Genomic DNA, 57671 nt, shown 5'->3' with positions numbered 1-57671 from the left:
GCGGCACTGCGTATGCAGTAAGAGAAGAATCAGAACCACATAGTTCACATTTAGATTGGCAGCGTTCTAGCATAGTAGCTTCAGAAGACATAATGGACTCACATTTATTAGGTATTAAATTACGGGGCTATTATCCACTTTATTTACAATAAAGAAAGAGGTCGTACGGTATTCTGTCTTGATTAATTTTAGCTGAGATCAACCATTTGTGTTTTAAAGTTTTATGCAAACGGTTAACTAGGGGACTTGTTCGAACGACAGAGACAAAAATGCCAGCGGTTAGGCTGGCATTTGGTTTAGTGAATAAGCTAAAGTCTTAGTTATTCCAATAAAGCATCCGGTGCTGCTGCATCAAGGCTATCCGATTCTAAGAAATCAGCTACTTGAGCTCTCATTGATAGGGTATGAGTGGCATCAGAAAGGTCTGCTTGCGGTCCGATGATCGTAGAGTGCTTAGTCGTTTCGTTATACTGAACAAACACTCGGTTTCCAGTTGAAGTGCTAGCTTTTGTAGAGTCATCCAACCCTAAAGTTGAATCTAATCCTTCAGAACCAACAAACGAAGCCGTGTAAGACAATGGTTTATCGTTATCATCATTACCATTGTTTGGTACAGTTTCGTCGTTTTGCGACTGGATCAACAACGTTGGATAGCTAGAACTAAATGATGACAGGTCCTCAGTGTTTGCTAGTGAATGTGGATCGACCGTGTCAATAAGGGTTTGAGCGGCGACTTTAAATGCAACTAATTCAGTTTCAATTGCTGCGGCGCTGGTTGGGTTTCCAGTAGCAAAAGCGGTATAGCAATCGCCATCTTCAATGTCGTCCGTAGTACAAGCTGAAGCCACTGAATCCCGATACGTTGCATTCAACTGTTTAGCCAGATTGTGTTTGATTTCAGGACCAAACGTTTCAGAAGCAAACAATAATTCGGCTATGTGACCACCTGAATTAGCATATACCGCCGAGCTAAATTTATGTGTGCCAGCAATTTCTGATGTCGCAACAGAAGTAAATCCGGTAATGCCACCCAATGAGTGGCCCATAAACTTAACGGTTGTGTCTTTTACATCAACTCCGGCTAATGGTGTACCAGTAAAGTCATTACCCACTTTTTCAAGTGCCATACGAAGACCTATTACATCAAGCGCACTTTGACGAATATTGTCACGGGCAACAGGCAAAGCACTTAAATTCAAGTAGTACAGAGCATTATCGTTAGTTGAAATAGCACCTCCGGCAAGTGAACGAGACCCATGAATAGGGTGGTCAATTGCAATGACAGCAAGACCTTCAGCCGTTAAATTAGCCGCAAATGCATACGCGTTTTCTTTTACAGAGGTAATACCGTGCTGATAAATGACTACACCTGAAGGCGTGCCAGTTGTGGGTGTAAACAAAAGCACATCAACAGCTTCGAGTGATTTAATTTGTGGTATTGGTGAATATTGAGTGACAAGACGTTCACTATCTAGAGCTGTTCCACTTGCGTCCTTTGTGAGTGTTTTTCCCATTAAAGTCGTGACATCAGCTGCGCTAAGGTTTGTTGGGTCTAATCCTAATTTAACCAACTCTCCACCAACGAAAGAACTTGTAGAGCTATCCGTTAGTGCGCTTTTGATAACCGCTAAACTGTCCAATGCTGATGCAAATGGCGTTGTAGAGAACTTAGTTGGATCGGTTTCCAAGAAATATGGGAGTTGAACAGTACCTTTAGTCACGTTTACCGACGTAGTGCTGATACCAGCGTTAGAGTAAAGGAGATTTATGCCTCCAATCAAAGTGGCATTTTCTGTTGCATCGTCATCGGCAAGATATTTTTTAAAGTCAGCATCTGCAGCGATTGCTGTGGCAAACGGAACTGTTGATGAAGAATCTAGGCTAAGATTATAAGCGTTTGACAGATCGACACTATTTGGGTTTGCACTACCATTCCAATAAGTCGAAAGTGGGGCTCCAGCATCAATCATTCCACCAATCAACGATGCTGTAGAGGCGAGAACATCACCAACAGAAGTTGTAGTAAACCAAGCTGAATACACAATCTTTTCCGCATCAACACCAACAGCCGCAGCTATAGCTTCTTGACCTTTAATTAAAGTTTGCGCACTAGCTAAGTCACCGGTTGAATAAGTTTTAGTGGCTGTTTTGAGAGCCGCATAGCTTTGCGATGTACCTACTGGGTTACCATTTACATCTGTAACATCATCAGTAACAACAAGCAAATATTCAGACTTCTCATCAAAAGGAGTATTAGGTGTAATTGCTAGGTTTGAGCCTACTTTGTAAACTGTGTATTCAGAGCTAGCAACAGGTGTTGGTACTTGAGCCGCTGTGGACGTGTCTGTTAGCTTTTTAGAAAGCTTCAACAATGTCACTCCGGAAGTAACAACTCCAGGAGTATCACCAAAACCGTCGCCTTCAAACTCGATGTAAATTGGCATGCTGGTCGAAAAACCATCGGCATAATTTAATGCTGCTTTTGGGTTAGAAATGCTATCGTCGCCACCTGTTGGGATCGCTAACGTGCCATCTGTAGAGTCAAATAATAGGTTATTGCTTAAAGGAACTGATGCATTACTACCTTGCAAGAGCATTTTTTGAGTTGTCGCTCTTGCCAAAGACGTTTCTAGATAGGCTTCAAGTTGTTGGTTACTTGTTACCGAACTTTCGGTGTTGTCGCCACAACCTGCTAGCAGGATCGCTGAACATAGTAGAGAGATCTTAAAGTTACGTTTCATGATACGATCCTGATTTAGTTAAAAGTGTAGTTAAGCTGAACTGAAGAAAGGTAAGCGGTACCTTCTGCTTCGAAAGTCCTTTCTTGCTGAGCGCCATTTGTCTCAGTGAACTCACCGTCATCACTTACAACAAGTGCGAATCCTGCATCGACAGTCATATTTTCGCTCCAAACATAAGTGAAGCCAGCGCTATACCACATACGATCACTATCAGGAATGCTTAAAGTTGCTTCACCAGCTTGTTCGTCATAAGCGTAACCAGCTCTTAATGTCCACTTACTGTTTAGTTGGTACGTTGCGCCTAGTGAATATCGATTGTTGTCTTCATATTTTTCAGGTTTGTAGAAGCACTGACCTGCTACACCGTTGTCAGTACAATCTGGACTTGTTGCTTTTAACTCCTTAAAAGTACTCCAATCAGTTTGTTGCCAACCGTAGTGAATTGCCCATTGTTCGTTAAGTTGGTGAAATGCTGAAAGCTCCAGAATAGAAGGAAGCTCGATTTGAAGACGACCATCAACCTTGGGAGATGTTGCTCTACCTGAATCGTAGCTGGTAAATTCACCGTCATCGAAATCAAGATCAACAGAAGAGCGGTAAGCGATACTAAAGCGATTGTTTTCGTTCAGCTCATACATCGCGCCAACATTCCAACCATAGGCAAATGTTTCACCGGTCATGCCTATAAGTTTGTCAGATGGATTTCCACCAACAAAGTTAGCGAGCTCTCCTTTATGGCGAGTAAGTTCAGCTTCCGCATACACAAGGTTTAAACCTGCACCAACGCTAAATGATTCATTCACGCGATACGCAATATTTGGATTTAGATTTACAGATAAGAGCGACGTATCACCAGCCATATCACCTGCCGAGATGTCATCAGGGTAATCCGTAGCAACACCATAATTGGTGAACATACCGATACCCCAAGCCCATTTTTCGTTGATTGGGCTGATGTAATATGCGGCTGGCACGACTTGTAATGGAGCAACATCTTTTGAATGCTCGTTAGCGTCAACGTCGTAAACGTTAACCTCTGGATCAACGATAGAAACCGCGCCTGAAAATTGGGCTGTATCAAATAGGGTCATTGCGGCGGGGTTTCTCGCTAGTACACTCGCGTTATCGGCTACAGCGCCTTCACCTGAGAATGCGCGACCAAGACCTGAGGCAGAATGCTCAGCAACTTGGAAACCAGCCGCAAGTGAGTTACATGCAAATAGTACTGAAAGTGAAACGAGAGAGCGTTGTATTGTTTTCATCCTTGACCCTCCTAGGGCATCGAATTTCGTTATTATGGTTTGAAAACACACTGAGCATTTTTGGTGTTGAAGCTCTAATGTAAATAGCATGTTAAATTCATGTTTTATATAAAGTCAAAGAAAGAGTTGTTATTTTGTGAGGTTATGTTTTAAAGGGGCGGCACTTTAACATCGATAATATAAGTATAATCAATAATTTATTCGTGGTTGGAGGTGTGACCAGAGTGTTTATGCATCGTTGCGGTATAAATAGTGTTCAATAGCTCAATATGTAACAACTTTGTTTCTGTTTACCACCATTCGCTAAATCGGCATAATATCGACACTCGTTAGAAGTCATTAAATTGGAATTTTAAGTTTGGAATTACTCGCGATAGAGTTTCTTGGAAAACCGCTTCGTTTAGAAGGATCAATGGCAGGGTGGCAACAGTTGTATTGGGATAACACTTTGGTATCTCAATTAGATGCGACCACAGACCAAGAAGACGCCCGAAAACACGAATTTACACTACGCGCTGGCGAAGAAACGTTGCAGTGTCACGTTGAATCGACCGTTCAGTGGCAACCGTTTGAGATGACGTATAAAGCGTCGGTGAATGGGCAAACCATTACCGAAGGCAATCGAAACACCAAAGATATTGAACAACAAACTCCTGTTGTCGCTCCTAAACCAGAGAAGCGTTTTAGCTTAATTGGGTTGGTGTCGCTTGGTATGAAAGCGCTTAAAAGCGCCAAGCTAATCAAGGTCGTACTTGCTTCTGCGAGTTTAGCGGCCTATTCATGGTTGTTTTCAATTCAGTTCGCTTTGGCCTTAATCGCCTGTTTAATGTTCCATGAGTACGGTCATATTAGAGCGATGAAATACTTCGGCATGAAAACCAAAGGGATCTATTTGATACCATTTCTTGGTGGCTTGGCGTTATCCGATGAAAAGATTAATACGCGTTGGCAAGATGTGGTTATCTCAATCATGGGGCCATTGTTCGGCCTGATATTGTCGTTAGTATTTATGGTGCTGTATTGGGCGACTGGCGAAATGTTCTTTGCCGGCCTTGCAGTATTTAATGCTCTATTAAACCTGTTCAATCTATTGCCGATTTTGCCTCTCGATGGCGGACATGTTCTTAAAAGTATCAGTTTCTCGATGAACAGTGTGCTTGGCATTGTACTTTGTGTCGCGGCTGCCGTTGCTGGTGTGGTATTGAGTTATCAGTTGAATTTAACCCTGTTTGGTTTCTTATTGATCATGGGCAGTGTTGAAATACTGTTTGAATGGAAAGGACGTCATCACAGTCACTTGTTACCGTTAGACAAATACGGGCAAGTCGTGTCGTTCGTTTGGTATGTAGGTTTAGTGAGCAGTTTGATTGGTGTTATCTGGTATTTTGCATCTACTGGTGATCAGCTATTAAGCCTACCATTACAAATTCTTGGTACTTAACGAGTGAGTTTCTGTTGTTGGAATTATCCAGCTGCTTAGTGCACTTGAACTGTTAGCTAGCAAGAAACTGAAAATGCCCTAACCAATATGGATAGGGCATTTTGTATTTACACCAGCTAGGCGATTCTTACTTAGATTACGCTTTGCAATTTGGTCTTGGTGAACCTGATTGAGGAAGCGTTTTTATCGTTGCTTGTAGATCTTTAATACGCGTACTGTGGGAAGGGTGCGTAGAAAGCAACTCTGGCGGTTGATTACCCCCTGATGCTTTCGCCATGTTTTGCCACAAGTTGACACTTTGGTTTGGATCGAAACCTGCTTGAGCCATATACTCTAAACCAACAACATCGGCTTCAGACTCTTGAGTTCGCCCATACGGTAGAATAACGCCATATTGAACGCCTAATCCTAACGCGGCCATCGTCATACCTTGATATTGTTTGTACTCTGATGCACCTAACGCGACATTAGTAATAGACAAGCCAGTATTAGCGATTTGAGACTGAGAAAGGCGCTCATTACTGTGGTCCGCTAAAACGTGTGCCACTTCGTGACCGATAACCGTCGCGAGTTGGTCTTGATTGACTGCAACCTTGAGTAACCCTGTGTATACACCGATTTTTCCGCCAGGTAGGGCGAATGCGTTCACTTGATCACTATCAAACACAACAACTTCCCATTCACTAAAACCTTGTTTAGGAATATATTGAGTGATGCTGTTCGCTACGCACTGTACATAAGCGTTAGTTTTGGCATCTTTGCTGATGGGTTGTTCTTTTTTCATTTGTTCAAAAGATTGTGCTCCAAGCTGAGACATGTCTTTATCTGAAAAAAGCAGCAATTGGTTTCTGCCTGTCGGAGAAGCGCTACACGCGGTTAGGCCTGCAAGTGTGAGAAGCGAGGCAAACTTCATCCATGACGTCATACAATATCCTCTGTGTATTCGGTTTTTATGCATGTTAACATCAACTTGCGTAATAGCTAAGGGCTGTAAGATAACTAACAGCGGTAATATAGAAAAAAGCTATGCACGCGATAACAAGATCAATAATTAAGGAACCTATATGAGTATTTGGAAAAAGCCCGTTGACCTAGATACCTTCAACGCGACCTCAAAAAATACCTTAATTGAACACCTCAACATTGTTTACACCGAAGTAAATGACAATTCTTTGGTAGCAACCATGCCGGTTTGTCACTTTACGCACCAACCACTGGGTATGCTTCATGGCGGCGCATCGGTTGTGCTAGCAGAAACGCTTGGCTCATTGGCTGCAAACTTCTGCGTACCAGAAGGCTATTATTGCGTTGGGCTCGATATCAATGCGAACCACGTAAGGTCAATGCGTGAAGGGCATGTCATTGGTACTGCTGAGCCTATTCACTTGGGCGTCTCTACTCAAGTATGGCAGATCAATATCACTGATGAGCGTCAACGCTTAGTTTGTACCAGCCGTTTAACCATTGCCGTTAAGAAACATAAGCGATAACAGACTAGGCAGTCGTACGCTGGTTTTGTCTTTAGAAGAAGTAATCAGTACTTAGAACAAGCAATCAGTATTTAAAGAAGTAACCCGAGAAGCCCATGGTCATAACGTTTAAAAGTGGAAAAGTCATCGCAACCGCACATGAGCTGGTTGTTCGTTTAGATGGTGAGCATAGAGTCACGCTGCAAGCCCAAGTTGATGCAATTCAACTCATCGGAAAAGGGGCAAATGTCATTTCAGCTAACGGTTCTGAGTGTAAATGGTCGATAAAACTAGACGATGAACAGCAGCTCCGTGAAATCGCCAATGAAATTGGCTGCGATGTGATGTAATCCTATACTGTAAAAGCACTTACCCCTTCAGATTGAATAACATCTTAGGATGTCGTACTCAATAATTCACAATAAAATCGTGTCAGTAATATTGATTTTACGCCATAAAATAGGGAAACTGAATTCAATGTCCTTTGAATAAGTTTTCCTCTTTATGAGCAGTCCAAGACTTCGCGTTCAATTTGAAACCCTGTTTGAATACTTCGATGGTAAAGATTCTGATGTTCAGCTCGACGACATCACGGATGTGCTCTGTTGTACCCGTCGTAATGCTCGAATGGTTCTCAACAAGCTTGAAGAAGAAGGGTGGGTAGAATGGTTACCTGCAGCAGGTCGAGGAAAGTTATCTCAACTTATCTTTAAACAGAATCGTTGTGATGTCAGCGAGAACTTAGCAAGACGCTACTTGCAGGAAGGAAAAATTGGACAGGCGCTGTCAGTGCTTGATCACAATGCTGCCAAACTCACGCAAGTTATTCAAAACTACTTGGGCGTACAGTATCAAGAAGGCGAACAAGTTATTCGTTTGCCTTATTACCGGCCGCTTTCAATGCTTAACCCAACCAAATCGATGCGTCGTTCAGAGCAACATATCGCTTGTCAGGTATTCAGTGGGTTGACTCGTCTAGATGAGAATGACCAACTTCAACCCGATCTTGCTCATTCATGGCAAAAAATCAGCGATTACCAATGGCGATTCTTCTTGAGACCCGGTGTTCGTTTCCATAACGGGGAACCTCTGTTAACCAATCATGTTGTGGATACACTGCTTGCACTCGAACCTCTCAACATGTTTTCGCATATCAAAGATGTCTCTTCACCTGCAAATTGTGTAGTAGATGTTTTTCTCACACGTCCAGACAAGTATTTTCCCCTCGCACTAACGGAATCGGTCGCTAAAGTCACATTACCGATCACTTTACGTGGTGAAGACTACGATATTCGACCGATTGGAACGGGACCTTATCGCATTGAAAAGAACGACGAGAAACAACTCGTGTTAACCGCTTTCAATGGGTACTTTGGTTTCAGACCGTTAATTGATCGCGTTGAAGTTTGGGTGGTGGATGAGGCTTATTCTTCAATGGTTTACCCAAGCCTATCTAAGCCTGTTATGGCCGACCGTGGCGATAGCGATGAAGTAGAACTCGATCCTGGTTGCACGTATTTACTGCTCAATAGAAAGAAGGGTATTGCACAAGATCCCGCATGGGCACAGTTTTTATCTAACGCGTTGAATGCGGCGGATCTGTTTGTTCATATTCCAAAAGAGACTGTTATCGATTTGGGCGTGTTACACGCTTATGGCATAAAACCTGGTTGGTATGACATCAAATTGAAGGTGCCAGTTTGTCCACCAGCAATTTCCAAACCAACGATAAGATTGGCGTATCAATGCCAACACCCAATGTTTCCAACGCTTGCCAAGGCGATTGTCACGGTTCTGAAGCAATACAACGTCGATGTTGATCTTTACGGTTACGAAACCGATCCTCCACACGCTGATGATGTCGATATTTGGATTAACCCTATGGGTATCGCTAATAACAGAGACGACGCTTTAGCCGGTTGGCTAATGGACTACAGTTTTCTTGATGAATCTAGCCCGGCAGAAGACTTCGACCAATGGTGTCACATGATTGACCGTTGGCGTTCGGGGGAATTCGAGCAATTCCCAGCAAGACAACTCGGTAAACAACTTGTCCAAAGCAATCAATTGATTCCAATGTTCCATTGCTGGTTAGGCGTTAATAAAGATCAATGTGGTACGTTGCAAAACGCGAAATGTAATGCATTAGGTTGGTTCGACTTTAGCCAAGTTTGGGTGAAGCCTGACGTTGATTGAAATCCAAGAAAACTCAATTAGGACCAAACAACTCATTTAGGAAAAACGATGCAAACTCTGATGGTTACATTTATTACGCTGGTGGCATTTGCTGCTAATTCAGTTCTGTGTCGCTGGGCCTTAATGGATCAAACGATTGATCCTTTGAGCTTTTCGATCGTTCGCATCTTATCTGGTGCGCTTACGCTTTTGATTTTATTAGCTTTATCTTCCCAATCTAAAGCTAAAAGTGAGTTAGCAAGTAACACATCGCTATACACAAAGCTCAAATCACAGTTTCAACTCACATCAATATTGTCACTGCTCGTGTATATGTTTGGTTTTTCGTTTGCTTACTTAGAGCTTGGCGCAGGTCTTGGTGCTCTGGTGTTGTTTGTCGCGGTGCAATTTACGATGATTGCCGCGCACTTGTTTTCTGGCAACAGAATGTCATTGATTGAATGGGGCGGATGTTTGTTATCGGTAGCAGGGCTTGTTTATTTATTAATGCCAACGGAATCGACACAGGCACCTGATTTAGTTTCTATTATCTTGATGTCTCTGGCCGGAGTTGGGTGGGGCATTTACACATTGGCAGGAAAGACATCGTCAAACGCACTGCAATCGACCACCGCTAACTTTGGATTCAGTTCGCTAGTTATCCTTTTGGCATTAAGCTTGTTAGTTTTGATTCCTAATGCGTTAACGCAAGTGTCTATCACTGAACAAGGTTTGATTTACGCGGTTATATCGGGCTCTGTGGCTTCTGGTGTGGGTTATAGTTTGTGGTATTACGTGGTGAAAAAGCTGAATACGGTGGTGGCGTCTATTGCACAGCTTTCTGTTCCAGTTATCGCAACACTTGGTGGTGTATTACTGTTATCTGAACCTGTCACTATGCAATTTATAGTCTCATCAACCGTTATACTTCTAGGGATAAGCTTGGTTCTTGTCGCCCCTAAACTTAAGAAATAAAGAGTTCAATCATTAACTTCTATGGCTAAACCAAACAAGAAACAACCGACCAAGACGGTTCAGATTTTCTGTGCCAAATGTAAAACGCAGCTTTTTAAGTATCGGAAAGGTGGCAAAGGTGCACTCGTGAAATGTTTTAAGGAGCGTATCGTTGAAGATTTCACGACAAAACCATGTGTGTGCCCTGAATGCGGGATTGAATTTGCGCGAGACACTTTGGTTCGAGGTACGCCAGCCTACAAGTTTGTTGGTGGCAAGGTAACGATGAAATAACCTGTCACGATGAAACGACCAGTCATATTAAAACGAGCAAACAATGCTGAAACTAAAAATGCCACAGCACGGTTTGTGTGTGGCATTTCAACGTTGCTTTTGATACTCAGTGTAAATAATTGAGCTTAGTAAGCATTGACACGCCCTTGAAGCTTAAGAAGTAATAGCGAGACAATTGCGCCCGTGGTGTCACACAGCATATCTTTCTGTGCATCCCAAATATCGCCTTGTGAACCAAGGAATGCGATACCTTCATCACCACCTGCGATCTCCGCGTACCACCACTCGATAATTTCATAACCTGCAGCAACACTCATAATCGCAAATAGCGCAAAGAAACATGCCAGCACCGGTTGAGCCAGTTTTTTACGAATCAAGTACTCAGCGAGTGGGTAAGCATAAAGGCCAATTGAGAAATGCGCGACACGGTCAAAGTTATTCCGTTCTGAACCTATCATGTTATTGAACCAATCAAATGGCACTTCCGCGAAGGTATATTTTGCGCCTATCGTATGCAAAATCAGCCAGATAAACATCAAAACGTAAGCTGTCTTAGTGAAGGTGAGCTTTGTTGATAACCACCAAATACCCACCAATATCGCGAGCGCTGGGACAATTTCGGCAATCCACACCGCTCTTGAAGAGGGAGCGAACGCTGAAAATAGAAACACAGTCAGATACAGCGTCGTCAATGACAGCAATGGTCGATTTTGAGCAAGTGGCGTGATTGTCATATCAAGATCTCTCGTCGAAGTTTTTAATAGTGTTACACAATAATGAACAGTGTTCAATTGGGTCTTAATCACCAGATTTGTTGAAAAGTGGTGTTATCGCCCAGTATCTAGACAAACGGTTGCTAGAGTTTCACAAAAGTTTGATTTACAACAAAGCGATCCTTAAAATCGCTCTATTACTACATAACAAGAAAGAAAGTCATGAAACTGGAAACTGTCGATTACCTTGCTGACGACGCAGCAGAACAATTTGTTCGCTCTCTACGTGAAACTGGTTTTGGTGTTCTTAAGAACCACCCAATCCCGAAAGAGCTTGTTGAGTCAATTTACGAAAACTGGTACCAATTCTTCATCTCTGAAGAGAAAGAGAACTTCCACTTTAATGTTGAAACACAAGATGGATATTTTCCACCTTCAGTGTCTGAAGTTGCTAAAGGCCACACTGTAAAAGACATCAAAGAGTACTTTCACGTATACCCTTGGGGCCAAATCCCTGAACAGCTGAAAGAACAGATTCTAGATTACTACCAACGTGCGAATGCTTTTGCTCAAGAGCTGCTAGGTTGGGTTGAAGCTCATGCTCCTAAAGAAGTACAAGAGAAATTCTCTATTGCGTTATCAGAAATGATCAACGGCAGTGAACAGACTCTGCTTCGTGTTCTTCACTACCCACCAATGCAAGGTGATGAAGAGCCAGGTGCAATCCGCGCTGCGGCACACGAAGACATCAACTTACTGACGGTTCTTCCTGCTGCAAGCGAGCCGGGCCTTCAAGTTAAAGCTCAAAATGACGAGTGGCTAGATGTTCCATGTGACTTCGGTAACATGATCATCAACATCGGTGACATGCTTCAAGAAGCATCTGGTGGTTACTTCCCATCGACAACTCACCGTGTAATCAACCCATCAGGTGAACGCCAAGAGAAGTCTCGTATCTCTTTGCCTCTATTCCTTCACCCGAAACCAGAAGTAGTGCTATCTGAAAAGTACACAGCAAACGAATACCTAATGGAACGTCTAAGAGAGCTTGGCGTTATCTAGTCAGTTCAATGCTTCGTCCCTAAAATTGGGATAGATGTGAAAGGTCAGCTAAGTCGCTGACCTTTTTTGTATCCGTACCAAAGAATTGCGGCTTTATTACTAACGGTTGTATTCAACGAAATGGTACTCAGTTTTGACGATAAAAGGTGCCTTTAAGCCAAACGTTAGAAAGTTGTTTGTCCTTAAGCTCGACAAATCTTAGAAAATCGCTTTCAATTAAAGAAGATACGCAACGGATGCGAAACAGGTTACTTATAGTATCCACAGTTCTAGAAATCCATTAATTCAGAGAAGCTAACTGAGTCAACTATGTCGAATTATCAAGATGTGAGAGCAAACTTTCATTGCCATATGGAAAACCCATTGCTTTGGCCGATAATGGAAGTGCTTAAGCAAAAGCCAAGCGGATGGAAAGTACACACATTGGCAGCTCATCTGAACGATCTTGGGTTTGTGCCAGTGTTGGATGCTGTGCCTGAGAAAGAGTTGTTTAAAAAGAACTTCCTTATCATGAATGCGCTTTATCAGCTTCAAGAAACCTTACACCCAGATGGTTGGCTCCAAGTCCAAGCGATGGACATCGAATTGATGAATGGTCGTTATCACGGAAGCAGTCACAGCATCGATCATCAAGACCCACTTCGAGAATACTACATTAATTGGGTTAACTATGAAGCGGATGAAGGTGAAGTCAAAAGGCTGTTGAACGAATTTTGGACTCGGTATAGAAAGTATGTGGGTGGTGATGAACTCGATATGGATCGAAGTCGAGCATTGAACCTGTTTGAGTTACCTTTAGGCGCGACACACCATGAAATTAGAAAACGTTGGCGACAACTGGCATTGAGATGGCATCCGGACAGAGACGAAGGCAACACCGCAAAATTTCAGACGCTCTGTGAAGCATGGCATGTATTAAGAAGCTCATAATCGAGAGGCATTTCTAGCTGTCTAATTGCTCAGAACCCTAAAACGGAAAGCCCCACATTGTGAGTGATACAAGTGGGGCTTTGTCGTCATTACGTTATGTTTTGGGTAACTACGTTATGTGCTGTAGCGACTTAAGTTATTGGTGTTAGGAGTGATCTTTGCTCTCGCCACTTTTATGTTCAAAGGCATAGTCGAGTACTTTACGGATATAAGGCGCACCGACTTTTGAACCACCGTTACCGTGTTCAATGACCACAGTTGCGACATATTCAGGGTGTTCATACGGTGCGAAAGCCGTGTAAAGCGCGTGGTCAAGTAAATGCCTAGCGAGTTTCTTCGAGTTGTAGACCTGATCTTTCGCAAGATCAAAGACTTGTGCAGTTCCTGATTTTCCGCCGCTCGTATAGTCAGTTCCCTTAAATGCACGTCTGCCGCTGCCTCTACTTCCGTGGTTCACGAGTCGCATCGCGTTGATTGGTACATCCCAAATTCTATCCGGCACTTCGGTGATTGAGGGCATTGGCTCCGGTTCGACAAGTTGTTGTGTACTGAAATCTTCACCATGATCTAAGGTGGCTCTTAAGATATGAGGTGGCATCACCTTACCATGATTAACCAATACTGACGTTGCTTTAGCAAGTTGCATAGGTGTCGATGTCCAATAACCTTGGCCAATACCAATCGGAACTGTGTCACCCTGATACCAAGGGGTGCGATAACGCATCATCTTCCATTCTCGAGTCGGCATGTTGGCGGTACTTTCTTCATAGATATCAATGCCTGTCGGTTCACCAAATCCAAATCGGTTCATCCAACTTGAAATTCGGTCAATACCCAAATCGAAAGCGGTTTGATAGAAGAATGAATCTACCGACTCTTCAATGGCTTGAGTGACATCGACAGGTCCGTGACCCCAACGTTTCCAGTCACGCCACGATTTAGAGTTTCGTTTAGAGCCAGGAATTCTCCAAACGCCATGGTCGTTACGGATGGTATCTTCAGAGATGACATGTTCTTGCAGTCCTGCCACAGCCATAAATGGTTTAACGGTTGAGGCAGGAGGATAAACGCCTAGAGTGGTGCGGTTAACCAACGGGTGAGCCGGATCATTCAATAAACGTTGGTAGTTCTTACTCGAAATGCCGTCGACAAATAGGTTAGGGTCGTAACTCGGGCTTGATGCCATCGCCAACACGCTGTTGTCTTTCGGATCGAGAATAACCGCGCTTCCAGTTCGGTGATCAAGTTGCTCAAAGACGTATTTTTGCAGCTCAAGGTCAATATTTAACACGATATCTTTACCAGCTACTGGCGGCACGTACTCAATGGTTCGGACTATTCGCCCACGGCTGTTTACTTCGACTTCTTGATAACCTTTGGTGCCGTGCAGAATATCTTCGTAATAACGTTCAACACCCAGTTTTCCTATGATTGTTGTAGCTTGATAATTCGCTTCTATGCCTTGTTCTTCAAGCTTTCTGAGATCGCTATCATTGATGTGCGCCACGTAACCAAGAACATGGGTAAGCACCTCACCATTCGGGTAAAAACGCTTTAAGCTGGTATCGATAGATAAGCCGGGGAACTGGTACTGGTGCACGGAGAACTTGGCGATCTCTTCCTCCGTTAAGTTCTCTAGAATAGTCACAGATTTAAAACGGCGGGTGTTGTGATAACGTTTTTTGAAACGAGCAATCTGCTCAGCATCACGCGGGACATATTTGTCTAGCTTGGCGAGCATTGCATCGACATCATCGGTTTGCTCTGGAATCATCGTCAGATCAAAGACAAGCTTGTTCTCTGCAAGCAACACGCCGTTACGGTCGTAAATAAGTCCACGAGTAGGGGCGATAGGTAATACTTTGATTCTGTTGCCATCGGCACGAGTTTGATAGCTTTTAAAATTTTCAACTTGAAGTCGGTATAGATTGCCGACTAAGACAAGAGTGAACATCAAGATCCCACAAAACGCGACGATTACGCGGTTTTTGAATAGGTTCACTTCGATTTTATGGTCACGCATCTTAACGCGTTTATGATTCATTGAAGCCTCAAGGGTCTGTTACATTTGGTTACACTTGTCGAATCGGGACTTTATCTGAATATCACTAGGGTTTTGTAAAAGCTGTGTCATGTTTTGAGGGATCGACAGCATTAGATGGCGGTAAACAGTGCATTTAATTTTCTCATTACAAAAGATGATAAGTAATTGATGTAAAGATTGGTTTTATGAATTTATAAAGTTCAAGAGTTTTGACGACACTAGAGGTTAGGTCAAAAGAGGTTAGATAAATTTACGGCCCTCAGAATGAGAGCCGTAGAAGGTTAATTTGCTTATTTAGTGGCTTAGAAGCTTTAGTAAATTAGAAGATTAAAACTTCAAAAACCTAGAAGCACAATAAATCCGATATTTAACGAAATCAGTTCGAAGGCTTGAACTGAGATTTACGCATACGGTTCAGAGCAGCCATCACATCTAACGTTCTTGGTTTCGCTAGGTCACCGTAGTTAGGCATGTTAGCGTGCCATTCGTTTTCTAAAATAGCGTTAAACTCTTTAGCAGGGTTGTTTGACCAACCTGGAGTTTGTGCGAATTGGAACCAAGCCCAACCGATCGCATTCACTTCAGACGGTGATTCTAATTGCTCAAGCGCAGAAAGGTCTGCAAACTCTTTACCAAAACGCAGTGACTCTTTGCCTTTAGCATTAACACGGAATTTACCGTCAGTCAGAATGTTCATCAGTGAAGCACGGTTCAATGAACGCGGTACAAACGTTTCTAAAGCAGTTTCACATTCGTTAGTACGCTGAGTAGGGTGCTGAGCAATCACGTCTTTTGCTTTTTCAGTCACATCTACCGCTTGGTAGTCGTGCATTTGAATCACAGTGTTCGCGACATCTAGGTAATCACCAGAGCCACCCATTACAACAATGGTAGAGATATCCATCTCTTCACGAAGCTGACCAATGCGGTCGACAAGTGGTGTGATTGGCTCATCGCCTTTTGACACTAGCGCTTGCATACGCTCGTCACGAATCATGAAGTTAGTCGCTGACGTATCTTCATCGATAAGTAGAGTTTGAACGCCGGCTTCAATCGATTCTTGTAACCAAGCCGCTTGAGACGTAGAACCTGACGCATCTTGTGTGCTGAAGTCAGATGTGTCTTTCTGCATTGGTAAATGGTTGATGTAGTTTGACAGGTTCAAGCTGTGCACACATCGACCATCTTCAGCGCGGATCTTCATCGTATCAATCGCAGTTACAATGCCTTCGCGACCGTCACCAGGAATATGGTTGTAGATAGAACGTTCAACGGCGTTCAACAGTGTCGATTTACCATGGAAACCACCACCAACGATCAGCGTAATGCCTTTTGGAATGCCTAGGCCGGTCACGTCACCTTGGTTTGGAGTATTTAACGTAACACTCAATGATTCTGGAGCCGCGAAAGGTACCGCGTCTTTCATTGGAAGGTCGCAGTTACCCGCGATACGAGGTAACACACTGCCGTTTGCAACGAAAGCGGCTAGGTTGTTTTCATCCAATTGAGCACGCAGCGCTTCTTGGTCTTCAATCGTTTCACAATGTTTGATCATTGCATCGATGTTTAACTCACGCTCAAGCGTCGCGCGACGAATAAACTTCGGTAAGTAGAAAGTGATGATGTTGTTCGCTTTCTTAGCAAGAATGCTACGACCATCAGCTGGTAAATTAATACGGAAACGAATTTCGATGCCGTGGTCTGTGAATACAACAGCTGTGTTGTCTAATACGGTTTGACCCGTCAGCGCGATAGAAACGGTCGACTCTTGTTTCGCGAACTCAGAGAAGCTACGTGCGATAAAGTCACGAGCGGCTACTTGGTATTCGTAAGATTTTTCTTTCAGCCAATCTAACCCGGTCAAAGACCACGCGCGCGTTGCACGAAAACGAGAAGCTGACGCGTATGGGTCACCTTGGATGTGGTCGATGTGTAATTCAAAATCAGCAAAGTCGTATTGACCTTTAATTTGTTGATATGCACGGTAGTTTTGTTTTTCGAGCTTTTTAAGCTTTGCAGTCAACTGATCCATAACGAGGAATGCCTATATAAGGGGAAAGATAAAAACAGAAAGGCGGCGATTATAAAAATCACCACCTTTAGAGTAAAGAGAAAGTAGGCCTAAATCCAAAACTAACTGCTCTTTTTCGCTTTAAGCGTAACGAGTTGTCCCCAAATAGTTTTGATTGATTAAGCTGTGTTCGAATTCTTGGCTCGGCATTGGTCTTCCGTAAAGGTAACCTTGGCCCACATCGCAGCCTTCGTTAATAATAAATTGATCCTGAACCTCCGTTTCTATGCCTTCAATCGTCACTTTTAAGTCGAGCTTTTTGGCAATTTGGACAATAGAACGAACAATTTCCGAGTCTTCGTGTGAGTTGAGCATTTGGTCGATAAAGCTCTTATCAATCTTAATGGTGTCGAATGGGAACTTCTTCAGATAACTGAAGGAGGCGTAGCCCGTACCGAAGTCATCTAGTGACAATGTAACGCCAATATCGTGCAAAGATCCCAAGGTATTCTTGGCAACCACTTCATCTGCTATCAGTCCACTCTCCGTAACTTCAAGTTCTAAGAAACGAGGCTCTAAATGATAGGTTTCGAGTAGGTGAACCACTTGTTCCGCAAAGTGTACGTTCTTGAGTTGAATTGCAGACACATTCACAGCCATCTTGAAATCTTCAACGTATTCGGACCACTCTTTGGCTTTTTCAATCGCATTGCGTAAAACAAAGCTGCCCACTTCGAAAATCAAACCGTTTTGTTCAGCCATGTGGATCAGGGTTTCGTTAGAGATATCACCCAAAACAGGATGTCGCCAACGAAGCAAAGCTTCAGCACCGACCCAGCGATGCGTCAACGGGCTAACTTTGGGTTGAAAGTAGAGCATAAGGTCATCATTACGAACGGCTTGAAGCAAATAGCCTTCGATCTTATTAATGTGAGTTTGTTCTTCGGTATGGGATTGAGAGTAGTAAGCGAACTTTTGTCCTGAATCTTTGCAGGCTAACATCGCTTCAGAAGATTTCTGCAGAATGCTTTCCGCGTCATCTTCGTCGTTCGTAATTGCAATCCCAATAAACGCGTGCAAATGCACTTTGTCACTTTCGATGTCGAATTCTGAATGACCAACTTTAACGAGCGTCTGGCAAAGTTCTTCAAGGCGATGGTGTAAATCTTTAACGCTAAACGCCAATACGAGGTCAACCGAAGTAGGGCGTGCAGTTAATACATCGATATCAGAAATACAGTCGATGCGTTTTCGGTATTCAACAAGCACTTGGTCTAACGCGTTATAGCCGTAGCGTGCTTGTATGCGTCTACCGTTGGTAAAACCAATATGAACGACTGCAAATGAGCTGTCTGTCAGCCTTCTCTGTGACAGTAGCTTGTGGTTTAAGCGAGATTCAAATGCGTTTCGGTTTAAAAAGCCGGTGCCGAGGTCGTGATTCTTTTGGAAGTTAATCTTCTGTTCAGCCGCTTTTCGTTTATCAATTTCTTGATTCAACGAGTAATTAAGGCTCGCGAGATCTTTAGTGCGATTGTAAACGCGGTTTTTTAGGTCGCGATTCATTTGGGTAAGCTTGGCGTGTTGGAATAGGGTTTTAAGCTGAGATTCAATCGAAGTCCGAAAGCTCTCTAACAGTTTGATATAAGTAGGGGTGTAGTGATTCTCTTTCGAGTCCAAGATACAAATGGTGCCAAACAGTTCACCGTTAGGCCAAAGTAATGGAATACCACAATAGGAGACTAAGCCGAGTTTGATGTCTGGGTTGTTGTCCCACTTAGGATCGGCAAGCGCGTTAGGCACAAGAAGCTGTCGTTGAGTTTCCATCACTGTTTCGCAGTACAGCCCATTCCCCAGCGTTTCAGAATCACCTTTGTTGTATGGGTTGTTCTCGCTACGACTGGTTGAAAAAACTTCAATGTAATTGGCGTGAACACGCATGATTAGTGCTGCGGGCACTTGAGTAATTTGAGCTAAGAGGTCGACAATATTCTGCCAACCGTGCTCCATATCGTCTGGGATATCTAAATCGAGAGTTTTTATTTTCTTCATATGACTCCGAGTCAATTATGCTAAATGCATCAACACATCCTGTGTTAATTATGATGAACCAAAGAAAACTGTGAATCTTACGTCAACTAAGTATAAGAAATGTTGCACAAAAAAACCTCGGCAATTTTGCAGAGGTTTTCAAATGTGAATACGGGTCTCAGTAATGAGATAAATTTCGATTAGGGCTTTAATTTTATAAAGTCTTCGCTATTCAGTTTCTTACTGTAATCTACTGATGGCTGCGCGAACCCGTTGAGCTGCAAGAACTCGTCTTTGAACCCTTGGTAATCACCTAAAGTTTGGAAGTTGTTTTCATCCATCTTTTCTAGTAGTTCAGTTACGTGCGCTTGGGTTTCTGGATCTAATTCCCAATCATCCATACGGATCAATCGCTCACCATCAAGTGGTACTTTTGATTGACCATAGAGTTTACTGCTAAATAGACGCTGCATTTGTTGGATACAACCTTCGTGGGTCTCTTTCTCTTTCATCACCTTATACAAAGCAAGTAAGTAAGGGCTTAATCCAGGGATGAAAACGCTCGCTTTAGTGACTAGGGCTTTACATACCGCCGCGTAAGCGTTGCCGTCGAAGTTAGCTAGTTCGAGGTTTAATGCATGACTGGTTTGATGAAGGTCGATCTTAGCGCGACCTAAAGTACCGTCTAAGTAGATAGGGTGCGTCACTTCAGGACCAACATAGGAGAAGGCGATCGTCTTACAACCCGGAGCAATAGACTCAGCGTTGATCAGTTCGTCTATCCAGTTTTCCCAATCTTCACCACCCATCACTTTGAGTGTACTTTCAGCTTCTTCTTCTGTTGCAGCGTCGAGCGTGTTGGTCACCCAGTCGTCGTGCTCAAGGGAAATCGTCGCGCCAGTAACGCTTTCGCCAATCGGTTTAATAGCTGAGCGCCAAAACTCATCGGAATCTGGTTTAGGACGAACGCCTGCAGCTAAGCTATAGATAATCAGATCCACTTCACCTTCGAAGTAGGTTTCGATGGCTTCGACAACTTGGGAGCGTGTTTCTTTAGAAAAGGCGTCGCCAACGATGTTGATAGCAGTGCGCTGCTCTCGTTCGGCTTCTTTCTTGAAGTAGATGTTGTTGTACCAACCGGCACTACCGAGGGATTTTTCGTTGGGACCGCGTTCGAATGAGACGCCGATGGTGTCAGCTTTTGCACCGCCAAAGGTAAGGGCGATACGAGCGGCAAGGCCGAATCCAGAGGAAGCGCCGATGATCAGTACTCGTTTAGGGCCATCTTTGATTTGCGGCGCACTCTTAACAAATTTGATTTGTTGCTTTACGGCTTCTTGACAGCCAATAGGGTGAGCGCTTTTAGCTACCACACCCTTGATAACAGGTTCGATCAGCATAAATAACCTTACAGTTAACGGTGATATGCACTCAGGCTAACGTAAAGCTGTGTAAAATTTATTGAGCTAGACCATTAAAACTTAAAGATACTGATATAATTCTTCGGCGACGAATTCAGCAATCCAAGGTTGAGCTTCTGGTTTTGGATGCAGTCCATCGTTCATCATCCACTCAGGTTTGAGGATGATATGCTCTAGGAAAAACGGCAAAAGTGGCACGTTTTGTTGATCAGCAAGCGCTGCAAAAACGTATTCAAACTGCTGGTTGTAACGCTTTCCGTAATTTGGTGGGATTTTAATCTGCATCATTATAGGTTTGGCGCCCGCAGCTTTTATCTGCTCAATGATCTGCTCAAGATTTGCAGACATCAGCTTAGGTGGGAAACCACGAAGTCCATCATTCGCACCAAGTTCGATAAGAACGGTGTCTGGAGCATGTTCTTCAAGCAATTGTGGTAGGCGGGCTAAACCATTGCCCGTTGTATCACCAGAAATACTCCCGTTAACCACGGTTACCGTTTTGTCATGCTTTGCTAACGCGTCTGGTAACAGGCTTGGCCAACTCTGTTTGATGTCCATGTTGTAACCAGCACTCAGGCTATCACCAAGGACCAGTAACTTAGAATCTAAGCGGGTATCTTGAGCCAAAGAAGCGGTTGAAAATAAAATAAAGAATAAAAAGGAAATTAGTCGAGTCATGCATACATCCATCATTAAAGCAGAAGCTGTTTCGAAGACAGTGTCTACTAATCAAGAACATTTAACAATCCTAGAGCACGTCGATATCGATATTCGTGAAGGCGAAACTGTCGCGATTGTCGGCACGTCTGGCGCGGGTAAATCGACCTTAATGACGCTGCTTGCTGGTCTTGATGTACCAACGAAAGGCGAAATCAGTTTATTAGGACAGCCACTTTCACAGCTTGATGACGAGGCAAGAGCGAAGATCCGCAGTGAATCGGTAGGGTTTGTATTTCAAAGCTTCTTGTTAATTCCAAGTCTTTCAGCGCTACAAAATGTCACGTTACCTTGTTTGTTAAAGGGAGAAGACGAAGACATCGAACGCGCGACTGCTCTGCTTGAATCAGTAGGCTTGAAAGACAGGCTTGATCACTTACCGTCGCAGCTATCTGGTGGTGAACAACAAAGGGTCGCGTTGGCGCGCGCATTTATGATTAAGCCAAAAATTCTTTTTGCCGATGAACCCACAGGCAACCTAGACCAACAAACGGCAGCCAAAATTGTTGAGTTGTTGTTTGAATTGAACTCATCCCACGGCACAACTTTAGTTTTGGTGACACACGATCCTAAGCTTGCACAACGTTGCCAAAGAACACTCAAGATGCATGTCGGTCAGATAGAGGAAGTCTAAATTGAATTCATCAAACGGACTGAATAAACGCCTGTTTTCATGGAGTATCGAAGAGATTCGACACGGTCAGCTTTGGCCAGTTTCAATCGCTTTAACGCTTATTATTGCTTGTGTATTTGCATTGTCGGCGTTGGCCGAACGTATGGAGCAGGTAATTGTTAAGCAGGGCAAAGATGCGCTTACTGCCGATATCGTGTTTATCTCAGCAAACCCAGTTCCACAATCCTTATTAGACCTCACTCAAGTTGAACAGTTAGAAAGCTCTCAGTTGACTCGTTTTTCAACCATGGCATTCAGTGACAACTCGATGCAGTTAGTGACGGTGAAAGCGGTTGAAAGTAATTATCCATTACGCGGTGAAATGATCTTAGTGGGTGCTGATAAAGCATCAAGTAACCATGTTGAGCCAGGGGAACTTTGGTTAGACGAGCGTATATTTGCACAGTTAGAGGTTGAGATTGGTGACGTTGTCACTATTGGCGATGCCGATTTAGCGATAACTGGACGAATCACTCAAGAACCAGGCTTAAGCTTTAACCCATTCCAACAGATGCCAGCCGTTCTGATTCATACAAGCGATATTGATGCCACGGGAGCGATTCAACCGGGCAGTCGTGTTAGTTTTAGGCTGTTTCTCAACGGTGATGATACAAAACTGCAAGCCGCGCAAGACAGCGTAGAATTAACACCAAGCGATCGCTGGCGTACTCAAGATTCTGCGAGCCGTACTAACGACATGTTCGAAAGCACGACTCAATATCTTTCGTTAACCGTTGCTATTGTTGTGATCATGGCTGCGACCACTTTGGTACTCACTTGCCAACATTATGTTGCGAGTCGCCGTAAAACCATCGCGATGCTTAAGAGTTTGGGTGCAAGCAAGCAGTGGATCGTTAAATGGTTGTCTGTACAGGTATCTTTATTAGTGGTTATCGGTGCAGTACTGGGAATAACTATCGGTATCGGCTTAGAGTTTTTGCTTCGTATACCTCTGGGTGACTTATTACCAACGCCACTTCCTAGCTATGGTATTGAACCTGCAATCTTGGCGATTTTATCAAGCATCTTAATTGGTGTTCCTGCTCTTGGTATCCCGTTAATTGGCTTGGTCAATACCTCGGCAATCAGCGTTATCCAATCAAGTCACCAGTCCAATGAAAGCTACAAGAAATATTTGTTGTTACTGGTACCGATTATTCCAATGATGCTGATGTATGGCGACAATCTATTGGTATGGATAGTTCTAGCGGGTATCGCTTGCCTGTTCTTAGTACTTGCGGTCGTTAGTACGCTTGTTCTGCGTTTGGTTGGCAAGTTACCGACATCTACGTCTATGCGTTTAGCATTGAGCAGAATTAATCGCACACCTTTAGCAACGGGGATTCAATTTGGCTCTTTAGCGCTTTCACTGATGTTGCTGTCTATCATCTGGTTGGTAAGAAGTGATTTACTGTCAGATTGGCAGCAAACCTTACCCGAGAACGCACCAAATGCGTTTGCACTTAACATTGCAAGCTATGAAAAAGACAGTTATCTCGAGACGATTGATGCAAACGAGGTAGAGCGTACTCAAGCGTTTCCAATTATCCGAGGACGACTGACGACGATAAACGGTGTCGAAGCATCGGAATACAGTGATACCTCTGGAGAAACAGACGCACTAAGCCGTGAGATCAACTTCACTTGGGGAGATAGCTTACCTAAGTACAATGAAGTATTAGAAGGTAACTGGACACAAGAGCATGGCGTATCTGTAGAATCGGATGTCGCGGAGCAACTGGATCTAAAGATTGGCGATGAGCTGTCATTCACAATCAACAGCCAGAATGTTTCTGCCAAGGTGAATAGCATCCGCAAAGTCGAGTGGCGAGAAATGAAGCCGAACTTCTACTTCATTTTTACTCCAGATGTCTTGAGTTCAATCCCTTCTACTTGGCTAGTGAGCTTCAGATTAGAAGAACAACACAATCAGATGCTCAACGAACTCTCTCGAAATCATCCAACCGTGAGTTTGATGGATATTCGTAAGATGGGTAGCAAGATCCAAGAGTTGCTTAAGCAGATTGTTTGGTCGATTACCGTACTTGCGGCGTTAGGTGTGGTGGCGGGGCTGTTGCTTATCTTCACTCTATTGCGATTGAGCTTATCTCAAAGACAACAAGAGATACGCTTGTATCGAACATTAGGCGCGAGTAAGAAGCGAATTCTCAATACTATTTGGTGTGAGTACGGTTTAATGGCGTTAGTCGCAGGCTCAATTGCAGCCCTTGGTTCTGAGCTCAGCGTGGCAGGAGTGATGAACTTTGGTTTTGAGTTACAACCTTCACTTCACCCGATGTTGTGGATAGCGCTACCGGTGCTAACGTTCATCACATTAGCCGCGGTAGTGAATAGCTTAATCAAACGTTTGTTAGCACCAGTAAACAAGGATTTTGGCTAGTCGTTAGCGAGATCTAGCCAAGCGCTTAAAACGGTCTAAAAGTGAGATTATTTATACTTAGTCATGCACTATTTATAATACGTCGCTTTAGACCGTTTTTTATTTAACCAACCGGCAGCATAAGTAAAAAATATCGCACCTTAGATTCCACTGTTTTTAGCATTTTTTAAGACTAATTACCCAATAATGCCGATTTAATGAACAGCGGTTAGTCCCTGTAAACAAAGGGTTTGCGCAACTTAGCAAGAACGTTATCAACAGTTATCCACAAAAACGGTGGATAACTTTAGGGATAAGTTAACCGCTATGTTTTAAGAGTACTGAGGCAGCCTTTATGTGGCGTCACTTAGGACAAATTTGACTGTTAGAATAACCTTTAAAACCCTATCTGGAGTTATTGAGTCAAGAGATTATTTATGTTTTTTACATAGATATTAAATCCCGCCTATCTAAGACCTTGATAAAAATGTGTTTTAATTCATCGCAGAACAAAAGTAGAATAGAGGCAGTTAATCTTATTCTACAGAACACGATGAACCACAACAAAACGGATACAAATCAACCTTCTATTGCCATTGTTGGTGGTGGTATTGCCGGAACAACGAGCGCGATTCACTTTAGTGAGTTGGGTTTTAAGGTCACTATCTTAGAAAAAGGGCCGAGTTTGGTTAATGGTCCACCAATTTGCCACCTGCACGCTGGCGGCAATTTGTATCGAGATATTTCTGTAGAGCAGTGTCTTCAATTGCTCACACAGTCAATTGATACCGTCCGCTTATTCCCTCATACGATCAATATTCGTCCGACAATCATCGCCGTTCCGCACAGTGATGGTGGAGAGCCGTTGGATCTGCTTCCTCGTCTCAAGATAATCAAAAGCGCTTATGCCGATCTTGTTAAACAAGATAAAAGCAACCAAGTGCTCGGTGATCCGGAAGAGTATTATAAGCTGTACAGCAAAGAAGATTTATTAGCACTTTCTGCGAAAACACAGCCTCTGAAACCAACATCGCTTGATGATTGGTGTATTCCTTTCGCCAAGCATACGGATTTAGAGACCCTAAAGTATCCTGTTGCGATGGTCCAAGAGTATGGCTGGAGCGTATTCCGACTTTCTGCGACCGCTCAACTCTCTTTGGGGCAACAAGCTAACTGTACTGTGTTAACCAACAGCCGATTACAATCTGTTGAGTCGACAGGTCAAGGTTGGTCTTTGACTTATACCGATGCCGAAAACCAAAGCTGCCAACTAACGACCGATTACTTGATTAATGCGAGTGGGTTTGAAACGGGTATCGTAGATGACTTTGTTGGCTCTAAGCAGCAAAGACTTGTTGAGTTTAAAGCTGCATACGTTACAGAGTGGCCATATTCGCAAGAATGTAAGGAAGAGTGGCCAGAAGTTATCTTCCATGGCCCGAGAGGCACACCGCAAGGCATGGCGCAATTAACGCCGTATGCTGATGGTGTGTTCCAACTTCACGGCATGACAGAAGGGATTACTCTGTTTGAGGGTGGGCTTGTTTCATCGTCAACAGACTCGTCACAGCCACAGTTGCCTTCGAAGCTGCTTAAGAAAATCGTATCGGGTTGGAGTGAAGATCAGCTTGAATTAAGAACTCGCGCGGCAATAACGCATATGTCTCAGTTCATCCCAAGTTTCAGTTCGGCATTGGTCGGTGGTAAACCTTTGTTTGGTGCACAACAGATTCCGGGAAACGATCCAAGCTTAAGAGCTTCAGACGTTTCATTCTGTGGGGATCGCTATGCTCGACTTGAAGTAGTAAAAGCTTCTTCAACATTAGAAGCGGCACAAAAGGTCGCTGAGCAATGGTTTGATGTATCAGAGGCGGCATCTATTGAAGACACACACTCAGTGACAATGTCACTTAATCTAAATGATATTGAAAACAGAGCGATAGATTTGACACAAGAACGTGGATACCCAGAAGCGCTTGCCAAGGTGTCAGGTCAAGATCACGCTTAATAGCCTATAATTAGTCTATCATCATCGACTGCGTTTAATTTCTTCAATTCGGCTTACTGTAATAGGTAAGCCGAATCTTCATTTCAACATCTGCTTAGATACCGAACCTCATCTAAATGACATCTTCCTAGTTGATTATTCTCAGCTACATAGCATTTAGCACATAACACATCGCAAAAACTAATAGCCGAAAAACTGAGCCCATTGGCACCAAACATCTTGTAAGCCCAAGCGATCGCCCTTGCTGAACGATATCGCATGTCCAGGTTTTGCTTGCGCCAAGCGTGGTAAATCGATTCTGGCGACACATCCTATCTTCGGATAACCACCTATGGTCTGTCTATCATTAAGCAGCACGATAGGCTGTCCATCTTGTGGAATTTGAATCGCACCTAAGGCAATGCCTTCTGACAATAGCGAAATGTCAGGCGAGTCGACGGGTTCGCCACTGAGTCGATAACCCATCCGATTTGAGTTTTGGTCAACGTGATACTGCGCGTTATACAAAGTCTCTTTTGCTGACTCGGAGAATAGCTCGCTTTGATAGCCTTCAATCACTCGTAGGTTCACGGGTAGATTGTAATCAGGCGTGTATCGGAAGGTAACACTTACCGCTTTAAATGAATGTGATAGTTGGTGCTGGGTAAAAGCTATTTGTTGCCCTTGTTGGCATGGCTCTCCATCTTGCGTTAATCCACCAATCTTTTCACGAGTCACCGTAGAACAGCTATCAAGAGTTGATGGGACATCGAAGCCACCCTTAACGGCTAAATACGCCCTTAGACCATTTTTAGGTAAACCAAATGAGAGAACTTGCCCTGCGAAAGCTTGAAAAGTACGCCAGTTCGACTGTGGTTTGCCATCGAGCTTCGCTTGTAAATCGCCACCACATAACGCCATTTCGCAATCAAAATCGATTCGTAACGCACATTGCCCAAGCGTGATTTCCAACGCCGCTTGGTTGACTGGGTTTCCGAGCAGGTGATTGGCCCAGCTATACGAGTAATCATCAACAGGACCACCTTGTGTCAACCCGAGATGAGCAACACCAAATCGTCCGAAATCTTGAATCAAACTCAACGGGCCGGGTTTAATCACTGTTAGTGTTGGTTTAGCGATGGTATTAACCATTAGCGACATCTCCACTAATCTCCATAAGCCTAAGCTCTACAAATTCTTGTTTTGAAATCGCGATGAAACGGACTGTGTCACCAACATTAAGTAGAGACAGCGGCGTTTGTGTGGTACCAGCGTTCTTTAATTGGCTGTGATCAAACAGTGCGAGTGGGCAATTGCCAATAATATTCCAACCGCCCGGTGAGTCCGAAGGATACACCGCCGTTTTCGTATCCGCGATGGCGATGCTGCCTTTCGGCACAATTAAGCGGGGTGTGGAGTGACGGGGCAAGGCAAGCTCATTAACCACATCCGACATAAAGGCAAAGCCAGGCGTAAACCCAATCGCACTGACGCTGTATGTCTGTGAGGTGTGATGTTGAATTATCTGGTCGAGCGACAGGCCTTTGTTTTGATATCGGTCTAAATCGAGCGCCGTTTCTGGTGAGTAATAGGCAGGAAGCTCAATCGTATCGCGAGTTTTACTAACACTAGAAAAGGACGACAGAGCATGACTCAACAAATTATTGAGCTGTTCAATGAGCTGCTGTTCTGATATTCGATAAGGGAGGTAGTCGACCAATATTGTTTGGTAAGCCGGTGTCACATTCATCAACACCGATGCTAAGTTTTGGCGAATGGCATCGGAAAAGTGAGCTATGTATTGCGCATATTCGGCGCTAGATTGATTATTTGAAGGCGATAGCGTCAAGGTCACCAAAACGCTGCATTCCGCGATTGGCGCTATATTGTATTCAATCTGATTCGTCGTCATTTCGTTTCCATACGTTTGTTTGCTTACTTGGCGTGTCTCACTTCCGTGTCCAAGCCAATACAAATCAATTAGATCTCACGAGCGATTAGACCATGCGTCATACCAATCACACGCTTCATACTAATTAAAAGCGTTGAGGCCTTGTCTGATTTTTCTAATTAATGCGATGGATTGAGGGTTATCACCATGAACACAGATAGTATCAGCTTCAATAGGCAGTCTTTCGCCCTCTAAAGTCGTAACCGAGCCATAGTTAATGATTTGCATAACTTGGTTATAGATATCGTCTTGATTGACGTAAACCGAGCCTTTTTGAGTACGTGGCGCTAATTGTCCGTTATTTAAATAAGCACGGTCGGCAAACGCTTCAAACAAGAGAGGCAAGTCATGGTCGTCAGCAATATCCAAATACTGTTGATTGTCTGATGAAGAGAGAATCATCAACGGGATGTTAAACTCAGCGACGGCTTGGGCTACCGCATTGAACACATCAATGTTTGCCATCATATCGTTATAAAGAGCGCCATGAGGTTTCACATAGCCAACAGTGGTATGGTGATAGCGGCAAAGGGCTTGTAATGCACCGACTTGATAGCAAACCAGCTCACTGATTTCGTCCATGGTGTGTGGAATAGAACGGCGACCAAAACCAACGAGATCTTGATAACCGGGATGAGCACCAATTTGGGTGTGATAGTGCTGCGCCAGTTTTATCGTCTTGGACATAACGTGCGGATCAGACGCGTGGAAGCCACAAGCGATGTTTGCCATATCGACCCATTCCATGACCGACTCGTCATCGCCCATCTTCCAATTGCCGAAACTTTCTCCCATGTCGCAATTAAGCAAAATCTTCGTTGTCACGTGGTGCTAATCCTTTACGTTGAGGTAAGTAATGACGGTCTTATAAATACCATAAATAAACAGTGACCTAACTCAAACTTTCGACACCGTAGATTTACCAGTATGGCATTTCATATATAGTTGAACTATTGATTAAAGGATTAATATCTATCTGTATATTAGGTGAGCACATGATATCCCGCCAGGTTTGCTTAGGACTAGCATTAATGATACCTGTTTTTGTCTCTGCTCAAGAAAACTCTCTAGACCAGCTGATGTCGATGAGCCTTGAAGAGTTGTCTATGTTAGATGTCGAAATGGAAACGGCTTCGAAAGTGACACAAAAACTCACTGACATTCCCTCGTCGGTGTACGTACTTTCTAATGAGCGAATTCAGCGCAGTGGCGCGAAAACCATTGCAGAAGTCCTAACGCTTGTACCCGGACTCAAAGTCACCAAACTCAACGAAACCTCATGGTTTGTTTCAACACGCGGCTTTCATGATGGGTTATATAACAAGATGCTCGTGATGATGGATGGACGAAGCTTGTTTAGCCCAGTCTATGGCGGTACGTATTGGAGCGACGTTGACTATGTACTTGCCGACATCGAACGCATCGAAGTACTCAAAGGCCCCGGCGGAACAATTTGGGGTGGCAACGCGGTTAATGGTGTAGTCAATATCATTACTAAGTCTGCCAATGATACGCAGGGGACTTATCTCTCCGGTGTCGCGTCTAATACTAATAACTATGAATTTAGTGTTCGTCAGGGATTAAGCCTCAACGACAGTGTGAATGCTCGTGCCTTTTATAAATACCGAGAAGAACCAACATATCGCACAAATGAATCTGAAAAATGGAAAGCACAAACGGCAGGGATGGTGTTTCAGCCAAGTAATGCTGAAGAAAATTGGTCATTACGTATCGGTGGTGAGAAAAGCTTTTATGAGTCGGAATTGTATACGTTTCAATATGATAACTCAGGGTCGTTTGTCGGGGCACAAGCCAATGATTTCGATAACAAGAGCCAATCTGTTTACGTCCAATTCAACGACTCTCGCCATTTTGATGAAAGTTCGACACTCTCATATTCGTTATGGGGTGAATATAATGAGGATAATGCGCCAGACGCTCCGGGAAGCTATTCGACCCTCGATTTTGACTCTACTTATATCAACCAACTATCGGAAAGCCATCAGCTAACACTTGGTGGTGGCCTGCGATATATGTATCTTGATTTCTCCTCAAGCCAAGTTTGGGACGTGGATTGGTACAACCCTGATTACTACGGTCGAGCTTACAACATCCAATCTGCCAACGATTACATTGCGAACGCTTTTATACAGTCTCAAATTCAAATGACGGAAGCGCTGTCTATTACTCTTGGTGCCAAGGTTGAACACTTTACACAGAATGAATCAACTGAGCTTTCACCTCAATTGCGTGGTTTATATAAGTTCACCCAACGTCACTCCGTATGGGCGGGGCTTAGCCGTGCGGTCGTTGCACCATCTTATATGGATTCCAATTCCACCTATTATTTCAATAGTTACAATGCTGACTCAAACAACAGCTACCTAGATGTATATAAATCAAGCTCGAGTCTTGAAACAGAGAGTGTCGTAACGGCGGAAATGGGTTATCGCTACTCAAACAATTCAAATTTCGAACTCGATGCAACGATTTATCTGAGTGAACATGACAACCTTCGCTTTCACAGCTATGACCCGAATGATATCCCTGCGAATCATGTCTATGTCGGTGCGTTGTCTGATGATTATAAAGCAAAAACTTATGGCTTAGAGTTAGGCGCGAGTTACCAACTCACCGCAGATTTAGCCAGTTACCTGAGTTACGCCTATACGACATTGGAAGGTGAGAATAAAGGTGATGACCTGAAATCTAGTCCTCAAACGAGTGTTTATTACGATATTGATAATGAACATTTAGCCACGGCACAGTTGATGTGGAATATCACCGAAAGTTGGCAATTCGATGTGATAGGCCAGTACATTAATGTGAATTACCCAGACTATTGGGTAGCAGGCGATGGCACTCAATATAAATGGCAGTCTTACCCACATGAAATAACCTTTGATGCGCGTCTCGCATGGAAAAAATCGTCCGCAGCACCTTTAATTGAAGTGGTTGTTGAAAATATAGGTAAGAGTGACGGCTATCAAGCTGAATTCACATCTCAGAAAAGCGTCAATCAAGAATCGGTGTATGTGAGGATCTCTCATGAATTCTAAATGGCTTAAGCACCGCATTAAGCTCGGCTTATCTAAACTAGGCTTAGCGGCTTTAACGATGCTTATTGTGCCGTTGAACACCTCAGCTGCTAGCTTCAAACCTTATGAAGTGAAAGCGGTGTACCTTTTTAGAATTGCGAATTTTATACGTTGGAATGATGAAAGCTCAATGAACGCTGTGAACTTTTGTGTGATTGGCGATGAAGAGGTAAGCCAAGTGCTAACGTCAATTACCGAGGGGAAATCTATTCGTTCGCTCGCTATCCGAGTTCAACAGTCGATTACTTCTAAGTGTGATATTACGTATTTGTCTGACCGTAAAAATGACCAATTTCTTAGTCAAGAGCACTCGCCACATACTGTGACAATCAGTGATATCCCTAACTTTACGGACTTAGGTGGAATCATTGAACTCACGCACATCGATAATAAGCTCAAACCTAAGATCAATCTAGAGAACGCAAGGCGCGGTGACTACGTCATTGGCTCGAACCTGTTACGAATCGCTATAGTGGAGGGCCAATAATGTTGTCTTTCATTAATAACATATCGATTAAAAACAAGCTGATATTACCCATTATCATCTTCATCGCAGTCACTTTTGTAACGATCCAATCGGTAAATTACACTGTCACGTTTGAGAGAGAGAAAGAGAGTCTTATTCAGCGTGTTAAAGTGCTAGCACAAGGTGTTGCTTATAACTTGCAAGCCGCGATTTTATTTGAAGACAAGTCATCGGCTCAGGAAATATTGTCAGCTTTCGTCGCAGATAAAGAGATTGTTAGAGTGAAGCTCTATGACATCAACGAACAGCTTTTTGCCAGCTATCAGGTGAGCAACACTCTGGTTCCAAGGCCAAACGCAGAAGAATTAGACGATATCGCCGATCATCAATTTGCCATCTCTGAGCATTTCATCTTCTTGCTCGTTCCAGTGACACTGGATGGCGCAGTGATCGCGAACTTGAGAGTAACAATATCGAAAGAGACGTTTAATTCGATCTTAACGAATATTTTCAAGGTTGCGGTCGTCTACCTGTTGTTTCTGGTGATGTTAGGCGGAGTAGTGGTCAAATTGGTGCAACGCTTGATTATCGAACCGATGTTTGACCTCAATGAGGCGATGCAAGCCTTTGTTGAGCGTCGTTCGAAGCAGCCTAAATTAGTCGTAACGAACCGCGATGAAATCGGCGATCTGGTTCGAGCTTTCAATACCATGTTAGAAAGGCTTCAACATCGCGATAACCAAATCAATTTTACGTTAGACAAGTTACAAGAAGAAAAATCATTCGCAAATGAGGTCATTGAAACCGTTCAGCACTCTTTGTTGGTGGTGGATGAAAAAGGGCTCATTCTTCATGCGAACGCAGCTACTCGGGATATTTTTAAATGCTCGGAAGCCTTTCTTGAGAATTTGTTGATCCAAGAGTTGATCGCGACCAAGCAAACGGGTTACTTACAAGATGTTATTGATGCCAATATTGAACTTAATGACGAATTGCTGGAAACCACCGATCTCTTTCAATCAAAACGCTGGCTCCGTGTGAGCAGTCGTTCTTTGACAAAACATGGTCGTATTCTTTATGCAATCCAAGATGTCACCGACATAGAAACGGCCATGAGTCGCCAACGTATTGCTGCGGGTGTTTTCGAAAACAGTAAAGACGGCTTGATCGTGCTCAACTCATCCAATGTGATAACCATGGTTAACCCGGCGATCACACAACTTCTCGGTTATCACTCTGATCTGCTGGTGGGCAAAACACCATTTGAAGTATTTTCGTGGCAGCAATTTTCATCATTGATGCCGACAATTCGCAGTTCGTTAGACAACTATGGTCAATGGCAAGGCGAAGTGTGGGAGAAAAGCGCGTCCGGCACGTTAGTTCCAATGTTTGTCAAAGTGAATCGAATTGCCTCAGACAACGAGAAAGACGAGTTTGATATGGTATTAACGCTGTCTGATTTATCCAACGTTAAAGAGATGGAAAGACTCGAACACTTGGCTCATCACGATGCATTAACCGGGTTAGCGAATAGAGCGCAGCTGTATAAGGTTATGGATGATGTTGTCACGTCGAGCCACTATTCAAATCAGCATTTTGCGGTTATTTACTTGGATTTGGATGGCTTCAAAGAAGTGAATGACAACTATGGTCACGATGCGGGTGACGAAATCCTTAAAGAAGTGTCAAACCGGTTATTATCTCAGGTAAGAGCGGGGGATTTGGTTGCACGTTTGTCGGGTGATGAATTTGTTCTTATTATTAAACAGACAAACAAAGTCTTATTAGCGAAGTTAGCCGAGCGATTGTTGGATCTGATCAGGCAAGAAGTGAATTATAAACAGCGTTCACTTCATGTTGGGGCGAGCTTAGGTATCAATTTAGTTGATGGCTCAGAGCGTGATATTGACGTGATTCTAAAGGTTGCTGATGAGGCTATGTACCAAGCGAAACGCAAAGGAAAAGGTCAGTTTGTGTTCGCTCGTGAGGGTAAATAGGCACCGGTGTTTGTGAGCTCACCCTAAGTTGTTGTATCATAAGTGATAGGTTGAATATTTTTAATTAAAAGGTCTGCTAAGCATGAATGTTTTAGTTACAGGTGGCATGGGTTACATTGGTAGCCATACAAGTATCCAGATGATCAACGCAGGTATGACACCTGTACTTTTTGATAGCTTGTACAACAGCAAACCAAGCGTTCTAGAGCGCATCGAAAAAGTCTCGGGCGTTCGTCCCAACTTCATTGAAGGTGACGTTCGTGATAAAGCGCTTTTGACTGAAACTATGAAGCAACACAACATCGAAGCGGTTATCCATTTTGCTGGTCTGAAAGCCGTCGGAGAGTCTGTGGAAAAGCCTCTTGAATACTACGACAACAACGTAAACGGCACTTTAGTTCTTGTTGATGCAATGCGTGATGCGGGTGTAAAAGCCTTGGTATTTAGCTCTTCAGCAACGGTATACGGTGATCCTGCAAGTGTGCCAATTACTGAAGACTTCCCAACAAGCGCTACCAACCCATATGGTCGTAGTAAACTAATGGTTGAAGAGTGTTTAACCGATTTCCAAAAAGCCAATCCTGATTGGAGCATTACACTGCTGCGTTACTTTAACCCTGTAGGTTCACATCCAAGTGGTGAGCTAGGTGAAGACCCGCAAGGTATCCCAAATAACCTAATGCCATTTGTCTCTCAAGTAGCAGTGGGCCGCCGTGAATTCCTATCTGTATTTGGTAGCGATTATCCAACAAAAGACGGGACTGGCGTTCGCGATTACATCCACGTAATGGATCTGTCTGATGGCCACATCGCAGCGCTTGAGAAAGTAGGGTGCAAAGACGGTCTTCATATCTACAACCTTGGTACGGGTAACGGTTCAAGTGTGTTAGACATGGTTAAAGCATTCGAACAAGCAAGCGGTAAAGAGATCCCTTACAAGCTAGTTGAACGCCGTCCTGGTGACATCGCAGAGTGTTGGGCAGATCCAGCTAAAGCTCAGAAAGAACTGGGCTGGAATGCAAGCCGCACATTGGCTGAAATGACCGAAGATACATGGCGCTGGCAGTCAACAAACCCGAATGGATTCCCTGGTTAACCTAGTGGTTTCGTGAATGATTCAAAAATTAAAAGATGCTTTCGGGCATCTTTTTTGATCTTAATCGAATAAAAAGTAAATTAGTGGTTAAAAAGTATCATTCTGTATCCGCTGTGTTATTATGCTCGCGAATTATATGTTTAATGTTAATTTTCTTTGGAGTTAATCATGGAACTAGGCCTAATCATCACTTTCATCGTTGCTGCTGCAGTAATGGTTAAAAAAGAGATGGCAGAGAAGTAATTTCACTTATTACCTTTTTTATACAATTTTTTAGTGAAATAAATTAAAAGCCAGCAATTAAGCTGGCTTTTTAGTTTCTGCAATTCAGTTTTTTAACGAATTAGAATTCGTATTTAGCTGTAATTGACCAGTTACGACCTGCTTGCGTGTAATCTTTATCTTCTTGTGAGAATCCACGAACGTCATTCCACGAGTAGTACTCTTCATCCGTAACGTTGAAGAGACCTGCTCTAAGCGTAAGATCCTTCATCGGCAAGTAGTATGCTGTTAGGTCAACTACAGTTGCTGAATCAATTGGTAGAATTTCATCATTCAAACCATCGCTGTTGATATCACTAGACTTCTTACCTGCTGTGTAGCTTATGTTAAGTGATGTACCCCATAGTGCTGAAGGAGCATCATAGTTAAAACCAACGACAGCGTTCCAAGGGTTTACACTGTTAAGAGGATTACCTTCGCCATCTTCACCTTCAGTATACGTTGCAGAAACACGAGTACTAACACCTTTCACTGGCATGAAGCTATTCCAAGACTGTGTATTTGACGCTTCGATACCTTTAATTACGGCTTCATCAATGTTTACATTCTGATATATTGTTGGATCGGTCGGAGTGGCTGAGCCACTAACTGCTACGTTATCAATAAAGTTATCATAATCGCTGTAGAAGATAGCGATTTCGCTTGATGAATAATTTGTGTTATGACGCCAACCTAACTCGTATGAAATACTTTCTTCAGCTTCTAAGTCAGGGTTAGGGGCATTCAAATAACCGTGAGCAGGATTACCAAATGAGTAGTAAAGCTCTTGGAAATCAGGAGCTCTAAAGCCTTGGCTGATTTGACCGAAGATCTTATTTTCATCATTAAGCGTGTAAGTTGTACCCAAACGTCCGGTAACAGCTGAGTCTGAATATTTTGCATAAGACTCTTCTGGGTTACCACTTGGGTTTTGACTTGTATCACCTGGATCAGTTTCAAAACCATCAAAACGAACACCCGGAGTAATCATCCAATTTCCGATCGTCATTTCATTTTGAGCAAAGAATCCATATTTTCTTTCAGATGCGGCAGGGATGTAGAAAATAACTTGGTCTGCGCTGATGGAGTTATATTCGTTATTAACGTTTTTAATGTCTTTGTCCGAATATGAAGCGCCATAGATAAAGTAGTTTTCTACATTACCCGTCATGAAGAACTTATCGAATTGCACATCAAATTGATAACCTTCATCCTCGTAGATATAGTCCTTTTTCTGAACATTACCTGCCGGAGGTAGGAACATACCGCCATTAGAAGTACGATTAGTTACGCCATTCTCTTCTTTGCTCAGCCAGTCAGCTTGCCAAGTAATAGTATCTGCAAACGCTAGGTCAGCATCCCAAATATGTTTGATACCGATTTGCTGTTGGCTAGTTGTGTCTTCGCCAGTGTAGTCGGTGTAACTTGCACTATTTAAATCGGTATCACCAGAATTCTCAATGAAGTTACCAGAAAACTCTAAACGGTGTTGTTCGTTTAATTGGTACTGAAGCTTAACCAACAAGTTGTTGTTCTGAGTATCTTGCTCATCAGGTGTACCAAAGTTATCAGTTTGCTCACCGTCTCTGCGAGTATAAGCAACTAACGTTTCTAGGTCGCCAATACGATTTGCTAAAGCAACCGATTCGCTAAAGGTATTATCAGATGAAGAGTAGTTGAACTTCGCGTGGCCACCGAAGTCTTTGTCTTTTAAAAAGTCACTCGGGTCTTTTGTTTCGAACGCAGCAATACCACCAATCGCGTCAGAACCATACAGAGAAGAAGCCGCACCTTTAACAATCTCGACAGACTTCAACATATCCGTATCGACATCAATGCGTGAAGAGTTAATGAAGTTATATGACTGAGTACCACTTGGAGTAAATTGGCTAGTTTGTGATACTCCATCAACGATAACCTTTACTCGGTTACCTTCCATACCACGAATGTTAATACCTTGAATCCCTTGGCGAGAATTCGTAGTCACCGTGACACCTGGTGTGTACTTAAATAAGTCTTCTACATCCGTAACCATGTTTTTTTCGATATCTTTATCGTTAATCACAGTTACCGACGCAGCAACATCTTCAAGTTGTTGATTAGTACGAGTCGAAGATACAACAACCTCGTCAAATAGGGCATAATCGTCAGCAAAGGCTGATGTTGATGAAAGCGCTAAAACGATTGAAGCAGAGAGCAGGGATTGCTTATACATCTGATAGTTACCTTAGTTCCATAGTATTATCTTGATTTGCGAAACATAATATTGGATCTAAATGATAATTACTATTATTTGCATTTAAATAATTTTCAATTTTATCAACTAACTCATAATTAATACTCTTAAATATCTGTATTAAAAAGACTTTTACAGTTCCATTCACAGTCTGAATGCTTCTGTTTTTGTGATTCAAGTCTCATTTATAAAGTAGGAAAGCTATGCATAGTCCAATAACACTTGAAGCGTTACACATCCTAGACGCCATCGACCGACGTGGAAGTTTCGCCGCCGCGGCCAATGAAATGGACAGAGCGCCTTCATCACTCAGCTATCAAATACAGAAGCTTGAACAAGATCTAGACATCATGATTTTTGACCGCTCAGGCCACCGTGCAAATTTCACGGAAGCGGGTCAGTTGATACTTGAGCAAGGTAGAATCATTCTTGGAGCTACAGAACGTCTTGTTAACGAGGCAAGCATTCTAGCCAATGGTTGGGAGCTCGATTTGACCATCGCCTTTGATGGCATTATCCCGATTGCTAACTTTTTCCCACTGGTAGATGAACTAGGAAAAATCAGTAAAACACGCGTTCGTTTGCAAGAGGAAATCTTAGCGGGTTGTTGGGAATCTCTCACAGATGGTCGTGCTGACTTATTGATATGCCCTAAGCTCGATACAATTCCAAACGATATGAAAAGTGACGTAATTGGTAAAATGGAGATGGTGTGGGTCGCGGCATCAAGCCACTATGTTCACAAGCGTTCTGGTGAATTCGATCAGAAAGCGAGAGAAAGTTACAGGGTTATTGCCATTGCAGACACCGCACGCGATCAGCCAGCACTAAGCATCAATATTCTAGAGAAACAGCCTCGTTTAACCGTGACAAGCTTTCCTGCGAAAGTAGAGGCTTTGACATCAGGACTAGGGATTGGCACCTTACCGAATAGTGTCGCTAAACCTTTGATTGAATCTGGCGTACTACAGCAGATCTCCGGTACAGAACCACAACCGATCGATATTGTTATGGCTTGGCGACGCAACAAAATGGGCGACGCCAAGTCTTGGTGTATCCAACATCTTAAAAAGACATGGGCGTTAAAGTAACGGTAACACCATATCTGCAGTACCATCTTCAAAACTGATATCTAGCTTAAAACCGAGCTTTTGAGCTAGTGTCAGCATCCCTCTATTGGTTGGCATCGTCATCCCCGACATCTGCTTGGTCTGCTTCGCACGGCAGTAATCGATAACCTTGGTCATAAGAATGCGACCTAGACCAACACCTTTAAGGTCAGAACGAATCAATATTGCGAATTCGGCGTCTGTGTTCTCAGGGTTAATCAGCGCACGGGACACGCCGATGATCGCTGGAACGCCTTGTTCCTCGCGAACGACCACAAAGGCGATTTCTCTATCGAAATCAATCTGAGTGAAATTCGCCAACGCCTCATGATTGAATTCACCGACATCACTAAAGAAACGCTTATAGAGATCTTCCTTAGACACACGGTTAATGAAGTCAGCATGAAGCGGTTCATCTTCGGGAAGAATAGGGCGTAACAACACTTCGGTTCCATCTTTTAGCTGGATACGTTCTTCAAGCTCGACCGGATAAGGGCGAATCGCAAGACGTTCCTGTGGATCGCCTTCGTACGCTTTCAAGATGATATCGGCATCTAATATCGTGAACTTGTCACCATTGGCCAGTACTGGATGGATATCCAAATCATGTATTTCAGGGCAATCCACTACCATTTGCGATATACGTACCAATAACTCAGACAAACCTTCTATATCGATGGGGTTAGGGAGTTTTTGTAGACGAATCTTGCCGCTTTTTATCGCTCGAATAATCAAGTAACGCGCCAGTGTCATGTTGAGCGGTGGAAAAGCAGCTGCGGCATCAATCGACTCATCCCACTCCGAACCACCTTGTCCAAGTAATATGATTGGGCCGAAGGTTTCGTCTGTTGTAACCTTAATACGCAACTCTTGGCCGCCCGCGAGCTTAGCCATGCCTTGAATTAACAAGCCGTGGATGTTTGCTGTAGGGAAGGAAAATTGAGAACGATCGAGAATTGCCTGAGCCGCATTGGCAACTTCACTGCTGTTTCGCAAATTGAGCATCACGCCTTGTACGTCTGACTTATGTGCAATATCCGGCGAACGTAATTTTACTGCGACGGGATAACCGATCGTTTCAGCGATGTGTACCGCTTCACTTGGGTCAGAAGCGATCCAAGTTGGTAACACATCGAGGTTGAAGCTCTTGAAAAACTGACTGTTTTGGTGAGTATCAAGGCTAACTGTATCTTTATCCAGTAGTTTTCTTTCTATCCAACCTTTCGCATCTGCTAGATCTTCAATGTGTACTTTTTCTGCAGTGGTCGGCGTTTCCATTAACTGACGTTGGTTACGTCTGTACTCGACTAAGTGCATGAATGCGACCACAGAGCTTTCAGGGGTCCGATAAGTTGGGAAACCCGCTTCGGTAAACAGCTTTCGTGCGGGCCTTGCTGTTAGCTCACCAGACCAATTCGTCAGGATGTTAAAGCGCTTGTGGCGAGGGTGCTTCTTAATCTCTTCAATAATTCGTTCTGCCGTTTTAGCGGAATGTGCGACCGCTGAAGGGCTGTGCATGATAAGAATCGCGTCTGCTTCATCGCCATCGAGTAAGATGTTTATAGTGTCGATATAACGTTGATCACCAGCGTCGCCGACAATATCGATAGGATTGCTATGAGACCAACTCGATGGCAAAACCTTGTTCAACTTATCAAGTGTATCTTCTGAAAACTCTGCGAGCTTACCACCGCGGTCAAATAGGGTGTCCACAGCCATAATCGCAGGGCCGCCACCATTAGTAACAATAGCCAAGCGCTCGCCTCGCAATGGTACTGAATGAGTCAGTGTTTCTACCGCAGCAAACAGTTCATGTAAGTTCTTAACTCGTAGCATGCCGCTGCGTCGGATTGCGGAATCATAAATAATATCTAATGTGTCGGCACCGCCAGTGTGAGCCATTGCTGCGGCTCTGCCTTTCGCCGTTCGACCGCCTTTCAACACCAAAATTCGTCGGTTACGCGAAGCCGCACGCGCTGCAGAAATAAAGCGCCTCGCATCAGTAATGCTGTCTACATAAAGCAATATCGCTTCGGTGTGAGAGTCGGTACTGAGATAATCCAATAACTCCGAGAATTCGATATCGCTACCATTGCCTATAGAGATAAACGCCGAAAAACCGATCTCTTTGTCATTAGCCCAATCGAGAATAGTGGTACACACAGCTGCCGACTGAGAAACAAAGGCGATCTTACCGGGTAATGCTGTCACTGGAGAGAATGAGGCGTTCAAATTTAACCAAGGAACAATCACCCCCAAACTATTGGAACCCAACACTCGAATGTTGTGCTTTTTGGCAATCGCTAGGCATCGTTCATCATACGTCTCACCATTATCGCTTTCTTGCTGCATGTCTGAAGAAAGCACAATGACAGAGGCTATACCTTTCTCAGCCAGTTCTTCAAAAATAGCGACATTACGGGTCGCATTGGTACACAAGATTGCGAGGTCAGGAACAATCGGTAACGACAAAATGTTCTTGTAAGAAAGCACACCGGCCACTGAATCATATTTCGGCGTAACCGGCATCACCGCACCTTTAAAATCCCCATGCAACAAATTGTTCATAACAATATATCCTGCGCGTGTTTCTCGTTGAGAAGCACCAACAACAGCGATTGAACGGGGTTTAAGTAGGGGATCAAGATGATTCATAGACATATCCTAGCAATGCACGTAAGTTCATCGTAACTTACTTTGCACTCACAGGTTGATGGCAAATTCACCGAATTCAGATGAATAAGCAAACACTGCATAAAGTTTGTGAAATAGGTCACCCACTAATGGTGTATAATCCCAAAGTTAACTTGATTCTAAACCGACGTATCGGCATGATTTATAGTAATTATTATTAAGGATATAGAGCTTTCCATGAAAAAATTTGCAATTGTGACTTTGCCACTGCTCTTGGCTGCATGTGTATCTGACGACTACGTTACCAATGTCACTTCAGATAGTTATCAAGAAGAGTACAAAACGGCAAAAGTTGAAGCTCCAGTTGTATCTCAATCTGAGCAAACAAGCGTTGTTGAAGAAAATGTTGTCAACGTTATCAGAACCGAACCTGTTGAACAGAAAGTCGCTCAAACGACTAAAGCTAAGCCAGTTGCAGTAGTGACAGGCCCAACCAAGAAACAACAAGACATGAACCAACGTTTTGGTTACACAGTTCAAGTTGTTGCTGTTGGCAGCCAAAGTAAAGTCGATTCTTTCGTGAAAATGCTACCTACGACTTCTCAACCAGTTTGGGAAAACTACAAAATGGTTAACGGCACTAAGTGGTTCACGGTACTTTATGGTGACTACGCAACACGCTTAGAAGCTAAAAAGGCAATCTCAACACTGCCGAACACTTTCCAAAACTTGAAGCCGTTCGTTAAGAGCATTGATGACATCAAGAACTCTGAATACCCAACGCTTAACAAGTTGAACTAAGTTTTGATTCATAAAGAAGGGGCAAATGCTCCTTCTTTTGTTTTAAGACTCGCTGTTTTGTTTAATAGTTAATCGCTCGATCTTTCGAACGCAATTTTAACAATCAAAACACTGTACCTATCTCGACTTTTGTTTATCATTGAAGTCAGTACTCCTAGTTTCAAGGACCGAATTTACCCATGAACACCACAAACATCCTTCTACTTTGCGGCGGTGGATCTTCAGAGCATGAAGTATCTTTAGTTTCAGCCAATTACCTTTTTGAACAACTTAATAGCGTTGCAGATTTTAACGTTGTAAGAGTTGAAATTAAGAACGAAGGCTGGTGTCTTGATTCAGGTGAATTGGTTTATCTTGATATTAACGACCAAACCTTACGCGGTGACAATTTAGCATCTAAAGTCGATTTCATTGTGCCTTGCATACACGGTTTCCCAGGTGAAACAGGTGACATTCAATCACTGTTTGAAATGGCTAAAATTCCATACCTAGGTTGTGGTCCAGAAGCAAGCAACAACAGCTTTAACAAAATCACGTCAAAGCTTTGGTACGACGCACTTGGTATTCCAAACACGCCGTACCTGTTCTTATCAGACAACAATGATCAAGCTCACTCACAAGCAACTCAAGCATTTGAAAAGTGGGGTAAAGTGTTTGTGAAAGCGGCTCGTCAAGGTTCTTCTGTAGGTTGTTACCAAGTTAACCAAGTAGAAGATTTAAGCGAGGCTATCAACAAGGCGTTCACTTTCTCGGACCAAGTATTGGTTGAGAAATCAGTGGTGCCTAGAGAGCTAGAAATTGCTGCTTATGAAATCGATGGCGAGCTACACATCAGCAAGCCGGGTGAGGTGATTGCACCGAATGGCGCATTTTACTCTTACGAAGAGAAGTACAGTGCAGACAGCCACTCGATCACTGAAGTTGAAGCAAGTAATTTAACTGACGAACAGCGTGAATTGATTGCAGACAGCGCACGAAAAGTCTTCACCCAGATGAAGCTTCGTCACTTGTCTCGTATCGACTTCTTTTTAACGCAAGACAACGAAATCTACCTGAACGAAGTCAACACCTTCCCAGGTATGACGCCAATCTCCATGTTCCCTAAAATGGTTGAACATGACGGCCACAAATTCAGCCAGTTCTTAGAAAACTGCGTGAGAACAAGCCTTTCTTAGGTTTCTAACTCGTTTTCGTTCACTTAGAGCTGAACCAACAAGTGCCTTGAGCTTTCGCCAAGGCGCTTTTTGTTTTTAACGCTAACCGTTTTTACAAATATCGTTTTAACCATAACTTATATCAAAATAGTAATATCCAAGTAATCTGCGACCCGTCATTGCCAAGGTATTAACGCCTTAAACTTCATCTTCTCACTATCAGCCGTTCCCGTGAAACCGACATATTGAGCTGGCATTGCCGGGCTAAGCCAACGACCAAAGTCCTGAATCTCTCTCACCTTAAGACCTTGTTTCGACAACTCTTGTGCAGCACCAACACGAATCGAATTTCCAGAGAAATGGTGATTTTCTGGCAGTTGAAGTAAGTCGCTAGCTCTTCTCAATATCCTATAGATGGACGAATCATCTAAAGGCTGCAAACCAATATTCTCATGCTTGTCTATCGCACGAAATACTGGCAAGTCATCTTGTATACCAGTAAACGAAAGCCAACGTTGAAGTGCAACACTGGCTATTTGTGACAACTGATAAGCCGAATCTTTGAGTGTTACTTGGTAATGATCTTCAACGTACTCAACATCACTCATCGATAACAACTTAAGCTCTGAGCGCTTTAAAGCACACTCGAACATCACGTTATAAATAGCAATGTCTCTGATCTCTTTCAGGTTTGCTTTCTCATGGGAGAGTAACGTATTCAAATCAGTGAGATGCACAGATGTCATAGCATTGGTTTGTTTAGCGTCACCGGCCATTTGAGATTGTAAGTGGAGTAGGGTAAAGCGAACTTGCCTGTGCTTGATCGGGTTAGCAAAGCTCAACACAGTATGTAACATGCTAAGCGTTGCAGTGTAACGTTTTAGCGATGCGTATTTTCTATCGTTAGACTCCGTTTCAAGAAAACGACGAACAGCGGTTATAGATGCGGGAAGTGTGTTAATACGATGTTTGGTACAGAACGCATGATAGCGATTCCAATCACTGTAAATGCCCAACAGTGAATTGCGAGAGTATTGAAATCCTGTCAACTCATCTATAATTTCTATTGTCACGTTGCTGTTTAATTTTTCAACAAATGAATTAATTATCACAGAGTCAGTTAAAATAGGGACTTTTTTTCTCAAATTACCATACCTCGACAGGTGTTTTTACCATATTATGCTTGATATCATTATTAGTATACTTATGATTAATGCAGTGAAAACAGAAAGATGATTAATAGATATGGCTAATTCAATTTACCGAAGCGTCCATCTTCAATCGATAGATGCTAACAACACAGTTTGGCGTGCTAAGTTAAAAAACAACGTTATTCAGGGCAACCTAGCTGCCGTGAAAAAGAGTATTGATTGGTGGATTGATACCGCATCTATTATTGATCCAAAAGAATTCATGTCATTAAATAAGTCGAGAGGAACTGGTGGCTCGACTGAAAACTTCAACGGCTACCAAATCAAGAATGACACCGGTGAGCCTAATGCGTGGTATTGCATGTTTAACGGTCGCTTAATCAAAGGCGGCAAGGTTGCAATCCAACGCCATATAGAAGCTTACTTACTCGCAAAACAAAAAGCAGAGCAACAAAAGAAGTAAATTATGAGCCTAGTATATTCAACAGAAACAGGTCGCATTAAGCCTGAAGAAGAGAAAGTCCAACGTCCTAAAGGCGATGGTATCGTTCGAATCCAAAAAGAAACCAAAGGCCGTAAAGGCAAAGGCGTTTCTGTCGTAACTGGCTTAGACCTAGATGACGCACCATTAAAACTAATGGCAGCAGAACTCAAGAAAGTTTGCGGCTGCGGTGGCTCAGTAAAAGATGGCAACATCGAAATTCAAGGTGACGCGCGCGACAAGATCAAAGCGCACCTTGAAAAGAAAGGCTACAAAGTTAAATTTGCTGGCGGTTAATCTCTAACTAATACCAGAGTTAAAATCGAAGATTATTATCACTGGTTATTAGGTATTTTATGGTAAATAGCCAGTATGGTTAAATACACAGTATAAATTAGAGAATATCGGCACAATACAAAGGCAGGGCATCACACAAAGATACCTGCCTTATAAACATCAAAATCCATTTAACATAACGTACATAATACGCAGTTGACATAATAATACGTGTAGTTAATTCTAAAGGTAGTATTCTCATCTTTTGTCCTTAAAATCCTTGTTCCAACTGACTCTCACGCTTCTTGCGCCGTTCAGAGTTTTCTTATCGCATTTGAAATCTAATAATTATATGTACGGCCAGCGTCTACACAATTCAATCTTCATTCAGAAAATCTAATTGACGAGAAACTTTGTCCATCTGATTTAACTTATATGCCACTTCTCTGTTTGCATTAACGGTTCGCTGCGCTGTGTGCAATTCTTGTAAGCATTGCTGTTGTTTCTATTCCAGATTTCACACACGCGACCAATGTTTCTTATCAACTGCACATGCTTAGCTCTCGTTTAAATCCATCAACTAATAAAGTTCGTGTGTCTTATGTAGACCCGCACACAGATTTTTCAAACCTTCTTAACGATTCTCTCTAGAGTTAGTACTTTGTGTTCAGTTTGCATAGATTCATTACACTTATTGCTGGTACACAACACCGATACTTGGGAGATCCATAATCACGGTTTGCCCTGAAATTACGTTCAATTGGACTTAGGTAGCTTTGGTAATAAACCTAAGAGTTACTTTAAACCCATTGCGCTTAGTTTTTCTTTACTTGTTTTCTCTAACTGATATGCCTGCTTTGAAGTCGCAATGGTGTTACCGCCTGAGATTAGAAAGCTTATAATGTTTATCGACACATGTAATCAATAAGTAAAGTGACACTGTAGCTAGCTGTACAGGTAAAGCTTGGTCCTATGGAAACACAAAATAAAGAACCCAAATAGCAACTGTATATTTACACAGTTAAATTATTATCCCCTTAAAACGTTACCTTTCGTATAAATACCGAACAAAAACAACGCTATTTAGGCATATATCTGTCGCTGGGCGCGTATTTTTGCCTAGCAATCACGCTAGTGTCGTTGATCTCTTTTAATACGCTCATGGATAAGAACTACATCATCACACCTGACAGATAACCTACGCGCGTAAATACGGACAGAGACTACGATGGTGGCACCGTAGGCTCATTACATAAGTCAGAAGATGGAATTGAGTTACAGTGTGACTTTGAACAAACCTATAGCTTACCCTTCTGTGAAATTGAGTTCGTTATATCGACCCAAAATAAAGGGCTCGATCTCTCAACGTTCGATTCGGTCACCATCAATATAGAATATGAAGGTCAAGAGGAGCCAAGGTTTCGATTCTACATACGTAACCACGACGACAACTACAGCGCTCAAAGCGACCCTATTTCTAACAAGTTCTATCGCTTAGACTTATCATTCCCCAATAGAAAACACATCGATTTAGCATTCTCAAATTGATACGCGCCGCATTCCTTAATCGACTTCTACACAACACCTTACGCCTCGTAAGCTTTTTAAATACTTATTCTGTAAAGCACATATGTGGCAACGAAGCTTGCTCTAAGCGGTGGTAAGCCATTCGCGATATCGGTTTTGAACATTACCGCTGTGGATTGTTTCACTCTGTTCTTAGATAAAATCCTCATTTGTCTGCTTCTGATCATTCATGGATTCTCATCCGTTCAAAATACAAGTCACAACGTCACTAGCCGTAAAAACACCATATATTTAGCCATTTAGACATGGTGACACAAATACTGACACCTAAAGTGGCGATTGTTTTACTTTCAGATCTTGCTGTAATTTAATTACAAATCAAAGCCAAGTAAAGCCTGAGAAGTTAATTACTCTGACGTAACTTGTTGAATAAAAAGTATTTAAGAGTTTTGGATAGGTCGGGATTTAGAGAAACTAAAGAGTAGGTATGTACGAGATAATATACTAGAGGGTAATATATTTAGTTATAGTGCACTATCGTATTAAAAAAGAAGGGCTGATGCCCTACTCTTCTTTATTACTCATTTCTTCACGGATTTGCTCAGCAACGATTTTGATAGCTTGTGCTGTGCTGATGCCTTGGGTCATCATTTCTTGAATTCGTTCAACAGCTTTCTGTTGTTCTTCGTGAGAAAGGGTTGGTAAGTCGTTTAGCATGCTCTGCTCCTTTATTTAGGAGCAGAACTATATAAGGACTGTTAGTAACTAGCAAGGAAATTGATGGATGCACCCATCGCATTTTCATTCGTGTAGTTAGCACTTAGATCTAGCTGAAACAAGTTCAATGGCGAGATACCAACACCAGCTGTCACTGTTCCTTCTGAATCAGAGTAAGCCAGGTTCTTGTAATACCCTCCCCTTAGCTTAAGCTGACGTAACAGGTCGACTTCAGTACCAACACGAATCATCTGTTCGTTGTCTTCGAACGAAGTAAACTTCTCCGCTTCATTCAAATCATAATCAACACTCAACGTAAAGTAATCGGAAACGATCCCCGCACCAACAGTGTAGACAGGCCCCAGGTTATAAGAATGACTCGATGTTACTGTTCTTGTAGCCCCTGTGCTGCTTGTTAGCTGTTGGCTAACGGATTTAGTTTCAATCTCACGGTCTATAATATTCGTTGCAGAAAAACCCACTCTAAATGGGCCGTAAAACCAAAGCGCACCTGCATCAATATTAAATGTAGTTTCCGCGGTGTCGTTTTCTCGAACATCACTTAGATCGTAGTTTTGTGCCGAGGCAATGTAGTTATACGTATAGATTCTTTGGAGTTTTGGAGAAATACCAAACGACAAATGTTGTCCCATGAACGTTTGATATTTTGCTAATGATATACCAGCTTCCATAATGCCAATAGAAACAGCTTTAACAGCAGTTAACTCAGCATTAACCAAGTCACTATTAGCAGCGTCACTAGATGTATCAGGGGTTACAAATGATTCAGTGTATGCTTTTGCAAATACGTTTGCTGCAATATACTGATTTGGTAGAGCGAATGCTACAACACCACCTAAATCAACATTCAGGCTATCACCATTAAGAGCATCTAGATCAGAACCAGTCACAGTACCTGACTCAATGCTGTCAACTAAATTATCGATATCATCAACTAAGTTATTAGGGTCATTATAATTACCGCCAAAACTTGGCGTGATCATTCCCATGTCATCATTACGACGATAAATCGCAACAAGTGCTGGGTTATAGAATGGAGCAGTTAGGAAGTTTGCTGAAACAACACCAACACCACCCATCGCATCACCACGCGCTTCAATGGCGTAGTTTGCTGCTGAAAGAGGAAGACTGGCGAATGCAATTGACGCTGCGAGTAGTTTTGTAGTTTTTTTCATGCCGTTTATCTTTGTTAGATCCCTTACATAGTTAACGGCACAATTTTAAATTACTTTAACTCTTCTTCGCTAGAAATATCATAAGTTTTACTGATAGTTTGTGCTTGTTCTATCGCTATGTCGCCTTGCCAGCGTGAATGCACCATTGAAACCGCTAAAACATAGCGATCATTAGGAAGTTCTTCACCAGTAAGGTTCATTGGATAATCAGATTCGTAGCTCTTGCCCCAGACCTGTTCATAGTGTTCATCAACGTAATCGTACAAACCGATTTCGAGCTTAGGGAGCGGACAATAAGGATTGAGTAGTTCTTTTTTATCGATTCGCCACGTGTCTTTTGATGCCCAGCGAACTTGTTGACGCATGGCAACTTCACCCAAAACAACCCAAGTGCTCCAAGACTTTCCGCCATCACCTTTAACGCTTAAACGGTATAAACCGGATTCAAGTTGAGAGGCTAAATTGTAACGCTTGCGGTATAGACTCACCGATGCGTTGTTAACCACTTCACTGTCTTTGGTTAACTCACTGTCCGAAGAAACGATCTTATCGACCCACTTCTCGAAGGTAATGTCTTGAATGTTGTTTTCGGATTCAACATTAATCGATACACGAAAGGTATCTCGGCCAGGGCTTTGAATGATGTGTCTTTTAACGACGACTGAACTAATCCAATCTGGGAGTGTTTTTCTGGTGAGAGTTTTACCACAATCTTTGTTCAATGCTTGATCGAACAGTTCATTGAGGTGATCTTCTCGTGATTGAGACGAGTTGATTTGCCAAACTTCCACTAATGAGTCAAACATCTGAGGTAAATCGTTATCTAGCAGATGTTTATGAACTTGAGTCAGAGCATCGCTGCTCTTAAACCAATCCGTTGCTTGCGCGGTATTCGCTACGCAAGAAAACATTAATAGTGGAAGTAAGGCTATTCTCATTACGCTTTCATCTTGTAACCAACGCCACGCAGCGTTTCAATTTCTAGACCCGGTAGTTTCTGTCTTAGTTGCAGAACGTGCGTGTCTACCGTACGTGTTGTTGGGAAATGGTTGTAACCCCATACATGGTCAAGCAGTTCATCACGTGTAAACACACGTCCAAGGTTACTTGCCAAGAACAGTAGAAGGTCAAATTCAGTGCGCGTTAACGTTACTTCCTGTTCATTGAAAAACACTTCACGTGTCGCTTTATCGATAACAAGATTCTGAGCGATAACTTTTGATGCATCTTGTTCTTCAGAATCTGGCAGGCGAAGTTGAGCACGAATTCGAGCAAATAGCTCAGCCTCTGCGAATGGCTTTGTTAAGTAGTCGTTTGCACCTGAATCTAGGCCCGCTACTTTGTCTTTTACTGTCACGAGAGCCGTCAGCAAAATAACTGGGATATCTTTCTTTTTCTTCCAACCTGGAAGTGAATCTACTGAGTCGCCATCAGGAAGTTGACGGTCTAGAATCACTAGATCCGCTTGTTCCCAGTAGCCTTCAACTTCAGAGATCAGTTCTGCATGCAAACATTCATATCCAGCTTGCTCAAGGCTAACTAATAAACCGTCAGCTAAATTTTTATCATCTTCAACGAGAAGCAATGTCTGTTTCACAAGGTATCTCCAAAATAAATGTTGTTGGGGGGCCGATAAGCGTCATGTGACCGCCCATTTTTCCAACCATAGATTCCACTATCGTCAGACCTAAACCGAGTCCACTCTTACTTACGAATGGCTTTCTTAGTTGCCCCCAATCTTTGCGAGACAAGTCTCCATTATCTATAACTTTGAATGTCAGCTTCTTGTCAGAAGTATTCAGTTCTAGAATTACTGGAGCCACACCGTATTTCACGGCATTTCTGATTAGGTTATCGATGCACGTTCCCAACCAATATACGTTCACTTTTGCAGCTATATCTTTGTTTACACGGAGTTCAATCCCCGGCGCAAAGTCTTCTTCAACTTTGTATTGGAGCCACTCTTCAACACTTGGCACCCACTCTGTTGCGAGCGGTTGATTATCTGATTGCAGGTAATCTTTACTTGCTTCCGCCAACTGTCTTAAACGGCGTGTATCTTCACACAGCCTACGGAACTCATCATATACCGATTCTGGTAAGTGTTCGAACTCACGCCTGAACCCTTCCACCGTCAATGACAAACTCGCAATCGGCGTTCTTAATTCGTGCGTTAGGATTTGAAGAACCAGCATGCGACTCTTCATCTCTTGTTTCTTGCTGTTCCAGCGGTAAATCGCCCAACCTAAGACAAGCATGATGTTGGCAATAACCAAGATAAACATGGCGACTTGCAGAAGCTCTGAATGATCTTCTATTTCCCAACACACATTACCACGCTGGACAAAACAGCTTTTACCTTCTGAAGACAAGCTAAACGATAACCCAGCAAGCGTGGCATTTTCGTTCCAGACTGATTTTTTATACAGGTAATATCTGTAGCCGCGTTTTACCCACATCTCATCAAGCTCAACAAACATACTCGCACCCGCTAACAGCGCGGTGATTGCTTCGCTATCCATTTGTTGCAAGCGAGACAGTAGTTCATCGTGTTCGGTGTTTGGTCGCTCTTGAATATGCATAAAGCGCTTCAGAGAGTCGAATTTTTCTGGGTACTTCTCAACGTATCGTGCCGCATAAGAACCGCCGCCAGGGTGAATCAAACCACTACGGCTAAACCAACGGTCAGAAAGCTTGGTGCCTTTACACATTGCACGAGTAAAAACTAAAGGCTCAGTAATCAAAGGGCTTAACGGCAGTTTACCACTACAGGTTTTTGATAACTGGTACAAGCGCTGAATGTCTTTTAACGGGTACTCTGCTGTTTGTGGCAGCATAGAAGACGGCATGATCAAACGTGTTGGATAATCAGCCTGTAGCACTCGAATATCGTAAGATTCGATTGCCGTTTCATGATCAAAGAGTTTGGTGAAATTATCGATACGCTCAGGTAAAGAGTCAGCAAATGCGTTTGCAGACACAGACAACGTAGCGATAAGAAGAGTAAATGTTCTTTTGATGATCACAAACCAACGCAAATTCATATAGATCAACCAAATATATACCATTCGCTATCAAAGATAAATTTTTAACCGCATGAAAAACATTGAGAATGGCGAGCTACAGAGATAAAGGCCAATATATTACGGACACATTGTACATACGTACTAGTAGGCTGATTGGCAAGCCAAACCTCAATTGCGACAAGTTTTGCATCAGGCTTCGTCAACTTCGTATCAACTGAGATCACACATAGAGTCGCTTTCGTAAGATAAAAAAAGGAGCTCAAATGAGCTCCTTATCGAGTTGTTACATATTGTTTAGAGGTGATCTCTATAGATGTTCTAAGATACTTAGACAACTCTTTTTAGCGTCGCCAAACAGCATCTGCGTGTTCTCTTTGAAGAACAGTGGGTTTTGCACACCGGCGTAACCTGTGTTCATCGAACGCTTGAATACGATAACATTCTGAGCGTTCCAAACTTCAAGTACTGGCATACCAGCAATTGGGCTGTTTGGATCTTCAAGTGCTGCAGGGTTTACGGTGTCATTCGCACCAATTACCAATACAGTATCTGTCTCATCGAAGTCATCGTTGATTTCGTCCATTTCTAGAACGATATCGTAAGGCACTTTCGCTTCAGCAAGCAGTACGTTCATGTGACCCGGTAACCTACCAGCAACTGGGTGGATACCAAATCGAACATTAATGCCCTGCGCTCGTAGCTTCTCAGTGATTTCATGCACTGGGTATTGTGCTTGAGCTACTGCCATGCCGTATCCAGGAGTGATGATTACTGACTTAGAGTTTTTCAGCATATCAGCCACATCTTCAGCTGATGTTTCGCGGTGTTCACCTTGCTCTTCATCGCCATCAGACACAACCACTTCTTGGCCGAATCCACCAGCAATAACACTGATGAAAGAGCGGTTCATCGCCTTACACATAATGTAAGACAGAATCGCACCCGACGAACCAACCAATGCACCAGTTACGATAAGCAGATCGTTTGCAAGCATGAAACCTGCCGCTGCTGCTGCCCAACCAGAGTACGAGTTAAGCATAGAGACAACTACTGGCATATCTGCGCCGCCAATCGATGCCACTAAGTGGTAACCGAATGCGAATGCGATAAGCGTCATCACCATTAGCGCGAACATGCTGCCGTCCGCTTTAACGAACATGATCATCAGTAGTGTAGAAACTACGATAGCCGCTAGATTCCACTTGTGCTTATGAGGGATGTTCAATGCAGACGAAGAGATAACGCCACGAAGCTTTCCAAACGCAACAATAGAACCCGTGAACGTCACCGCACCGATAAACACGCCAAGGAACACTTCCACTAGATGGATAACGTGCTCTGCATGAATATCTGCAGGGTTGATAGAAACAGCAGCAGGTGGATCGATGTAGCTGTTGTAACCTACAAGTACTGCAGCCATACCTACGAAGCTGTGCAGAATTGCAACCAGCTCTGGCATTTCAGTCATTTCTACTTTTCTTGCGTAGTGGATACCAATACCACCACCGATCACCATAGCAATGATGATCCACACAATACCAGCAGAGTGAGGGCCAAAGATCGTTGCGATCAACGCGATTGCCATACCCGTGATACCGTAATAGTTACCTGCACGCGCAGATTCCTGTTTCGATAACCCAGCCAAGCTCATAATAAAAAATACAGCAGCAACAATATAAGCTGCTTGTACTAATCCTTCAGACATCTGTTACTCCTTAGTCTTTACGGAACATTTCAAGCATACGTTTGGTCACGGTAAAGCCACCAAAGATATTGATACTTGCAATTAATACGGCAATAAATGATAAGAACGTGACGACGCCACTTCCTTGTCCGATCTGTAACAGTGCACCTACTACAATGATGCCTGAAATCGCGTTAGTCACGGACATCAAAGGCGTATGCAGAGAATGGCTTACATTCCAAACTACGTAATAACCCACCACACAAGCGAGAACAAAAACGGTAAAGTGAGATAAGAACGCAGCTGGAGCAACCGAAGCTACCCAAGCAAATGCACCAACAGCTACCGCCATACCCGCCGCTTTCTTAATCGGAGAAACAGGTTCTTCAACTTTAGGCTCTGGTTTGGCCGCTTTTGGCTTAGTTTGTTGTGGTTGAGCTGAAACTTGAATTGGTGGAGCTGGCCAAGTGACCTCGCCCTCTTTAACGACAGTAACACCACGCAGAACAACATCTTCAAAGTCGATATTGATGTTGCCATCTTTCTCTTTGCAAAGCAGTTTCAAAAGGTTAACTAGGTTCGTTGCATACAGTTGAGATGATTGAGTCGGCAGTCGACCAACCATATCAGTGTAACCAACCACCTTCACGCCATTAGCCGTTGTAATGACTTGATCCGCAACCGTGTATTCACAGTTACCGCCATTGGCCGCCGCAAGGTCTACAATCACACTACCTGCACTCATGCTGTCTACCATCTCTTTGGTAATCAGCTTCGGAGCCGGGCGACCTGGAATCAGCGCCGTTGTAATGATGATATCAACGTCTTTTGCTTGAGCTGCATAAAGCTCTTCCGCTTTCTTATTGAATGCTTCAGACATCTCTTTTGCGTAGCCGTCACCAGCACTGGTATCTTCCTTGAAATCCACTTCCAAGAATTCAGCACCCATCGACTCAACTTGTTCTTTAACTTCAGGACGAACATCGAATGAACGAACGATTGCACCTAAGCTACCCGCAGCGCCGATTGCCGCTAGGCCAGCAACACCAGCACCTGCAACCAGTACTTTTGCTGGCGGAACTTTACCCGCAGCCGTAATCTGACCCGTGAAGAATCGACCAAACTCATGCGCCGCTTCAACAACAGCACGATAACCCGCGATGTTTGCCATAGAACTCAATGCATCTAACGCCTGAGCTCTTGAAATTCGTGGTACAGAATCCATCGCCATCACGTTGATGTTACGACTGGACAATTGTTCCATTAATTCTGGATTTTGGGCAGGCCAAATAAAGCTGACCAATGTTGCGCCATCTTTAAGAAGATCGATTTCATTTTTAGACTCGTCAACGATCGGAGCGTTAACTTTAAAGATAATATCGGATTTCCAAGCTTCATCTGCGGTGACAACTTTTGCTCCAGCTTGTTCATAAGCTGCATCTTCAAAACTTGCTAACGCACCTGCTTGTGATTCAACACAAACTTCAAATCCTAATTTTAGAAGCTGTTCTACCGATTTCGGCGAAGCAGCGACTCGCGTTTCACCAGCGAGCGTTTCTCTTGGTACACCAATTTGCATAGCTATTCCTTGACTATTGGCACGAATGACTTATTCGTTTGTATCTAACGACAACTAATACTTCAAGCGTTTTGTTCAAAGAACAGGAAAAGTTATTACTTATAACGATTTGGACGGAATTTGAGCGCTTCATTCGGATAAATGACGACCGTCTCGAACCAAGAGGTCAAACCACTTGCAAATAATCCTTTTAATAACAACTCACTAGCTGTTCTTTATCCATAAAACTAAAAAGAGCTTTCAGCATATACACTGAAAGCTCTCTAAATTATGACCAACATCAATTCTAACCCTAATTGGTTAGCTAAATATATTGTCGCCCATTTGGTCGATGAACATCTGCGATTTTTTGAGCATCAATTCGTCGGCATCTTGTTTGTTTGAAACAACATCTGAACGAATAAAACGGTGAGTTTTGATTTCACCATCGAATTCTTTCTCGATTCGCCCAGCAACACGGTATTGACCAGATTCTGCAATGGCATCTTGATAGATATTGAAACCCTTATATTCGACTGGCTCAATCTCTACTTTTTGTTCGGTTTTTTCTTTGCCACCAAATAATCTAGAAAAGAATCCCACGTTTTTACTCCTTAAATGACCGTATTCACCCTAAACTATCATGACTGTTTACGGTTCAACAATGGCTTTTCATACCATTGCAATTCTACGTCATCGTCAAAATTGTGTTGACTAAATATAACAGGCACATTGTCGTCACGTTCACGTCTTCGATCGTCAATAATCATACTTTCTGCATTTTTGACCGCGATCTCACTATTGCGTTTATAGAGCACCAATTTGTCTTCTGGCAATGCTGACAGAAAATCGATATCAAAACGAATATAGATAGGTTTTAGCTGGCCCAAAGCCAAGCACGCGAGATCGGCCAACTGTTCGTTGGTATAACTAGACACATATTCCTCGGTAGCCAATACATGACCGACCAGAGTTTCCATATAGTTATGTACATCAACACTAATTTGCATACCACACCTCCATTTGTAGCGGTTTTTCTAGTCGCAGTCGTTTCTAAAGTCACTTGAAACCATGCAATTCCTAATAGCTTTCTATAACTCAGTTATAGGTTTTACTGTCCATAGTTGAAACTTAGGCATTATTTAATCTTACTCTGACTTCATTACAGATCTTCGTCGCTTAATGAAAAGGTCACTCAATGATAACTGATCATCAAGCCCTTTAAGTGACAGCGCCAACGTAAGAGCAGCAGAGCAGATTTTGTTAAGTATCTATAACGACTAATTAATTTCTCATATATACTGTGTAGTTCGTTCTAAGGTTAATAGCAACTCAAAATACATATAAAAATGATTGCACCAATAGCGACCTATGACTATGTTTTTGCTCTAATTTAGGCAAAAAGCTTGGCAATCGCTTGTTTAACCGTATCCTACGCATAGTATTAAATAATAAGATCATCAATATAGTTAGGCTCACCACATAAATGGCATCATCTTTTGTAACGTCGAGCATGTTTCGATTTTGCTTCCCTTTAGTCCTGTTAACAATTTTGCTCGTTGGTATGGACAACGTCATTCTCGTGACGGACTCAAATTTAGGGTTTGCTAGCAACCTCCCTTACATTTTATTGAGCGTTGCGGTTCTGCTATGCCATACGTTCAGACAAGGTCGAATGGCGATGGTATCGGTGACCATGCTTGTCGCTTATCTGATCATCCAAGTTCGCTTACAAACGCCTCTCAATACTGGCACAACGCTATTAGAGCTCTCGTTACTTGCGGCATTAGTACCTGTCACTTGCTTACTTGTTTATGCCTTCCCTGATAACGGCGTAAACTCAAAGTCGATGCTGCTCTACGCCATCGTTCTTGTTCTATTTATGGTGTGGGCACAATTGATCGTCTCTCACTTCCATGCCGGCGGTTTTGAATCATGGAGTGATGGTCTTCTATTTATTGTCAGAGACTTCTCCAAACTGCCTTTTGTTTTAGTGCTGTATAGCCTTTGCTTGCTTGGCCTTACTGCCATTCTCGTGTTGGTGTATAACCGCTCTATCGATGTTGTGGTTTATAGCGCTATCCTGCTTTCTTCTTGTACGTTCATCTTCTTCGATATTCAGTACATCTCGAGCACCATGTTCTCGCTGTCAGGCACACTGATCATCGTCTATGTGATGTCTGCTAGTCATGATATGGCCTTTAACGACCAACTGACTAACATTCCCGGTCGACACGCCTTAGAAGTCGATATGAAGCACTTGGGGCGTAAGTATTCGATGGCGATGGTCGATATTGATCACTTTAAACAATTCAACGATACCTACGGACATGACATTGGCGACGATGTGTTAAAACTGGTGGCACGCATTCTGAGGGAAACCACAGGCGGCGCTAAAGCTTATCGCTATGGTGGAGAAGAGTTCACGATTATCTTCAAAGGAAAACATTCGGAACAAGTTAAAGAGCACCTTCAAGCTCTGATTTCCGAGGTTCAAAACTACGACATGACGATTCGTAATAGTCATGAACGCCCCGACGATCATGAAGTGGGTATGAAAAAGCGTGGCAAGAAAGGCAAACCATCGGAAGTGGTGAATGTGACGGTGAGTATTGGATTGTCTGATAGTACAACCACCAGACATCCTGAAGAGGTGTTGAAGCTTGCTGACCAAGCGCTGTATAAAGCGAAAGAAACCGGTCGAAACAAACTGTGTATTGACCGTTAACAATAGTTGATAGCGAAAGATATTGAGTGCTAGAGATCTAAATAGCTTAAGCCATTAATAGCGATCTGCTTCAATAACTATCACTTCCAAGTTCAACGAGCCTCATTGATTTGAGGCCGTATGGGCTTAACTGGAAAAAAGAGCTTAATCTTGGTTGAAGAATATAACCAAGCTGCCACCTTTTAAGCTACTTCCGTAGTTAATCGTAAAACCTATTCCCAC

The 57671-nt window shown here is 43.0% G+C and carries 47 protein-coding genes and 1 pseudogene (2 of these 48 cut by a window edge); 22 read left to right on the top strand and 26 right to left on the bottom strand.

What is annotated here, in order from left to right; translation table 11 throughout:
* The 3 genes from ACED41_RS09430 to ACED41_RS09420 form a co-directional block, all read right to left on the bottom strand.
* Positions 1-91: the 5' end (the start) of a PhnA domain-containing protein gene (locus tag ACED41_RS09430; RefSeq protein ID WP_017060062.1), read on the bottom strand. It extends 467 nt beyond the left edge of the window; only the first 91 of its 558 coding nucleotides appear in the window; its start codon is at positions 89-91; the stop codon falls past the left edge of the window.
* Between the two features lie 229 nt (positions 92-320).
* Complete coding sequence (locus ACED41_RS09425) at positions 321-2741, bottom strand: VolA/Pla-1 family phospholipase (RefSeq protein ID WP_371724862.1); 2421 nt, start codon at positions 2739-2741, stop codon at positions 321-323.
* A 14-nt stretch (positions 2742-2755) separates the two neighbouring features.
* Positions 2756-4003: a porin gene (locus tag ACED41_RS09420; protein ID WP_050654485.1), complete on the bottom strand. Its 1248-nt coding sequence runs from the start codon at positions 4001-4003 to the stop codon at positions 2756-2758.
* A gap of 358 nt (positions 4004-4361) precedes the next feature.
* Between ACED41_RS09420 and ACED41_RS09415 the strand changes: the two genes are divergently transcribed.
* Positions 4362-5444, top strand: coding sequence for a site-2 protease family protein (locus ACED41_RS09415; protein WP_017060065.1), 1083 nt, complete (start codon positions 4362-4364; stop codon positions 5442-5444).
* A 136-nt stretch (positions 5445-5580) separates the two neighbouring features.
* Here the strand turns inward: ACED41_RS09415 and ACED41_RS09410 are convergent, their stop codons facing one another.
* The gene (locus tag ACED41_RS09410; RefSeq protein WP_017060066.1) at positions 5581-6369 is read right to left on the bottom strand and encodes a M48 family metallopeptidase; all 789 of its coding nucleotides are present in this window, start codon (positions 6367-6369) and stop codon (positions 5581-5583) included.
* Between the two features lie 139 nt (positions 6370-6508).
* On the opposite strand from ACED41_RS09410, the gene ACED41_RS09405 reads away from it, so the two are divergent.
* From ACED41_RS09405 to ACED41_RS09385, 5 genes are all read left to right on the top strand, one after another.
* Positions 6509-6934, top strand: a complete 426-nt coding sequence (locus tag ACED41_RS09405) for a hotdog fold thioesterase (protein ID WP_004730936.1) — start codon at positions 6509-6511, stop codon at positions 6932-6934.
* Between the two features lie 95 nt (positions 6935-7029).
* On the top strand, positions 7030-7263 hold the full coding sequence (locus tag ACED41_RS09400; RefSeq protein WP_017064605.1) for a DUF3389 domain-containing protein: 234 nt from the start codon (positions 7030-7032) through the stop codon (positions 7261-7263).
* A gap of 154 nt (positions 7264-7417) precedes the next feature.
* Positions 7418-9109, top strand: a complete 1692-nt coding sequence (locus ACED41_RS09395; RefSeq protein WP_371724861.1) for an SgrR family transcriptional regulator — start codon at positions 7418-7420, stop codon at positions 9107-9109.
* A 48-nt stretch (positions 9110-9157) separates the two neighbouring features.
* Positions 9158-10063, top strand: coding sequence for a DMT family transporter (locus ACED41_RS09390; RefSeq protein ID WP_017064603.1), 906 nt, complete (start codon positions 9158-9160; stop codon positions 10061-10063).
* Positions 10064-10084: 21 nt separating this feature from the next.
* A complete protein-coding gene (locus ACED41_RS09385; protein ID WP_017060071.1) occupies positions 10085-10336 on the top strand; it encodes a hypothetical protein in 252 nt (83 codons plus the stop codon).
* Positions 10337-10461: 125 nt separating this feature from the next.
* On the opposite strand, the gene ACED41_RS09380 is transcribed toward ACED41_RS09385, so the two are convergent.
* Positions 10462-11070 (bottom strand): DUF2238 domain-containing protein, encoded by a 609-nt coding sequence (locus ACED41_RS09380; protein WP_104216053.1) that lies wholly within the window; start codon positions 11068-11070, stop codon positions 10462-10464.
* Positions 11071-11271: 201 nt separating this feature from the next.
* Between ACED41_RS09380 and ACED41_RS09375 the strand changes: the two genes are divergently transcribed.
* Together ACED41_RS09375 and ACED41_RS09370 are read left to right on the top strand one after the other, a co-directional pair.
* On the top strand, positions 11272-12111 hold the full coding sequence (locus ACED41_RS09375) for an isopenicillin N synthase family oxygenase (protein WP_017060073.1): 840 nt from the start codon (positions 11272-11274) through the stop codon (positions 12109-12111).
* Between the two features lie 309 nt (positions 12112-12420).
* Positions 12421-13041 (top strand): DNA-J related domain-containing protein, encoded by a 621-nt coding sequence (locus ACED41_RS09370; protein WP_029235236.1) that lies wholly within the window; start codon positions 12421-12423, stop codon positions 13039-13041.
* A gap of 145 nt (positions 13042-13186) precedes the next feature.
* Here ACED41_RS09370 and mrdA read toward each other — a convergent pair whose 3' ends face one another.
* From mrdA to ACED41_RS09345, 5 genes are all read right to left on the bottom strand, one after another.
* A complete protein-coding gene (mrdA, locus tag ACED41_RS09365) occupies positions 13187-15085 on the bottom strand; it encodes a penicillin-binding protein 2 (protein WP_048608341.1) in 1899 nt (632 codons plus the stop codon).
* A 376-nt stretch (positions 15086-15461) separates the two neighbouring features.
* Positions 15462-17117: an ABC-ATPase domain-containing protein gene (locus ACED41_RS09360; RefSeq protein WP_017060076.1), complete on the bottom strand. Its 1656-nt coding sequence runs from the start codon at positions 17115-17117 to the stop codon at positions 15462-15464.
* Positions 17118-17237: 120 nt separating this feature from the next.
* Positions 17238-19145 carry an EAL domain-containing protein gene (locus ACED41_RS09355; RefSeq protein WP_371724860.1) on the bottom strand — a complete coding sequence of 636 codons (1908 nt, stop codon included), beginning with the start codon at positions 19143-19145 and terminating at the stop codon, positions 17238-17240.
* Between the two features lie 179 nt (positions 19146-19324).
* On the bottom strand, positions 19325-20524 hold the full coding sequence (gene fabV, locus ACED41_RS09350) for an enoyl-ACP reductase FabV (protein ID WP_371724859.1): 1200 nt from the start codon (positions 20522-20524) through the stop codon (positions 19325-19327).
* An 81-nt stretch (positions 20525-20605) separates the two neighbouring features.
* Positions 20606-21223, bottom strand: a complete 618-nt coding sequence (locus ACED41_RS09345) for an arylesterase (RefSeq protein ID WP_017060079.1) — start codon at positions 21221-21223, stop codon at positions 20606-20608.
* Here ACED41_RS09345 and ACED41_RS09340 point away from each other — a divergent pair.
* From ACED41_RS09340 to ACED41_RS09330, 3 genes are all read left to right on the top strand, one after another.
* Positions 21222-21896, top strand: coding sequence for an ABC transporter ATP-binding protein (locus ACED41_RS09340; protein WP_004730959.1), 675 nt, complete (start codon positions 21222-21224; stop codon positions 21894-21896). The two genes, ACED41_RS09345 and ACED41_RS09340, sit on opposite strands and share 2 nt — an antisense overlap.
* Position 21897: 1 nt before the next feature.
* On the top strand, positions 21898-24336 hold the full coding sequence (locus ACED41_RS09335; RefSeq protein WP_102333627.1) for an ABC transporter permease: 2439 nt from the start codon (positions 21898-21900) through the stop codon (positions 24334-24336).
* 532 nt (positions 24337-24868) lie between these two features.
* Positions 24869-26323 carry an FAD-dependent oxidoreductase gene (locus tag ACED41_RS09330; protein ID WP_371724858.1) on the top strand — a complete coding sequence of 485 codons (1455 nt, stop codon included), beginning with the start codon at positions 24869-24871 and terminating at the stop codon, positions 26321-26323.
* 180 nt (positions 26324-26503) lie between these two features.
* Here ACED41_RS09330 and ACED41_RS09325 read toward each other — a convergent pair whose 3' ends face one another.
* From ACED41_RS09325 to ACED41_RS09315, 3 genes are all read right to left on the bottom strand, one after another.
* Complete coding sequence (locus ACED41_RS09325) at positions 26504-27454, bottom strand: biotin-dependent carboxyltransferase family protein (protein ID WP_029235922.1); 951 nt, start codon at positions 27452-27454, stop codon at positions 26504-26506.
* On the bottom strand, positions 27447-28214 hold the full coding sequence (locus ACED41_RS09320; RefSeq protein ID WP_017067777.1) for an allophanate hydrolase subunit 1: 768 nt from the start codon (positions 28212-28214) through the stop codon (positions 27447-27449). Before ACED41_RS09320 ends, ACED41_RS09325 begins: the two co-directional genes overlap by 8 nt.
* Positions 28215-28334: 120 nt before the next feature.
* On the bottom strand, positions 28335-29078 hold the full coding sequence (locus tag ACED41_RS09315; RefSeq protein WP_371724857.1) for a 5-oxoprolinase subunit PxpA: 744 nt from the start codon (positions 29076-29078) through the stop codon (positions 28335-28337).
* Positions 29079-29248: 170 nt separating this feature from the next.
* On the opposite strand from ACED41_RS09315, the gene ACED41_RS09310 reads away from it, so the two are divergent.
* The 4 genes from ACED41_RS09310 (at position 29249) to galE (ending at position 34910) form a co-directional block, all read left to right on the top strand.
* Positions 29249-31312 carry a TonB-dependent receptor plug domain-containing protein gene (locus ACED41_RS09310; RefSeq protein ID WP_371724856.1) on the top strand — a complete coding sequence of 688 codons (2064 nt, stop codon included), beginning with the start codon at positions 29249-29251 and terminating at the stop codon, positions 31310-31312.
* Entirely contained in the window at positions 31302-31838 is a 537-nt protein-coding gene (locus ACED41_RS09305; RefSeq protein ID WP_371724855.1) for a YfiR family protein, read from the top strand. The genes ACED41_RS09310 and ACED41_RS09305 overlap by 11 nt, the downstream gene beginning before the upstream one ends.
* On the top strand, positions 31838-33814 hold the full coding sequence (locus tag ACED41_RS09300) for a diguanylate cyclase domain-containing protein (protein ID WP_371724854.1): 1977 nt from the start codon (positions 31838-31840) through the stop codon (positions 33812-33814). The genes ACED41_RS09305 and ACED41_RS09300 overlap by 1 nt, the downstream gene beginning before the upstream one ends.
* A gap of 82 nt (positions 33815-33896) precedes the next feature.
* Complete coding sequence (gene galE / locus ACED41_RS09295; RefSeq protein ID WP_371724853.1) at positions 33897-34910, top strand: UDP-glucose 4-epimerase GalE; 1014 nt, start codon at positions 33897-33899, stop codon at positions 34908-34910.
* 343 nt (positions 34911-35253) lie between these two features.
* Here galE and ACED41_RS09290 read toward each other — a convergent pair whose 3' ends face one another.
* Positions 35254-37386, bottom strand: coding sequence for a TonB-dependent hemoglobin/transferrin/lactoferrin family receptor (locus ACED41_RS09290; protein WP_371724852.1), 2133 nt, complete (start codon positions 37384-37386; stop codon positions 35254-35256).
* A 224-nt stretch (positions 37387-37610) separates the two neighbouring features.
* Between ACED41_RS09290 and ACED41_RS09285 the strand changes: the two genes are divergently transcribed.
* Positions 37611-38498 carry a LysR family transcriptional regulator gene (locus ACED41_RS09285; RefSeq protein ID WP_136974592.1) on the top strand — a complete coding sequence of 296 codons (888 nt, stop codon included), beginning with the start codon at positions 37611-37613 and terminating at the stop codon, positions 38496-38498.
* Here the strand turns inward: ACED41_RS09285 and ACED41_RS09280 are convergent.
* A complete protein-coding gene (locus ACED41_RS09280; protein WP_371724851.1) occupies positions 38490-41171 on the bottom strand; it encodes a GNAT family N-acetyltransferase in 2682 nt (893 codons plus the stop codon). The genes ACED41_RS09285 and ACED41_RS09280 overlap by 9 nt on opposite strands.
* A gap of 216 nt (positions 41172-41387) precedes the next feature.
* Between ACED41_RS09280 and ACED41_RS09275 the strand changes: the two genes are divergently transcribed.
* Positions 41388-41951, top strand: coding sequence for an SPOR domain-containing protein (locus ACED41_RS09275; RefSeq protein WP_017060092.1), 564 nt, complete (start codon positions 41388-41390; stop codon positions 41949-41951).
* Between the two features lie 179 nt (positions 41952-42130).
* Positions 42131-43126: a D-alanine--D-alanine ligase gene (locus ACED41_RS09270; protein WP_017064584.1), complete on the top strand. Its 996-nt coding sequence runs from the start codon at positions 42131-42133 to the stop codon at positions 43124-43126.
* A 155-nt stretch (positions 43127-43281) separates the two neighbouring features.
* Here the strand turns inward: ACED41_RS09270 and ACED41_RS09265 are convergent, their stop codons facing one another.
* Complete coding sequence (locus ACED41_RS09265; protein ID WP_371724850.1) at positions 43282-44250, bottom strand: tyrosine-type recombinase/integrase; 969 nt, start codon at positions 44248-44250, stop codon at positions 43282-43284.
* 100 nt (positions 44251-44350) lie between these two features.
* Between ACED41_RS09265 and ACED41_RS09260 the strand changes: the two genes are divergently transcribed.
* The 3 genes and pseudogenes from ACED41_RS09260 to ACED41_RS09250 form a co-directional block, all read left to right on the top strand.
* Positions 44351-44719 carry a DUF3319 domain-containing protein gene (locus tag ACED41_RS09260; RefSeq protein WP_017060095.1) on the top strand — a complete coding sequence of 123 codons (369 nt, stop codon included), beginning with the start codon at positions 44351-44353 and terminating at the stop codon, positions 44717-44719.
* Between the two features lie 3 nt (positions 44720-44722).
* On the top strand, positions 44723-45034 hold the full coding sequence (gene yciH, locus ACED41_RS09255; RefSeq protein ID WP_008221404.1) for a stress response translation initiation inhibitor YciH: 312 nt from the start codon (positions 44723-44725) through the stop codon (positions 45032-45034).
* Positions 45035-46069: 1035 nt separating this feature from the next.
* A pseudogene (locus ACED41_RS09250) lies at positions 46070-46558 on the top strand (GGDEF domain-containing protein); the annotation flags it as partial.
* Positions 46559-47104: 546 nt separating this feature from the next.
* Here ACED41_RS09250 and ACED41_RS09245 read toward each other — a convergent pair.
* The 9 genes from ACED41_RS09245 to ACED41_RS09205 form a co-directional block, all read right to left on the bottom strand.
* Positions 47105-47257 (bottom strand): YoaH family protein, encoded by a 153-nt coding sequence (locus ACED41_RS09245; protein ID WP_004731009.1) that lies wholly within the window; start codon positions 47255-47257, stop codon positions 47105-47107.
* Between the two features lie 41 nt (positions 47258-47298).
* Positions 47299-48453, bottom strand: a complete 1155-nt coding sequence (locus ACED41_RS09240) for a conjugal transfer protein TraF (RefSeq protein WP_017069084.1) — start codon at positions 48451-48453, stop codon at positions 47299-47301.
* A 50-nt stretch (positions 48454-48503) separates the two neighbouring features.
* On the bottom strand, positions 48504-49391 hold the full coding sequence (locus tag ACED41_RS09235) for a DUF2861 family protein (RefSeq protein WP_029235234.1): 888 nt from the start codon (positions 49389-49391) through the stop codon (positions 48504-48506).
* Complete coding sequence (vxrB, locus tag ACED41_RS09230; protein WP_017060099.1) at positions 49391-50050, bottom strand: response regulator transcription factor VxrB; 660 nt, start codon at positions 50048-50050, stop codon at positions 49391-49393. The genes ACED41_RS09235 and vxrB overlap by 1 nt, the downstream gene beginning before the upstream one ends.
* Positions 50025-51497 (bottom strand): sensor histidine kinase VxrA, encoded by a 1473-nt coding sequence (gene vxrA, locus ACED41_RS09225; RefSeq protein WP_102428373.1) that lies wholly within the window; start codon positions 51495-51497, stop codon positions 50025-50027. Before vxrA ends, vxrB begins: the two co-directional genes overlap by 26 nt.
* 289 nt (positions 51498-51786) lie before the next feature.
* Positions 51787-53184: a Re/Si-specific NAD(P)(+) transhydrogenase subunit beta gene (pntB, locus tag ACED41_RS09220; RefSeq protein WP_017064580.1), complete on the bottom strand. Its 1398-nt coding sequence runs from the start codon at positions 53182-53184 to the stop codon at positions 51787-51789.
* 10 nt (positions 53185-53194) lie between these two features.
* Entirely contained in the window at positions 53195-54742 is a 1548-nt protein-coding gene (pntA, locus tag ACED41_RS09215; protein WP_017060103.1) for a Re/Si-specific NAD(P)(+) transhydrogenase subunit alpha, read from the bottom strand.
* Positions 54743-55042: 300 nt separating this feature from the next.
* Entirely contained in the window at positions 55043-55324 is a 282-nt protein-coding gene (locus ACED41_RS09210) for an HlyU family transcriptional regulator (RefSeq protein WP_004731023.1), read from the bottom strand.
* Positions 55325-55362: 38 nt separating this feature from the next.
* The gene (locus ACED41_RS09205) at positions 55363-55731 is read right to left on the bottom strand and encodes a late competence development ComFB family protein (RefSeq protein WP_017060104.1); all 369 of its coding nucleotides are present in this window, start codon (positions 55729-55731) and stop codon (positions 55363-55365) included.
* Positions 55732-56207: 476 nt separating this feature from the next.
* On the opposite strand from ACED41_RS09205, the gene ACED41_RS09200 reads away from it, so the two are divergent.
* Positions 56208-57449, top strand: coding sequence for a GGDEF domain-containing protein (locus tag ACED41_RS09200; protein ID WP_032546996.1), 1242 nt, complete (start codon positions 56208-56210; stop codon positions 57447-57449).
* A gap of 144 nt (positions 57450-57593) precedes the next feature.
* Here the strand turns inward: ACED41_RS09200 and ACED41_RS09195 are convergent, their stop codons facing one another.
* A protein-coding gene (locus ACED41_RS09195; protein ID WP_029235232.1) for a Solitary outer membrane autotransporter beta-barrel domain crosses the window boundary here: on the bottom strand, positions 57594-57671 show its 3' end. Its footprint extends 933 nt past the window's final position; the window shows 78 of its 1011 coding nt (coding positions 934-1011); its start codon lies off the right edge, out of view; the stop codon is at positions 57594-57596.

The sequence above is a fragment of the Vibrio sp. 1F255 genome, from assembly GCF_041439145.1.
Classification (GTDB): domain Bacteria; phylum Pseudomonadota; class Gammaproteobacteria; order Enterobacterales; family Vibrionaceae; genus Vibrio; species Vibrio crassostreae_C.
The sequence above is the reverse complement of the archived record's forward strand: the minus strand, read 5'-3'. Positions and strand labels throughout refer to the sequence as shown.

Excerpts from the sequence above, each read along its gene's own strand:
- ACED41_RS09360 (WP_017060076.1), bottom strand. The coding sequence starts at position 17,117 with ATGGATCAGTTGACTGCAAAGCTTAAAAAGCTCGAAAAACAAAACTAC.
- ACED41_RS09290 (WP_371724852.1), bottom strand. The coding sequence starts at position 37,386 with ATGTATAAGCAATCCCTGCTCTCTGCTTCAATCGTTTTAGCGCTTTCA.
- ACED41_RS09240 (WP_017069084.1), bottom strand. The coding sequence starts at position 48,453 with ATGAAAAAAACTACAAAACTACTCGCAGCGTCAATTGCATTCGCCAGT.
- ACED41_RS09400 (WP_017064605.1), top strand. The coding sequence starts at position 7,030 with ATGGTCATAACGTTTAAAAGTGGAAAAGTCATCGCAACCGCACATGAG.
- ACED41_RS09300 (WP_371724854.1), top strand. The coding sequence starts at position 31,838 with ATGTTGTCTTTCATTAATAACATATCGATTAAAAACAAGCTGATATTA.
- ACED41_RS09305 (WP_371724855.1), top strand. The coding sequence starts at position 31,302 with ATGAATTCTAAATGGCTTAAGCACCGCATTAAGCTCGGCTTATCTAAA.
- ACED41_RS09245 (WP_004731009.1), bottom strand. The coding sequence starts at position 47,257 with ATGCTAAACGACTTACCAACCCTTTCTCACGAAGAACAACAGAAAGCT.
- ACED41_RS09390 (WP_017064603.1), top strand. The coding sequence starts at position 9,158 with ATGCAAACTCTGATGGTTACATTTATTACGCTGGTGGCATTTGCTGCT.
- ACED41_RS09370 (WP_029235236.1), top strand. The coding sequence starts at position 12,421 with ATGTCGAATTATCAAGATGTGAGAGCAAACTTTCATTGCCATATGGAA.
- mrdA (WP_048608341.1), bottom strand. The coding sequence starts at position 15,085 with ATGAATCATAAACGCGTTAAGATGCGTGACCATAAAATCGAAGTGAAC.
- ACED41_RS09340 (WP_004730959.1), top strand. The coding sequence starts at position 21,222 with ATGCATACATCCATCATTAAAGCAGAAGCTGTTTCGAAGACAGTGTCT.
- ACED41_RS09260 (WP_017060095.1), top strand. The coding sequence starts at position 44,351 with ATGGCTAATTCAATTTACCGAAGCGTCCATCTTCAATCGATAGATGCT.
- ACED41_RS09205 (WP_017060104.1), bottom strand. The coding sequence starts at position 55,731 with ATGCAAATTAGTGTTGATGTACATAACTATATGGAAACTCTGGTCGGT.
- ACED41_RS09420 (WP_050654485.1), bottom strand. The coding sequence starts at position 4,003 with ATGAAAACAATACAACGCTCTCTCGTTTCACTTTCAGTACTATTTGCA.
- yciH (WP_008221404.1), top strand. The coding sequence starts at position 44,723 with ATGAGCCTAGTATATTCAACAGAAACAGGTCGCATTAAGCCTGAAGAA.
- ACED41_RS09235 (WP_029235234.1), bottom strand. The coding sequence starts at position 49,391 with ATGAGAATAGCCTTACTTCCACTATTAATGTTTTCTTGCGTAGCGAAT.
- vxrA (WP_102428373.1), bottom strand. The coding sequence starts at position 51,497 with ATGAATTTGCGTTGGTTTGTGATCATCAAAAGAACATTTACTCTTCTT.
- ACED41_RS09405 (WP_004730936.1), top strand. The coding sequence starts at position 6,509 with ATGAGTATTTGGAAAAAGCCCGTTGACCTAGATACCTTCAACGCGACC.
- ACED41_RS09280 (WP_371724851.1), bottom strand. The coding sequence starts at position 41,171 with ATGAATCATCTTGATCCCCTACTTAAACCCCGTTCAATCGCTGTTGTT.
- ACED41_RS09275 (WP_017060092.1), top strand. The coding sequence starts at position 41,388 with ATGAAAAAATTTGCAATTGTGACTTTGCCACTGCTCTTGGCTGCATGT.
- ACED41_RS09325 (WP_029235922.1), bottom strand. The coding sequence starts at position 27,454 with ATGGTTAATACCATCGCTAAACCAACACTAACAGTGATTAAACCCGGC.
- ACED41_RS09410 (WP_017060066.1), bottom strand. The coding sequence starts at position 6,369 with ATGACGTCATGGATGAAGTTTGCCTCGCTTCTCACACTTGCAGGCCTA.
- ACED41_RS09330 (WP_371724858.1), top strand. The coding sequence starts at position 24,869 with ATGAACCACAACAAAACGGATACAAATCAACCTTCTATTGCCATTGTT.
- ACED41_RS09355 (WP_371724860.1), bottom strand. The coding sequence starts at position 19,145 with ATGAAGAAAATAAAAACTCTCGATTTAGATATCCCAGACGATATGGAG.
- fabV (WP_371724859.1), bottom strand. The coding sequence starts at position 20,524 with ATGCTGATCGAACCTGTTATCAAGGGTGTGGTAGCTAAAAGCGCTCAC.
- ACED41_RS09285 (WP_136974592.1), top strand. The coding sequence starts at position 37,611 with ATGCATAGTCCAATAACACTTGAAGCGTTACACATCCTAGACGCCATC.
- pntB (WP_017064580.1), bottom strand. The coding sequence starts at position 53,184 with ATGTCTGAAGGATTAGTACAAGCAGCTTATATTGTTGCTGCTGTATTT.
- ACED41_RS09270 (WP_017064584.1), top strand. The coding sequence starts at position 42,131 with ATGAACACCACAAACATCCTTCTACTTTGCGGCGGTGGATCTTCAGAG.
- ACED41_RS09320 (WP_017067777.1), bottom strand. The coding sequence starts at position 28,214 with ATGACGACGAATCAGATTGAATACAATATAGCGCCAATCGCGGAATGC.
- ACED41_RS09310 (WP_371724856.1), top strand. The coding sequence starts at position 29,249 with ATGATATCCCGCCAGGTTTGCTTAGGACTAGCATTAATGATACCTGTT.
- ACED41_RS09380 (WP_104216053.1), bottom strand. The coding sequence starts at position 11,070 with ATGACAATCACGCCACTTGCTCAAAATCGACCATTGCTGTCATTGACG.
- ACED41_RS09385 (WP_017060071.1), top strand. The coding sequence starts at position 10,085 with ATGGCTAAACCAAACAAGAAACAACCGACCAAGACGGTTCAGATTTTC.
- ACED41_RS09425 (WP_371724862.1), bottom strand. The coding sequence starts at position 2,741 with ATGAAACGTAACTTTAAGATCTCTCTACTATGTTCAGCGATCCTGCTA.
- pntA (WP_017060103.1), bottom strand. The coding sequence starts at position 54,742 with ATGCAAATTGGTGTACCAAGAGAAACGCTCGCTGGTGAAACGCGAGTC.
- ACED41_RS09375 (WP_017060073.1), top strand. The coding sequence starts at position 11,272 with ATGAAACTGGAAACTGTCGATTACCTTGCTGACGACGCAGCAGAACAA.
- galE (WP_371724853.1), top strand. The coding sequence starts at position 33,897 with ATGAATGTTTTAGTTACAGGTGGCATGGGTTACATTGGTAGCCATACA.
- ACED41_RS09345 (WP_017060079.1), bottom strand. The coding sequence starts at position 21,223 with ATGACTCGACTAATTTCCTTTTTATTCTTTATTTTATTTTCAACCGCT.
- ACED41_RS09395 (WP_371724861.1), top strand. The coding sequence starts at position 7,418 with ATGAGCAGTCCAAGACTTCGCGTTCAATTTGAAACCCTGTTTGAATAC.
- ACED41_RS09200 (WP_032546996.1), top strand. The coding sequence starts at position 56,208 with ATGGCATCATCTTTTGTAACGTCGAGCATGTTTCGATTTTGCTTCCCT.